We start from the raw sequence: 53683 nt of genomic DNA, 5'->3' as shown, positions 1-53683 counted from the left end.
GGATTCAGGATCGTCGCGACAGGAAGACCGCCGGCTCGGGCATCCCGCTCACCGACATCACCGACTGACAGGCAAAAAAAAAGCAGAAACCGAACACACGGTTTCTGCTTTTTCATTTCGGCCGTTCTGCCTCAGAGGCAATCGCGTACCGATTTGCGCAGCGAGCCGGACTTGGCCCACGGCGGCCCCTGGTACAGCGACACGCGGCTGCCATCCTTGTACTTCACGATATCGAGAATCTCGTCGGCCGTGACGATGCTTGGCGCCGTGATCCGGTAACCGTTGGAAATCGCGACCTGCGAAGTCTTGGGAATATCCTGCTGCCACAACGGCAACACGCATGCGGCGTAGTCCTTGGGAGCCTTGCCACTGACCTTGCTGAGATTCGGCTCGCCCGGGACCAGCGATGCCGGCAGTGAACACCCGGCCAACGCGGCCATCAGCAGGCCCCCGATCAACATCCGCATATTGAATCCTTCATCTGAAAAAGCGCGAATTTACCCTGTTACTGGTTGAACATCCATCGTGGCGCAATGCTGTGCCCCCGAAAACTGGGCTCTGCGGCGTCACGGCAAACCATTGCTCCGACCAACGGCAGTCTGTTCACGGCCGTTCAGCTCATTGACCAGAACCACTTGCCCCGCTCCCGGAAAATGCGGCTACTATTTTCTACCGAGAATGTTCCGGAGGTGATCATGCGGCTCAATGAATACGAACACGAACTTCAACGTGACCTGCAAAGCGTGGCATCTGACCTGAGATGGTCGGCGGTCGACCTCAAGCGTATTGCCGAGCAGTTGCGCAAGTCCGGCAACGAGGCGGATGCGCAAAGCGTGCTCAGGTCCTGCGAGGTGCTGCAAAGCGATGAAGAACGTTTGCAACTTTATGCCAGGGAAGTGAAAGCCCGCGCCATCAGCCGAACCAAAATCCACTGACGCCATCCCCCAAACAAAAAGCCCCGGACAATCCGGGGCTTTTTCATTGCAGGCCTTCAGCCTGTCTTGCGGCCGTGGGTGCGGCTTTTGTAACCCGGAAGTGCAGCGGCGTACGCCAGTGCTTCCTCCCGGCTGGCGAAAGACGCCAGTCGATCACCCTGCGTGCAGACCCGCCACGGGCCGTTGTTCACGCTGAGTACGTCGTAGCCATTCATGTGCATTTTGTTCAGCATCGCCATGCTCATAGGAACCTCCTGTCGACTATCGATCAACTGCACTTTTGCACCTTACACCGGGTACGACAGGGTGTGCCGACCAGACGTCGCCCCACAGCGGCGTCAAGCGTCTGGCACTTTTGCGCTTTTCGAACACTCTGACATCACAAGCGCGTCTAAACCAAGGCACGGCTTGAATATTGCATTTTCATGACCGATTCATGACAACCGGCAATCGGGTAACAAATGAAAGTACGTGCAACCATCATCTGCGAACAGGATCGACACATTCTCCTGGTACGCAAACCCCGATGCCGCTGGAATTTGCCGGGCGGCAAGGTCGAGCCCGGCGAGACCAGGGCCGACGCCGCGACGCGTGAACTTGAGGAAGAAACCGGCCTGCTCGCCGATGGCATGCTGTATCTGATGGAGCTGGAGGCTGGCGGCACGCGCCACCATGTCTACGAGGCGTCGGTACTGAATATTGATGAAGTACGGCCACAGAACGAGATCATCGATTGCATCTGGCATCCGTTGAATGCGGTGCAGAACCTGAGTGTCAGTGAAGCAACCCTGCAAATCGTCCGCGCCTTTCAGCGCCGACTGTGAGTCAACCGGCGAACGCCCGACGCCCGGCACTCATTTCAGTGCGCAATTCACCGATGAAGTTGGAGATGTCACGAATGGTGACCAGATGCTCCGGTGACACGCCGTTGAGCAGCAGATCGACCCGCCCGCTGTCCGGTTCGTAAACCTTGATCTGCAACAGCCCCTGCCCTGTTGGCGTGCAGTCACAGTAAAGGGGCGAAAAGCCGGACTCGACGATGCGGCAAATGTCGGCAATGGCAAGCATGGGCGGACGCCTCGCGGGCGAAAGATCGGTCGATCGATTGAGCATAGATGAGCTTTTTCGACCTTGCGCGAGCGTCCGGCCGCAGAAAATGCCAACCGCTTCACATCCTTGCGCAACACCGATCAGTTGGCGTCGCGCCCCCAGATCCAGTTCCAGATCCCCGGCAATTGCACCGGATCCGAGCTCTTCTGCACCGTGCGCGCCAGTGCAGCTTTTTCCAGCAGTGCGTGATCGTCGTAGAACGGTTTATCGGCCAGGCGCACGCCTGTGGCAGCAGCGCTGTCGAGCAGAATTTGCAGATACTCGCGGGCATGTCGCGCGGTATAGCGGTTGAGGTCATGGAACGTCACCACCACCGGAATCACCCCGTCCACCGTCGGCAGCTCGCCGAGGGCGATCCGCTCACGCACTTCCGAGAGCTGACGCAGCATGTTCGCGCGGCGTCTGGGACTGCCGTTGAAGCCCCAGATCTTGCCGTCGTTGGCGCTCAGGTCCGTGAGCAATATATGCAGACCATGTCGCTGATAGGCCGCGAACGTACGTTTGTCGTAGTTCCAGAAAGGTGGGCGCAACAAAATCGGTTGCGCGCCGGTGATCGCTGCGATGTCCGCCGTGCCGTTGGTCAGTGAGGTTTCGAGTTCCTGCGGATCGAGCGAGCGGTGATTGGTGTGCCAGTGCGTCGCGGTGTGGAATCCGAGAATGTGCCCTTCATCGTGCTCGCGATGCATGATCCGCCGGCCGATCTCGCTGTTGCCGGCCCTCGGCGCGCGGGTCTGGACGAAAAACACCGCTTTGATGTTCGGTTGCAGCGGGTTGTCTTTCAGGCTGTCGAGCACGGTTTCGGTGGGGTTGTAGAAACTCGAAGCACTGGGGCCGTCATCGAAGGTCAGCAGAAACCTGACCGGCGCCTGCGCATCCAGCCGCGAGCGGGTTTGTGCGGTCAGTTCGATGGGAGCGGCAATGCAACCGGCCAGCCCGGTGATGATGGACGCAGCGCAGAAAAGCTTGAACCAGAGTTTCATGTTTTGCCTTGAGCCCGACCGTTGCGGTCACGTTGTCGATTGGCAAAACTCCCTCGCCGCTGCTGCCTCCCTGCGACCCACCGAAATGGGCCGAGGTTGGATAAAGATAACAGGGTTTTGTTCCGGTGCTCACTCAGTGTGCCAATGCCTGCTGGAACGAGGTGTCGATAATCCCCGCAGTGGTCAGCGGCGCCGGCAACGCCTTGACCTTGAACAGGAAGTCCGCAGTACCTTGCAGGTCGGCAGCGGCTTGCTGATCCACCGGGCCGACGGTCATGTGCGCCTGGCGCAACCAGTGCCGTGAGACTTCTTGATCCAGATTGGCTTTCTTCGCCCACAAATCCGCGTATTCGTCGGTGTGGCTGTCGACCCAGGCCCGGGCCTGCTTCAGGCGCCCGAGAAAATCGGCAATCGCCTCACGCTTGGTGTCGATGGACGGCGCGGAAGCGGCGATGGCGCTCAAACCCGGCATCAGGTTTTTTGCGGTCAGAATCGGTCGTGCACCGGAGAACACGATCTGCTGGGAAATGTACGGTTCCCACACCGGGAAGGCATCGATGCTGCCCTGAGGTAATGCCGCTGCCGCGTCAATCGGCATCAGTTTGACGAAGTCGACGTAGTTCTCCGGCAACCCGCCCTGCTCCAGCGCCCGCAAGGTTAACTGCTGGCTCCAGGCGCCCGGCCAGTAGGCGACTTTCTTGCCTTTCAGATCCTCGATGGTTTTCACCGGCGAATCCTTGGGCACCAACAAAGCGATGGTGTCCGGGTTCTGCCGCGACACGCCGATCAGTTTTACCGATGCCTGTTTCGCGGCGAGGAACAGAAAACCCGAATCGCCGAGAAAGCCCAGATCCAGCGAGCCGGTCTGCAATGCCTCGGCCAATGGTGCCGCAGCCTGGAAGTGTTTCCAGTCGACGGTGTAAGGCGCGTCCTTCAGCACGCCGGATGCTTCCACCGAGGCGCGGATGTTGTAGTAATTCTGGTCACCGACGTGCAGGACCACAGGTTCGGCCGCGTAGGTCAGAGGCGATGCGATCACAGTGCTGGTCAACGCGGCGCGTAGGAAACGGGAGAGCTTCATGGCGAGTCCTGCAAAGGGGATTTTTATAGACCATAACGCTCTTACAATTTGCATTTGAAATTCGATTAATGAATAAGCTCAGCACCGCCGACAACCGCTGTTGGCCTGGCAACAGCGGCGCGGCACAGTGTTTTTCCTGCAACAGTTCAAAGCGCACAAATCGCATTAAAACTCCGTAAACATGGGACTCGGGGCATATGGCACAGAGCCTGCAATATTCCATTCATGCAGGAAGCATTCGATAAAAATATCTTTCTGGACATAAGAAACTGTTGCCTTGCCGGAGCGTGCCCATGAATACCCGCTTACCGTTTTCCCGCATCAAAACGCTGCTCGCGGCCTGCGCTGTGGCCCTGAGCCTGCAACCTCTCGCCCACGCAGCGGAAACCCCGCCCGCCGAAGTGCATCTGGACTATGCCTACTACTCCCCTGTAAGCCTGGCGCTGAAACATTTGGGTTATCTGGAAAAGGCCCTGCCCCAGAGCAAGGTCAGCTGGGTGCTGAGCCAGGGCAGCAACCGTTCGCTGGAATACCTCAACAGCGGCGGCGTGGATTTCGCCTCGTCGGCCAGCCTTGCTGCGGTGCTGAGCCGCGCCAACGGCAGCCCGATCAAATCGGTGTACGTTTACAGCCGCGCCGAATGGACCGCACTGGTGGTGCGCAAGGACTCGACGTTTCAGACCGTCGCCGACCTCAAGGGCAAGAAAATCGCCGCCACCAAAGGCACCGACCCGTACCTGTTCACCCTGCGCAGCCTGCAACAGGCCGGCCTGAAAAAGGACGACGTGGAGCTGGTGCACCTGCAACACCCGGACGGCCGCACCGCTCTTGAAAAAGGTGACGTCGACGCCTGGGCCGGCCTCGATCCGCACATGGCCGCCAGCCAGGTGCAGGCCGGTTCGCGCCTGCTGTACCGCAACCGCGACTTCAACAGCTACGGCGTGGTCAGCGTCACCGAGCAATACGCCAAGGAACATCCGCAAACCATCGACACCGTGATCAAAGCCTATGAACAGGCTCGCGAATGGTCGGTGAAAAATCCCGATGAATTGGCCAAATTGCTCGCCAGCGAATCCGGCCTGCCACTGGATGTGGCCAGGCTGCAACTGTCGCGCACCGACCTGAGCAGCCCGCAACTCACCGCCAAGGACGTGCTCGCCTCGAAAGCTGCCGCGCCGATTCTGGTCTCCGAAGAACTGGTGCGTCGTGGGGTGAATGTCGATCAGGTCATCGATCAATTGATCGACACCGGTTTCCAGCAAGTCGCCGCCCAGTAACCGATCAGGCTCACAACGAGTCCGCGTCCGTCGCGGATTTGTCGTGAGCGGAGACCCTTCCATGAGCAATGACCTGCCCGCCCGCCTCGCCGTGCCGCTGTCGCGCCGACAAATCCTGCCGCTGAGTCCGCTGTGGCGGCGACGCCTTAAAGGGCTGGCCCTGCCGCTGCTGATCGTGATCGCCCTGGAGATCATCGTGCGCGTCGGCTGGCTGCCGTCCTATCAGATGCCCGCGCCAAGCGAGGTCGCCCTGACCCTCACCGATCTGGCCGAAGGCGCACTGTGGAAACACATCGGCGCCAGCCTGATCCGGGTGCTGATCGGGTTTGCCATTGGCGCGAGCCTGGCGCTGGTGTTTGCCGCGTGGGTCGGCCTGAGCCGCGAGGCCGAGGCATACCTGGAGCCGACGTTCGCCGCGCTGCGCTCGATTCCCAGCCTGGCCTGGGTGCCGCTGTTGCTGCTGTGGCTGGGCATCGACGAGACCTCGAAAATCGTGCTGATCGCCATCGGCGCGTTCTTCCCGGTGTACATCAACGTGGTCGCGGCGATCCGCAACATCGACCGCAAACTGGTGGAAGTCGGTCACATCTATGGTTTCAGTCGCCTGCAACTGGTACGGCGGATTCTGCTACCCGCCGCCCTGCCCGGCCTGTTCACCGGTCTGCGCAGCGGCATGAGTCTGGCGTGGATGTTTCTGGTGGCGGCCGAACTGATCGCGGCGACCAAAGGCCTGGGCTATCTGCTGAGCGACGGGCGCGAAACCTCGCGTCCGGACATCGTGCTGGCGGCGATCATCGTTCTGGCGCTGCTGGGCAAACTCAGCGACGGCCTGCTCGCCACACTCGAACGTCGCTGGCTGGCCTGGCGCGACACCTTCACCGGCCAGGGCAGCAAGGACTGACTCGCACAACTAAGCTGAACCTTCAGGCAGTGTTCGCCGGAGGTTCGGCCGATGTGCGGAAGACTCTCGCAGTACCGGGGCATCCACGATTTCGTCGCGGTGCTGAGCATTCCCGATGCGCTGATCAATCACGTCGGCGATGCGCCGCTGGCGCGCTACAACGCGGCGCCCACCACCGCGCTGGCCATTCTTCATCAACACGAACAACGCTTGTACGCCGACAACCTGCGCTGGGGCTGGCGCCCGCACTGGGCCAGGGATCGCGCGGCACCGATTAATGCGCGGGTCGAAAAGGTCGTTCACGGCCCGTTCTTTCGGGCGATCTGGCGCCATCGCCTGATCGTGCCGGTCGACAACTGGTTCGAGTGGGTCGACGGGCCGGACAAGAGCCGCCAACCCTGGCTGATCCATCGACTCGATCATCAACCGGTTTTCTGCGCCGCCATCGGCCAGTTTCCGACACCTGGATCGGAACCACGGGAAGACGACGGCTTCGTGATCATCACCGCCGACAGCGCAGGCGGCCTGCTCGATCTGCATGATCGCCGGCCCATCGTATTGTCTGCCGAGGGCGCGCGGGAATGGCTCGACCCGGCCACGCCCGTGGAGCGTGCCGAGCAAATGCTCCTGTTCGAAGGGTTGGGCAGCGAAGCGTTCGAATGGCACAAAGTCGGCAAAGCTGTCGGCAACTCACGCAATCAGGGTGCGGAGTTGATTGAAGTAGTGGCTTAAATATTGTGCGGGCCTGCACGTCTATCGAATAGTCGGAAGACGTGAGTCAAATTGATATCACGCAGCAAGTGAGAACCGTTCGTTACAGTCAGTGTTTCAAACTCGAAACAATCATTGAATCGGTCGTTTGATTAAAACCAACCGCCTGTCTGACATTTCAATCGTCATACATACATTTAGTAACACTACAGATAGCATGCGCGCCGCATTTCCTATTGGCATACCAGTTGACCAAAGAGTCAACAAACCGGGAATACCCTACAAACTTACAAGCCTTGCAGAGAACTAAGTTGCGCGACGATTTTGCAATCAAACAGGCCAACGGCCTGGAGTGTATTTATCTGTCCATGACAGAACGCTTTCAACTCGACTGTTTTATCGCCCACTACATAAAGACTCGAAACCTGCGTGACGTACCCGAGATCGACCGCCTCCTGCGCACCACTCTCCAAAACTATCCCTGCCACCCGCCGGTGATGGTCAACGAGCTGAATGCCTGGATCGACAAGACCTTGGGTTATCGGGCCTCACACCCCGATTTCACACAGCTGGACGATCTTTGATGAAACGAAAAAGCCCCGCCATCGCGGGGCTTTTTCGTTGTGGCGTTCAGGGTTTCAGCGGGCGTTCCTGATCGCGATCGGACAACTCGCGGCTGTCGTCATGTTTCCAGGTCTGCTCCTTGTGTTTCTCCCGCTCGATCTCTTCTTCGCTCGGTTCTTCATCTTCTTCGGGACGTTGCTGCTCGGTTGCCATGTTCACCTCGCTATCTGAAAGTCATCTTTCAAGCGTAGAACACCTGCAACTTATAGCCACCAGCGCAACATGAAGAAGAACGCCATGCTCAATAGCATGCTAAGCAACGTATTGCGCGTATAGATCACCAGTCCGATGGCCACTAACGAACTCAGCAAATAGGGGTTATCCCACTGCAGATTCAGCTGTTTGTCCGGCATGAACACAATCGGCCCGCAAATCGCGGTCAACATGCCCGGTACGGCGAAACCCAGAAATTGTCGTGCGTTGCTGCTCAAGCGCACCGGCAATCGAGGTTCAAGAAATACATAGCGGTTGAGGAACACCAGAATTCCCATGCCGAAAATCACTGCCCAGACCATCATGTGCGCTCCCGATACAGCTTGTTGCAGATAAACCCGGCCATCATTCCCGCCAGCCCCGACAGCACCAGCGCCGACCCCCACTGCCAATAACTGAACAGCACCGAGCAGAACAGCGACACCGCCACGCAAACCACCGTCGGCACATTGCGCACCACCGGGGTGATCAGTGCGATGAAGGTCGCGGCAATCGAGAAGTCCAGCCCCAGGTGTTCAAGCCCCGGAATGCTGCTGCCGAGCACAATGCCGGCCAGGGTGAAGAGGTTCCAGGCGACGTAGAACGTCAGGCCGACGCCCAACGCATACCAGCGATTGAACTGCTGGCGGTCATGCTGACTGGTCAGGGCGAACAATTCGTCGGTGAGCAAAAAACCCAGGCCGATGCGCCAGCGCCCCGGCAACGGCGAAATCACGTGGCGCATGCTCATGCCGTAGAGCAAATGCTGCGACGTCAGGAGCAGCGTGGTCAGCAGAATCGAGAAAATCCCGGCACCGCCCTTGAGCATGCCGATCGCCACCAGTTGTGCAGCACCGGCAAACACGATGGTGGACAAGCCCTGCCCCTGCAGTGGCGTGAGGTTGGCTTCGATCGCCATGGAGCCGGCCAGCAGCCCCCACGGCGCGGTCGCCAGGGATAACGGCATGATCGCCGCGGCTCCGCGAAGAAAGGCACTGCGCGGCATTAATGAGTCAGACATAACGCTCTTCAACCGTGAGACAAGACCCCGGACTCTGCCAGCAAATGCCTTTTGCTGGCTTGAACAATCTTGCGCAGTTGCCAGAATTCTCCCAGCTGCAAACCGTTTAGCGGCGTACCATGACAGCCATTCACATCTGCGTCAGGGAGACGACATGCTGTATCGAATTGCCGCCGACGGGCTGGTGCTGTTTCACCTTTCCTTCATTCTGTTCGTGCTGTTCGGCGGGCTGCTGGTGCTCAAGTGGCACCGGGTGGCCTGGCTGCATCTGCCGGCCGCCACCTGGGGTGTGATGGTCGAGGTGTTGCACCTGACCTGTCCGCTGACCTACTGGGAAAACCTGATGCGCCACGCCGCCGGGCAGACCGAGTATGCCGGCGGTTTTATCGAGCATTACGTCTGGCCGATCATCTACCCGGCGGGGCTGACCCCGCAGATTCAGTTGGCGCTGGGCAGCGTGGTGCTGGTGATCAACCTGCTGGTGTACGGGCGTCTGATCCGCCAGTGGCAACTGCGCCGCGCTGCACGCATTCCGTTTTAACGCGACTTCAAGGTTTCCAGCCAGGCCGGATCGAGACGTCTCTGATCGGTGTCCAGACCGAGCGCCTCCATCCGCGCCTTGTGTGCTTCCACTTCCCGATGCAATTGCCCGTGATCGCTGGAGTTGCCGTCCAGTTCATGCATCTGCGTCAGGCCCAAGTGATAGAAGCGCAGCACTTTCATCGCCGTCGGATCGCCCTTCTCGACCGCCGTCGTCACCTGATGCATGACATTGGTGACGCTCATCAGGCTGCGCTTGAGCCGCCAGCCGTACACCGCCGGGGCCATCCAGGTCTGGGTCCAGAAACGCCCGCGCAGCAGCGCCGCCGTCAGCAGGAATGCGCCGAACACCCCGCCGACATTGAACCGCAGGTTATCCCCGCCCGGCTCGCCGAACAGCGCCACCGCCACGGTCGAAAACGCCATCGCCAGCACCAGGAACAGCACCGCGATAATCAGCGTGCTGCGCCGAGTCTGCTGGCGATAAGTGATGGCATCGATCGGTTGAATCTCGAACATCGTGACAGGCTTCCATGGCTTGAAATAAAAAGAGGCCGGCGCATTATCGCCTCTGAGGCGGATTTAGCTATGCTGGAGCTCCTTTTCATCTTTTCATCGTCCAGCGGGGGACATGGCGATACCACGCAGATCGTGCCATCTTCATTCATGGATACACTCTATTCGGATGCCATTGGCCAGGCCGGCAATGACATCGTTTTAAGGATCACTGCATGACCCAACGACACGTAATCAATGCCTCGGTCAGCCCAAAAGGCAGCCTGGAAACCCTTTCCCAACGTGAAGTTCAGCAACTGAGCCAGGCCGGAACCGGCAGCACCTACACCCTCTTCCGCCAGTGCGCCCTGGCAATCCTCAATACTGGCGCCCATGTCGACAACGCGAAAACCATTCTGGAAGCCTACAAAGACTTCGAAATCCGCATCCACCAGCAGGATCGCGGCGTGCGCCTGGAACTGCTGAACGCCCCGGCAGACGCTTTCGTCGACGGCGAAATGATCGCCAGCACCCGGGAAATGCTGTTCAGCGCCCTGCGCGACATCGTCTACACCGAAAACGAGCTCGACGCCCTGAGCATCGACCTCAGCACCTCCCAGGGCATCAGCGACTACGTCTTCCACCTGTTGCGCAACGCACGCACCCTGCGCCCGGGCGTCGAGCCGAAAATCGTCGTGTGCTGGGGCGGCCACTCGATCAACACCGAAGAATACAAATACACCAAGAAAGTCGGCCACGAGCTGGGCCTGCGCAGCCTCGACATCTGCACCGGCTGCGGCCCGGGCGTGATGAAAGGCCCGATGAAAGGCGCGACCATCGCCCACGCCAAGCAACGCATTCACGGCGGCCGCTACCTGGGCCTGACCGAGCCGGGCATCATTGCCGCCGAAGCGCCGAACCCGATCGTCAATGAGCTGGTGATCCTGCCGGACATCGAAAAGCGTCTGGAAGCCTTCGTCCGCGTCGGCCATGGCATCATCATCTTCCCGGGCGGCGCCGGCACCGCCGAAGAGTTCCTGTATCTGCTGGGCATCCTGATGCACCCGGACAACGCCGGCCTGCCCTTCCCGGTAATTCTCACCGGGCCGAAACATGCCGCGCCGTACCTGGAACAGCTCGACGCTTTCGTCACCGCCACCCTCGGCGAAGCGGCCAAACAGCACTACGAAATCATCATCGACGACCCGGCCGAAGTGGCGCGCCAAATGACTGCAGGTCTCAAAGCCGTGAAGCAGTTCCGCCGCGAGCGCAACGACGCGTTCCACTTCAACTGGCTGCTGAAGATCGACGAAGGCTTCCAGCGCCCGTTCGACCCGACCCACGAAAACATGGCCAACCTCAAGCTGCACCGCGATCAGCCGGCCCATGAACTGGCGGCCAACCTGCGCCGGGCGTTCTCCGGGATCGTTGCCGGCAACGTCAAGGACAAGGGCATTCGCCTGATCGAAGAACACGGCCCGTACCAGATCCGTGGCGACGCCGCGATCATGCAACCGCTCGATCTGCTGCTCAAAGCCTTCGTCGCCCAGCACCGGATGAAACTGCCGGGTGGCGCGGCGTATGTGCCGTGCTATCGCGTGGTGTCCTGACCCTTCGTGATGGATGCAGCCTTGTGGGAGCATACGCGTTCCCACAAGGCTCATTGCCACTACCAAACCGCCCTGTTCTCTGACACAAAAGCCCCGCTGATTCCCCACGACAGCCACCGCGCGCGCGTACTAAGCTGGGCGATTGAATTTTCAGGGACGATCCATGAAACGTTTTGCCGCCTGCCTGTTGTCTCTTCTGGCCCTGACAGCCAATGCGGCAGATCTGCAACTTCTCACCGACAACCATCCTCCGCTGCATTTCCTTCAGGGCGACCAACTGGTGGGCTTCGGCGTGGATGTGGTGCAAGCCCTGGCAGCGCAGACCGGCGATCGCATTCACTTGCAGCAAGTGCCACTGCTGCGTGCCCTGCGCATGGCCAGCGAGACGCCGGACACCGGGGTATTTACCGTGCTGCGCACTGACGCACGGGATGACCGCTATCAATGGGTCGGGCCGCTGATCGAAGTGGAAACCGCGCTGTATGCCCATGACAACTTCCAGCCACCGGTCCGCAGCCTGCGCGAGGCCGATCACCTGGGGCGGATCACCGTACCGCGCAAATGGCTGGTCTACAGCTATCTGCAGGAACAGGACCTGAGCAACCTCTACGGTGTGGAAACCCCGGAACAGATGATGCGTCTGTTCAGTCTCGGGCGGACGGACTTCGTGGTGTCCGACACGTTGTCCAGCGCGTCCCTGGCCCGCGAACAGGGTATGGAACCGGGCCGCCTGCAATATCAGATACCGCTGATGAAGCGCGACACCTACATCGCGTTCTCCCGCCAGACCGATCCCAGGCAGGTCGCACGCTGGCAACAGGCGCTGGACACCCTGCGCGCCGACGGCCGTCTGGAGAAAATTCGCCAGCGCTGGCTGAGCAATACCCTGCCGCGCTGATCACGCATCAACGTCTTTGATAACAACTATCTGAAAAGGTGTTTTTTCTTCTGGCGTCTGTAGCCCTAAAGTGGCAGTCATCTTCCTCCCACTTTCTGGTACAGACCCATGAAAGACTTCATTGCCCTTGGGTTTATCGTCGCCCTGATCGGTGCCACTTCCGCCGCAATCGCCAGCGCACATGGCCACGGACCCGCTGTCGCCATGACCGGCACCCTGAATGTCGACACCGTCGGCATTGACCGTGAGGCCAGGGGCAGTGTGGAGCAGAATCTTTACGTCGCGCAAAACGACTCCGGATTCGCCTACGACTATTGAGCCACCAGCCGCGCGGCCAACGCCTTGGCCTGCGACGCAACATCGGTCACCGCCGTACTTTCCCACCACATCCCTCTCAGTGGCGGGCCCATCGCGAACAGTCGTTGTGACACCTTTCCCTGCGCATCCAGCACCGCACCGTCCACTGCCGCCGCAATCCCCAGCGCCAACGGCCCCGGCTGCACCAGCCCACGGGACAGCAACTGCTGCGGCAAGGGCCGGTCGACCCGGCGCCAGTCGTATTCGATACCACTGGAATTGATCAGCGCCGCACCCTGCACCACGTGCGTTTCACTCTCGCCCCGACGGCGGACGCGAATGCCGACACCACCGCCCGACACCGGCTCAAGGCCTTTATAAGACGCGGCGTGAATCCGCAGGCGCCCTTCGCGGTGCAGCCGCTCGACCAGCTCTGCACTCATCGGCGGCGAACGATGGTGATGACTTTCCCACCACGGCCGCACATGCCGCACGAATTGCCGGCGCTGCACGTCGCTCGCCTGACTCCACAACCGGCCGATGTGCGCGCGCACCGTGTCCAGCGGCGCCTGCCAGTCGATACCTTGCTCGATTGCTTCCCGACAATGCCGGCGCAACTCACGCACTAACTGACGTGGCGTGCGGAGGCTGTGATCCTCGGCGAGAAAGTCCACCCACGCCGGCGGTTGTCGACGCACATGAGGCAGCAGCCCATGCCGGGAGAACACCTCGATCGGCCCGCGATGCCCGGCCTGCTCCAGCGACACCACGGCATCGACCATGGTCAGGCCGGAGCCGATGATCAGTACCGTGGATTGCGGATCGAGCTGGCGCATGGCGCTTACATCCCACGGATCGAGCCCGGCGGCGTTGAGACCGCTGGATTGCTTTTGCGGCGTTCGGGCAGCCGGGAACATCCCGGTGGCGAGCACCGCAAAAGCGCCTTGCAGTCGCTGGCCGTCGCTCAAGGTGAGCTGCACCGAATCGGCTGAAGCCAGTACATCAATCACCTCTGCGCGCACGTGCTCGACCGTCGAGCCATGCTGCGCGCCCACCTGCTGCGCTTCGGCCAGTCGCTGCTGCACATAGACACCGAACAGCCCCCGTGGCGGAAACAGTTCACTGACCGGCACATGCTGCTGATCGGACTCAGGCCAGCCACCACCGGCAATGTGATCGATCAGCCATTGAGTAAGATCATCGGCATTGTCCGGGTCGACGCTCATCCGTGCTGCGTTGCCATTGAGCGTGTGGCCCAGCTCAACCGCGCTGTAAGCTTCGCCCCGGCCCAGTTCGGCCCGAGGTTCGATCACCAGAATCTGTCGCCGGCCCGGCAGGCGCAACAGTTGCACCGCCAGCATTGCGCCGCTGAGGCCGCCGCCGACAATCAGGATGTCGCCGTGACGGATCGCGGTCGTATCGGTTTGAGTCATGCCGTTCTCGCTGCAGAGGGTTTGCTCAAGTCAGTGTCGTGCAGACGCTGCGAGCGAGTCTAGACAGTCGCGACCTTTTTCTCCCGCCTATGCAGCTCACCCAGATTTCGATACCCGCTGCCCGGATGGATCTCCGGCAACCTGGGCCCTTCGCCAAACAGTTTCTCGCGCAACGTTCCCGGCGCGTAATCGGTCTTGTAGACGCCACGTTTCTGCAACTCCGGTACCAACAAATCCACGGCGTCGATGAAGGTTTCATGGGTCAGCGCGTAAGCCAGGTTGAAGCCGTCGACGTCGGTTTCGTCGACCCATTCCTGCAACAGGTCCGCCACTGTTTCGGGGCTGCCGACGAACAACGGGCCGAAACCGCCGATACCGACCCAGTCGGCCAGTTCGTTAGGCGTCCAGACCTTGTTCGGATCCGCGGTGGAAAACGCTTCGACTGCCGATTGAATGGCGTTGGTGTGAACGTGCTTGAGCGGTTCGTCCGGTTTGAAGCGGCTGAAGTCGATACCGGTCCAGCCGGAAATCAGTGCCATTGCACCTTCGTAACTGACCCAGGATTTGTACTCTTCGAACTTGGCTTTGGCCTTGGCGTCGGTCTCGCCGAGGATCACGGTTTGCAGGTTGAAGATCAGGATCTTCGACGGATCGCGCCCGGCCTCGGCGGCGCGGCGGCGGATGTCGGCCACGGTCTTTTTCAGCAGCACCTTGGACGGTGCCGCGACGAACACGCATTCGGCATGCTCGGCGGCAAACTGCTTGCCCCGACTGGACGCCCCGGCCTGATAGAGAACCGGCGTGCGCTGCGGCGACGGTTCACAAAGGTGAATGCCCGGCACCTGGAAGTGTTTACCGTGGTGGCGGATTTCGTGGATCTTGCTCGGATCGCTGAAGATCCGCCGTTCGCGATCCCGCAAAATGGCGCCCTCTTCCCAACTGCCTTCCCAGAGCTTGTAGCAGACCTCCAGGTATTCCTCGGCGAAGTCGTAACGCGCGTCGTGCTCGGTCTGGGCTTGCTGGCCGATGTTCTTCGCGCCGCTCTCCAGATAAGAGGTGACGATGTTCCAGCCGGCACGGCCCTTGGTCAGGTGATCGAGGGTCGACAGGCGTCGGGCGAAGGGATACGGATGCTCGAATGACAACGAAGCAGTCAGACCGAAGCCCAGGTGCTCGGTGACCAGCGCCATCGGCGGGATCAACTGCAACGGATCGTTGACCGGCACCTGCGCCGCCTGCCGGATCGCCGCTTCGCCGTTGCCGTTGTACACGTCGTAGATGCCGAGCACGTCGGCGATGAACAATCCATCAAACTTGCCGCGCTCGAGGATTTTCGCCAGATCGGTCCAGTACTCCAGATCCTTGTATTGCCAGGAACGATCCCGGGGATGCGCCCACAGGCCCGGCGACTGGTGACCGACGCAATTCATGTCGAAGGCGTTGAGACGGATTTCACGGGGCATCAGAAGGTACTCCCGATTTTCAGGAGGCGTTTAGAGGTTTGATTTGAAGCGGTCATTTGAGGCGACTCCGTGATTCCGGATGAGGATCCAGAACCCATAGCAGGAGTCATGCCTGAATATATTTTCGTTATTTATCAATAAATTGAGATACAAACCTAAAACAATCTGCACGTATAAAAGAACAAACTGTTCATCTACTGTCGGCCCGGCAACAGTCAGATCACCACATTACGCACGAAGCGCGCCGCGACTTCCCCATCGTTGCGATAGGTGTGTGGCTGGTTACTGGCGAACATGAAAAACTCCCCGGCGGCGATGTGCTGCGGCTGGTCGCCGAGCATCAGGGTCAGACAGCCCTCAAACACGAAAATCTGTTCGCTCCAGCCTTCGGCATCCGCTTGCGAGGGATAGACCTCACCCGGTTGCAAACACCATTCCCACTGTTCCACTTCCCGGGTGGCCGCGGCCTTGGACAACAGCACCGCTTTGCTGCCGGGAATGCTGCCGGCCCAGGCCAGTTCGTTGATCCGGCTCGGGTCACGATTGTCCGGGGCCTGGATCAGATCGCTGAACGCTACTTCGAGGGCTTCGGCGACGCGGTCGAGGGTGGTCAGGCTGACGTTTTTCTCGCCGGCTTCTATCGCCACCAACATGCGCCGACTGACCCCGGACTTTTCCGCGAGGGCCGTCTGGCTCATGTCGGCGGCGTGGCGCAGGCGGCGGACGTTCTGGCTGACGTGTTGCAGGACCGAAGCCCGTTGAACAGAATCTTTGTGCACTATATTGCTCACTGGCTGGGGTTGGGCAGTATACTGCGCAACATTTGGCGCATTGTGCGTCCCCTCTTCAAAAGTGCGCAAGATCATGACGTCAGCCAGCTCCCCCCAAACTCCCCTGCGGTTTTCCCGTTTCAGTAAAGCCGAGTGCGTGCTCGTGCTGATCACCATGCTCTGGGGCGGCACCTTTCTGCTGGTGCAGCACGCGATGACCGTCAGCGGCCCGATGTTTTTCGTTGGCCTGCGCTTTGCCGCAGCGGCGAGCATCGTGGCGCTGTTTTCGTGGAAGCACTTGCGTGAGCTGACCCTGTTCGAACTCAAGGCCGGCGCCTTCATCGGCGTGGCGATCCTGCTCGGTTATGGTTTGCAGACCGTTGGCTTGCAGAGCATCCCGAGCAGCCAATCGGCGTTCATCACTGCGCTGTACGTGCCGTTTGTGCCTTTGTTGCAATGGCTGGTGCTGGGCCGGCGCCCGGGCTTGATGCCGAGCATCGGCATCATGCTGGCGTTTACCGGGTTGATGCTGTTGTCAGGGCCGTCCGGCGCTTCATTGAATTTCAGTCCCGGGGAAATCGCCACGCTGATCAGCGCCATCGCCATAGCAGCGGAGATCATTCTGATCAGTAACTACGCCGGGCAGGTCGATGTCCGCCGGGTGACGGTGGTGCAACTGGCGACGACTTCGGCATTGTCATTTCTGATGGTGGTGCCGACCGGTGAGGCGATTCCCGACTTTTCCTGGCTGCTGCTGAGCACTGCCCTGGGCCTGGGCGCGATGAGTGCGGCCATTCAGGTGGCCATGAACTGGGCGCAGAAAAGTGTTTCGCCCACCCGCGCGACCTTGATCTACGCCGGTGAGCCGGTGTGGGCCGGAATCGCCGGGCGGATTGCCGGCGAGCGTCTGCCTGCAATTGCATTGGTGGGCGCGGGACTGATTGTGGCGGCAGTGATTGTCAGTGAGTTGAAGACCAAGGGCAAAGCGACACAAGCGGTCACAGAAGAGTTCGAGCGCGAGACAGAAGGCTAAGCGAGGTTTTTGCGACTACCTTGTAGGATTCAGAGACATCCTCGCGTTTGGCGATCCGGGAGCTGGCACGTATGATGCTTCACAAACTTCCGCAGATTAGAAGCCTATGTCCCTGATAGTTCTACTGCTTCTGCCTTTTGTGGGCAGCTGTCTGGCAGCCGTGCTGCCGCACAACGCACGTAACGCCGAATCCCTGCTGGCAGGCCTGGTCGCTTTGATCGGTACTGTCTCGGTCGCCCTGCTGTACCCGCAAATCGCCCACGGCGGCGTGATCCGCGAAGAGTTCACGTGGCTGCCCAGCCTGGGGCTGAACTTTGTCCTGCGCATGGACGGTTTTGCCTGGCTGTTCTCGATGCTGGTGCTGGGCATCGGTACGCTCGTTTCCTTATATGCCCGTTATTACATGTCGCCGGATGACCCGGTGCCGCGTTTCTTCGCGTTCTTTCTGGCGTTCATGGGCGCCATGCTCGGGCTGGTGATTTCCGGCAACCTGATCCAGATCGTGTTCTTCTGGGAGCTGACCAGCCTCTTCTCGTTCCTGTTGATCGGCTACTGGCACCACCGTCACGACGCCCGGCGCGGCGCCTACATGGCGTTGATGGTCACTGGCGCGGGAGGACTATGCCTGCTGGCGGGGGTCATGATCCTCGGCCATGTGGTCGGCAGCTATGACCTGGACAAGGTCCTGGCCGCCGGCGATCTGATTCGTGCACATGCCCTCTACCCCATCCTGCTTCCCCTCATTCTCATCGGCGCCCTCAGCAAAAGCGCCCAGTTCCCCTTCCACTTCTGGCTCCCCCACGCGATGGCGGCGCCGACACCGGTTTCGGCCTATCTGCACTCGGCGACCATGGTCAAGGCCGGGGTCTTCCTGCTTGCACGTTTGTGGCCGTCGCTGTCCGGCAGCGAAGAATGGTTCTACATCGTCAGCGGCGCTGGCGCTGCCACGCTGTTGCTCGGCGCGTACTGCGCAATGTTCCAGAACGACCTCAAGGGTCTGCTGGCCTACTCGACCATCAGCCACCTCGGCCTGATCACATTGTTGCTGGGCCTGAACAGTCCGCTGGCAGCGGTCGCCGCGGTGTTCCACATTCTCAACCATGCGACCTTCAAGGCTTCGCTGTTCATGGCCGCCGGGATCATCGACCACGAAAGTGGCACCCGCGACATCCGCAAGCTCAACGGTCTGTTCAAACTGATCCCGTTCACCGCCACTCTGGCAATGGTCGCCAGTGCCTCCATGGCCGGAGTGCCGTTGCTCAACGGTTTCCTGTCGAAAGAGATGTTCTTCGCCGAAACCGTGTTCATCAACGCCACCGCGTGGGTTGAAGCGACGTTGCCAATCGTGGCGACCATCGCCGGCACGTTCAGCGTTGCCTACTCGCTGCGTTTCACCGTCGACGTGTTCTTCGGGCCCACCGCCACCGACCTGCCTCACACCCCGCACGAGCCACCACGCTGGATGCGCGCACCGGTTGAACTGCTGGTATTCACTTGCCTGCTGGTAGGGATCTTCCCGGCCCAGATCGTCGGCCCGTTGCTGGCGGCCGCTGCACTGCCGGTAGTCGGCGGCGTACTTCCGGAATACAGCCTGGCGATCTGGCACGGTCTCAACGCACCGATGATCATGAGCCTGATTGCCATGTCCGGCGGCATCGTGGTCTATCTGCTGCTGCGCAATCAGCTCAAGCGCGGCCGCTTCAAGTTCCCGCCGCTGGTGGGCCGCTTCAACGGCAAGCGCCTGTTCGAGCGCAGCCTCGTCGCGATGATGCGCCTGGCTCGGCGACTGGAGCGGCGGATCGGCACCAAACGCCTGCAAACCCAGCTGTTCCTGATGGTGCTGGCGGCGGTGCTCGCCGGGCTGATCCCGATGCTGCACAGCAGCCTGAGCTGGGGCGACCGGCCGAAGATCCCCGGTTCCATCGTGTTCGTGACCCTGTGGCTGCTGGCAATCGCCTGCGCCCTCGGCGCCGCGTGGCAAGCCAAGTATCACCGTCTCGCCGCCCTGACCATGGTCAGCGTCTGCGGCCTGATGACGTGCGTGACCTTCGTCTGGTTCTCGGCGCCGGATCTGGCCCTGACGCAACTGGTGGTCGAAGTGGTGACCACGGTGCTGATCCTGCTTGGCCTGCGCTGGCTACCACGGCGGATCGAAGAGGTTTCACCGTTGCCAAGCAGCCTGCGCAAGGCCCGTGTGCGTCGTCTGCGCGACTTGCTGTTGTCGATTGCCGTCGGCGGTGGCATGGCTTTGCTGTCCTACGCGATGCTGACCCGGCAGACCCCGAACGACATTTCCTCGTTCTACCTGAGCCGCGCCTTGCCTGAAGGCGGCGGCAGCAACGTAGTCAATGTGATGCTGGTGGACTTCCGTGGTTTCGACACCCTCGGCGAAATCACCGTGCTGGTGGCCGTGGCGCTGACCGTATTCGCCCTGCTGCGCCGCTTCCGCCCACCGAAAGAAAGCCTGCAACTGCCAGCCCAGCAACGCCTGCTGGCGCCGGACGTGGTCACCGATCTGGTCAACCCGCGTTCGGCCAGCGACACCGCGCTCGGTTTCATGATGGTGCCGGCGGTGCTGGTGCGCCTGTTGCTGCCGATTGCGCTGGTGGTGTCTTTCTATCTGTTCATGCGTGGACACAACCAGCCAGGGGGCGGTTTCGTTGCCGGTCTGGTGATGTCGGTGGCGTTCATCCTGCAATACATGGTCGCCGGCACCCAGTGGGTCGAGGCGCAAATGAGTCTGCGGCCGCTGCGCTGGATGGGCACCGGACTGTTGTTCGCCACGGTCACCGGACTCGGCGCGATGCTGGTGGGTTATCCGTTCCTCACCACGCATACCTGGCACTTCAGTCTGCCGGTGCTGGGCGATATCCATATCGCCAGTGCATTGTTCTTCGACATTGGCGTGTACGCAGTGGTGGTCGGTTCAACGCTGTTGATCCTCACCGCCCTCGCCCACCAATCGGTCCGGGGTCACAAAACCGCTGCCATCAAAGGAGCCGTCTGATGGAAGAAGTCATCGCAATCGCCATCGGCGTGCTCGCCGCGTCCGGGGTCTGGCTGATCTTGCGTCCGCGGACGTTCCAGGTGGTCATGGGCCTGTGCCTGCTGTCCTACGGCGTCAACCTGTTCATCTTCAGCATGGGCAGCCTGTTCATCGGCAAAGAACCGATCATCAAGGACGGAGTACCTCAGGACCTGCTTAACTACACCGACCCGCTGCCCCAGGCACTGGTACTGACGGCCATTGTCATCAGCTTCGCCATGACCGCGCTGTTCCTCGTAGTGCTGCTCGCGTCGCGGGGCCTGACCGGCACCGACCACGTCGACGGAAGGGAGCCCAAGGAATGACGGCGATGACCCACCTGATCGCCGCACCGATCCTGCTGCCGCTGCTGACCGCCGCCATCATGCTGATGCTCGGCGAAAAGCACCGGCCGCTGAAGGCGAAGATCAACCTGTTCTCCACCATGCTGGGCCTTGTGGTTTCCCTGCTGTTGCTGCAATGGACCCAGACCACCGGCGTACCCGGCTCCATCGGCGTCTATCTGCCGGGCAACTGGCAGGTGCCGTTCGGCATCGTGCTGGTAGTCGATCGGCTGTCGGCGTTGATGCTGGTACTGACCGGCATCATCGGCGTCAGCGCCCTGCTCTTCGCCATGGCCCGCTGGGATGGCGCAGGCTCGAGCTTCCACGCGTTGTTCCAGATTCAGTTGATGGGCCTGTACGGCGCGTTCCTCACGGCGGACCTGTTCAACCTGTTCGTGTTCTTCGAAGTGTTGCTCGCGGCGTCCTACGGTTTGCTGCTCCACGGCTCGGGCCGGGCGCGGGTGTCGTCGGGGCTGCATTACATTTCGATCAACCTGCTGGCCTCGTCGTTGTTCCTGATTGGCGCGGCGCTGATCTACGGCGTCACCGGCACGCTGAACATGGCTGACCTCGCCATGAAGATTCCGCTGGTGCCGGAAGCCGACCGTGGCCTGCTGCATGCCGGCGCGGCGATTCTGGCGGTGGCGTTCCTTGCCAAGGCCGGGATGTGGCCGCTGAACTTCTGGCTGGTGCCGGCCTATTCCTCGGCCAGCGCCCCGGTGGCGGCGATGTTCGCGATCATGACCAAGGTCGGCGTCTACACCTTGCTGCGCCTGTGGACGCTGCTGTTCTCCGGGCAGGCCGGCGCTTCGGCCTACTTCGGCGGCGACTGGCTGATCTACGGCGGCATGGCGACCATGCTTTGCGCCGGCGTGGCGATCATCGCCGCACAACGCCTGGAGCGCATGGCCAGCCTGAGCATCCTGGTGTCGGCGGGGATTCTGCTGTCGGCCGTGGGTTTCGCCCAGCCGAACCTGATCGGCGCGGCGCTGTTCTATCTGGTCAGCTCAACCCTGGCACTGAGCGCGCTGTTCCTGCTGGCGGAACTGATCGAACGTTCGCGTACGGCCGTTGAAGTGCCGCTGGAAGACGAAAACGAGCTGCTGCCGCGTCCGCAGCAATGGCAGCCGCCGGTCAAGGGCATCAACCTCGACGATGACCAGAAAGCAGTGGTCGGCCAGGTGATTCCGTGGACCATGGCCTTCCTCGGCCTTAGCTTCATTGCCTGTGCGCTGCTGATCATCGGCATGCCGCCGCTGTCGGGGTTCATCGGCAAGCTGAGCCTGATCGGCGCCCTGCTCAATCCGTTGGGGCTCGGCACTGGCGAACCGATCTCGAATGCTGCCTGGGCGTTGCTGGCACTGCTGATCCTCACCGGCCTCGGCTCGCTGATGGCGTTCTCGCGCCTGGGCATCCAGCGCTTCTGGTCGCCGGAGGAACGCCCGTCGCCCGTGTTGCGCAAACTGGAATGCACGCCGATTTTCCTGCTGCTCGGCCTGAGCATCGCCCTGACCTTCAAGGCTGAACCGCTGCTGCGTTACACCCAGGCCGCCGCAGACGCGTTGAACAACCCGCAGCAATACGTGATGGCGGTGCTTGGCACTCGCGCCGTACCGAGCCCGGAAGCCAAGGCTGCGCTGCTGGAGGTGCAACCATGAAGCGACTGTTTCCTGCTCCGTGGCTGTCGCTTGCATTGTGGTTGCTGTGGCTGGTGCTGAACCTGTCGATCAGCCCCGGTAACCTGCTGCTGGGGGCGGCGCTGGGTTTCTGCGCGCCTCTGATGATGCGCAAGTTGCGCCCGCAACAGATCCATATCCGCCGCCCTGGCACAATCCTGCGCCTGTTCCTGCTGGTCGGGCGTGACGTGATCATCTCCAATCTGGCGGTGGCGTGGGGTGTGCTCAGCGCGGGACGCCGGCCGCCTCGCTCACGATTCGTCAAGGTGCCGCTGGACCTGCGCGATGCCAACGGTCTGGCGGCGCTATCGATGATCTGTACGGTCGTGCCCGGCACCGTGTGGTCGGAACTGGCGCTGGATCGCAGCATTCTGTTGCTGCACGTCTGGGATCTGGATGACGAGGCGCAATTCATCGAGCACTTCAAGGTCACTTACGAGCAGCCGTTGATGGAGATTTTCGAATGAGCCCGCTGCTGTCGAATGCGATTCTGCTGACGCTGTTCCTGTTCTCGCTGGCGATGGTGCTGACACTGATCCGCCTGTTCAAAGGGCCATCGGCACAGGACCGGGTACTGGCGCTGGACTACCTGTACATCGTCGCCATGCTGATGATGCTGACCCTGGGGATTCGTTACTCCAGCGACACCTATTTCGAAGCGGCGCTGCTGATTGCGCTGTTCGGCTTCGTCGGCTCGTTTGCCCTGGCGAAGTTCCTGCTGCGTGGCGAGGTGATCGAATGAACGCTGAATTGTCTCTGTGGGTGGAAATCCCGGTGGCGATCCTGCTGGTGCTCAGCGGCGTATTCGCCTTGATCGGCGCGACCGGTCTGCTGCGGATGAAGGATTACTTCCAGCGCATGCACCCACCGGCGCTGGCTTCGACCCTGGGCGCGTGGTGCGTGGCGCTGGCGTCGATCATCTGTTTTTCCGCGCTCAAGTCCGGGCCGGTGCTGCACGCGTGGCTGATCCCGATCCTGCTGGCGATCACCGTGCCGGTGACCACCCTGCTGCTGGCGCGTGCGGCGTTGTTCCGCAAGCGCATGGCCGGCGACGATGTGCCGGCTGAAGTGAGCAGCCGACGCACCGAGAGCGGCAGCTAGATCCAGGCGACGGCCAGCAGCCCGGCTCCCAATATCAGACACAGCGGCGAGTAGACCCAAGTGTCGAGCCGGGCAAACCGCGATCCCTTCACTTCCTTGAAAAAACCCACCAGCTCCGAATCTCCGATCGCCCTCGCGAACATCAGCAGCGCAATCGCGCTGATCACCCATTGCAACGCCCAGTGATGCACCGGCGAAAACCACCAGCCCACCCTCATGCACACCAGTGCGGCAATCAGTAGCAGGGCCGCCGCCACCACCAGCGTGATCCAGCCTGACGGCTTGAACGCCGGTCTGAGGGCCTGCCCGCCGTTATCCACCGGAACCTGCGGAATCACCGCCACTGCCGCCCACTGCCCACCCATCGCCCAATACACATGCATCAGGCTGATCGCCGCAAATATCGTCACCAGCCATTGAGCCAACACAAAGGTCATGGTCGAGAATCCTTTCAAGAGGCTTGAACAAAACATCCTAGCCGGCATTTTTCCATGTGCACGACCGGTCGGCGGTGCGGTAAAGTGCCGCCCCATGAAATTCACCCGTTCCGATCGCTCACTGCTGGCCTGGATGCTCTATTGCTGCGTCCTGTTCAACGTGTTCGCCTGCAGCATCGGTCACGGGCAGATGGTCGGGATGCAGCTCAACGGAATCGGTGGCCAGTTCTGCGCCGTCGACCCGAGCACCCAGGCGCCGCTCGCGTCCAATCCTTCCGAAGAAAAACTGCCAACCCTGGCCAAGGCGTTCGGTTGTCCGCTGTGCTCCACCGGCGGCATGGGCCCGGCGTTCAACTCCAGCCTGACCCTGGCGATCCTGCCGGAACAACACAGCCCGCCGCTGCCGGTCATTGTCAGCGCCGACCTCCCTGCCCGCTTCACCTGGCCTTCGGCCAATCCTCGCGCCCCGCCGCTCGCCTGAGTGACTTTGCCTTTTTGATTTGTCAGCCCACTACGCCAACGCGTTGCGTTCGCCTGTGCGCTGACTCCTAGACAAGCATTCAGGATTCAATCGATGAAACAACTTACCTTGCTGGCGAGCCTGTGCGGCTGCCTGTCCGTCAACGCCTGGGCCCAATCCACCGTGGATCTGGCGCCGATCACCATTGATGGCGAGTCCGCCGCCGAACCTGGCCTTAGCCTCGACCAGTCCAGCGGCATGGCCTCGCGCCTCGGCTTGAGCGTACGCGACACCCCGGCTTCGGTAGCCATCGCCAACCGCAACGACATCGAGCGCCACGGTGCGCAGAACTTCCAGGACGCCGCCAACACCCTGCCCGGCGTCAACGCCAGTGCCCCGCCGGGGTTTGGCGGATTCGTGTCCTATCGCGGCTTCACCAGCAGCCAGATCACCCAGATGTTCAACGGCATCAACGTCTCCGGCGGACTGGCACGGCCGGTGGACTCGTGGATCTATGACCGGGTGGAGCTGGTCGGCGGCCCATCGTCGCTGATCAACGGCGCCGGCTCGGTCGGCGGCTCGCTGAACTACGTGACCAAACTGGCCACTCGCGACGAGCAAGCCGCCGAAGGCCGGGTCAGCTATGGCACCTACGACACCACCGAAGCCGCGTTCGGCCTCAACCACGCCCTCAGCCAACCCGGCGCCGACGTGCAGCATTACGCGCGACTCGACGTCAGCCACAACACCAGCAACGGCTACATCGACCGTCAGGAACGCGATGCCTGGAGCATGGCGTTCTCGCTGCTCAGCGATCTGACACCGAACCTGTCGCACACCCTGGCCCTGGAATATCAGGACGAACACGAAGACAGCCCGTACTGGGGCACGCCGGTGCTCAACCCCAAGGCTGGCGAGTTGAAAATCGACCGCCACAATCGCTTCAACAACTACAACGTCGAGGACGGCCGCTACGAGCAACGGACGATCTGGGTGCGCTCGATCATCGATTACCGGATCAATGACAGTACCACCCTGCGCAACACGCTCTATCACCTCGACAGCCAGCGTGATTACCGCAACCTCGAAACCTATCAATACAACGCCGACAATAGTGCGGTGAACCGCTCCACGGCCTATCAGGTCCGGCATCAGGGTGAGCAGGACGGCAACCAGTTCGAACTGCGCCATGACAACACCCTGTTCGGCCTCGCCACCACCTGGTCCGGCGGTTTCGAGTACAAGGTCAACCAGACCACCAACTCACCGCTCAACGTCAAAGGCGCGAGCACCGTGGACCCGAACAATTATCGCCCGGGGCATTTCTACGACATTCCAGGCACGAAACCGGGGTTTGTCAGCGACAAGACCAACGAGGTCACCACCAAGGCGCTGTTCGCAGAGAACCGCCTGGCGCTGACCGACAAGCTTTCGTTGCTCACCGGCCTGCGCTACGACGACATCGACCTGGACGTGACCAACCGTCGCACGGTGACGGCGAGCAACCCGCGTCACCTCAAGCGCAGTTGGGAGCCTGTCACAGGGCGCGTTGGCCTGACGTATCAGTTCATTCCGTCGGCCAATGTCTACGTGCAATACAGCACCGCCGCCGAGCAGCCCGGTGGTACGCAAGACTTCGATGTATCAACGGGCAAGCAATGGGAAATCGGCAGCAAATTCGACTACCTGAACGGACGCGGTTCGGCGACGGTCGCGGCTTACACCATCGAGCGCAAGGACTTTGCCGTCACCGATCCCCTGGACCCGACCAACAGCATCCCGGTCGGCCAGCAGACCTCCAAAGGCATCGAGATCGCCAGCTCCCTGCGGATCACCGACAAGCTGCTGGCCGAGGGCAATTTCGCGTGGGTTGATGCGCAATACGATGAGTTCAACGAGAAGAACGCCGCCGGCGTGGTGGTCTCACGCAAAGGCAACACGCCGACCAATGTGCCGGACCGGGTCGGCAATCTGTGGCTGACCTATGACTTTTCCCCACAGTGGCAAGGCGGGGTTGATGCACGGTACGTGGCGTCGGTGTATGCGGACAATGCCAACACCATGACCGTGCCGTCGTACACCTTGTTCGGGAGTTTCCTCAGCTACAAGGTCGATTCGCACACCACCGTCACCGGCCGGGTGCGCAACCTGACGAACGAGGTGTATGCCGAGTTCGCTCATGTGTCGCCGGCGTATTACCTGGGCACGCCGCGCACCTTTGAACTGGCGGTACAGACCCGCTTCTGAAACGCAGCGGCGAGGGAGAAACTCCCTCGCCGTACTGCTATAAACCTGCCTGAACCTTGTCCGCCACATCCTTCGGCAGCCACGTCTGCCACACATCCGGATGAGCCTTCATGAACGCCTCCGCCGCTTCCCGTGGCGGAGTGTGTTTCTCGCTCATATCAGCCAGTGCCTTGTTCAGATCCTCAATCGGAAAATCGACTTTGCTGAAGAACGCCGCGATCTGTGGGTATTGCTTCTGGAATGGCGCAGACACCCCGATCGACAGCTTCGAGGCCAGTGAACGGGTCGGTTTCGGGTTGGGATTGTCGGCGTCCGTCAAGGTCTTCCAGGCCTCGGCGTCGAACGGAGGCTCTTCCAGCTGCACCAGTTTGAACTTGCCAAGCAGTGGCGTCGGCGACCAGTAATAGAACAGCACCGGTTTGCCCCGGCGGATCGACGAACTGATTTCGGCATCCAGCGCCGCACCGGAACCGCTGCGGAAATTGGTGAAGTCGTCCTGCAGCCCGTACGCCGTGAGCTTCTGCTTGTTCACCACTTCCGAGGTCCAGCCGATCGGGCTGTTGAGGAACCGACCCTTGCTCGGGGTTTCCGGATCCTTGAACACGTCCTTGTACTTCTTCAGATCACTGACGCTGCGCAAGTCCGGCGCCAGCGGCTTGATGCCTTTGGCGGTGTCGCCCTTGATCACGTATTCCGGCACCCACCAGCCTTCGGTGGCACCCTTGACCGTATCGCCCAGGCTGGCGACCTTGCCTTCGGCCTCGGCCTTGACCCACACCGGACTGCGACCGGCCCATTCCTCGCCGATCACCTGGATGTCATTGTTGGCCAGCGCGGTTTCCAGGGTGATGGTGGTGCCCGGCAACGTGTCGGTCGGCAGGCCATACCCCTTCTCGACGATGATCCGCAGGACATCGGTGATCAGGCTGCCGCTTTCCCAGTTCAAGTCGGCGAAGTGGATCGGGGTCTGTGCCGCATTGACCGCCGGCACCGCAGCCATCAAGCCCATTGTGGCCAGCCCAGCGGCCAGCAACCGTCGAAATCCGTTCATGCTTTGCACCTCGTGCTGTTCACAGCAATAGCAGGATGGCCTGACAGAAGACCACAAGCCTCTGAATACTCAGTCAACTGACTGTAGACGAGGTTCCTGCTTTTTCAGGGGCATGAAACGGACGAGGCTACTTTTCAGACATTTCCTGCAAGCGTTGAAGCTCGCGTCTGACCATGCTGGCGTATTCCGCAGGCTGCAAGGCGTAGATCTGCGAGGCGACCCAGCCGAGCCATGCGCCCTTCAATTCGACTTTCGCATCGAACAGGCGCCGGGCTTCATCGCGGGCGCTGTCGAGGTTCTGCAAATGGAAATCGGCGCGACTCACAGCCGTCACTCGCTGGCCTTGAAGGTCACCAGTTCGCCCTTGCGCCACTTGGCGGCTTTGGCGGTGACGGCTTTCAGGGTCTTGGTCAGGCCTTCCTGCAATTGCTCATTGGCAGCGAACACAGTGACTGCGCTGTGGCCTTCCTTGAACACGATGGCATGGCCGTCGGCCGTGCTGACGAAGGCATAGTCGCCCAGTCCGTACACGGTCATCTTGATCTCGCGAAAACGGATGTCCATCTTGCCGCCTTCACGGCTGGGCAGTACCGAAGCGCTGAAGTGATCGCCGACCTTGAGCTTGAGGCCGGGCTTGTCATCGACCACCAATGCGCTTTCGGTGTCGATTTCGGCAACGTAAATGCCTTCAGCGTTTTGCTCGGTGATGTAAACAAAACGCGACTGAAACTGCTTGACCAGCTTTGCCCGCAAATCACCCAGCACGAACAAAGCATGCATATCGAGGTTACTGACTGCCAAAGAAACATCCCCACACTTGAAAGAGTGCCACGCGCGAATAACGCGCACGACGTTAAAAACGGCCAGGCCGATGGTGTTGCGCAATGACTCGAATAAAAGCCTGAACGGGCAAAGTGCTTGTTCAGCGCGAGGTTCACAAGACTACTGGAATGGCGCTCGCGAAACCTGCAAAGACGTTCTCCAAATGTTGAAGGAAAAAGCTTCACGGTCGGCCAGAGAAAACTGACTACAAACTTTAGGGAAAATACTCACCAAGAAAAGCACTTTTCCGACATATCGCACGCAAAAAATTGCTTTAGATAACGCCATGCCGTCAACAGGTGTTGGCGATTCTAGAGCAGCGACGCTGCTTGCGACTACCCGCAACCGTCTGTAAATGCGGGTCAATCCATGAAAAGGACTTCATATGTGCACTTTGACGCATTTTGCCGCCGCTTACGAACAACCCTTTGTCTTGAATGCCTCAGGCCTTGGCACTGACGCCGCACCAGAGTCCTGTGGCCGGGAACCGCGGTTTCAAGTGATTCCGGCCGGTAACGCCTTTTTCCATATCAGGGAAAAGTCGACCGGCCGCGTAAGAGGTTTCCGTGAGAATCACAACGCCGCCTGTGCGCTTGCCCGCTCGCTGGAATCACGGGTGGCCCACGATCATTAAACGCAATCAGTGCAAGCTGCTGCCTGGCTCGTCTTTCAACTGCGCGAGCCACGCAGCCCTGCACTCTTCGGCCTCGTCACGACTGGCGAACGCCGTGCCCCGACGCTCACCGTTGAGCAACACCACCCAGCAGACACTTTGCCCCATCGCACGCAGCCCGGCCGGAACACCGCTGCCGATCATCACCGCGACATCGACTCTGCATTGCATGCTGACCTCCCAACTTCATTAGCTACCTAACTATGTAGGCATATTAATGATTTGGATCAAGCGGAAACAGCAACGCGCGTGCACAGCTTCATTGCAATTCCGGCAACAATGCCTCAGCGCGGATTCTCGGGTTTGTACCCCAGACGCAGCCCGCCCCAGTGCCGCCCCTTGACCATGATCGGTACCGACAAGTCGTGCATCAGCTCGCCGGTATCGCGGGTGTAGGTCTGCAACAGCACCGGTTGCTGATGACTGCCACAGCGGATGCCGGTGCGATCGGCAAACTTGCGCTTGGTGCGGTTGTGCACGGTATCGCTTTGCACATCACCGGTCAGCGGCTGGCTGAATGCCTGATTGTGGGTCGGCACATAACCCTGCTGCGTACAGGCGATGGCGAACACCAGGCCTTCGTGGCGCGGCAGCAGGGGCTCCTGAATCGCCGGCAGCACCTGATCGGTGTAGCGGTCGAAACGGGTCTGGAACTTGGCAGGCTGAGTGTTCGGGATCGGCTGATACTGGCGGTCGAACAAATCTTCGAGGCTGATTCGTCCCTGCTCGACATCAGCCTCGAAACGCGCAGCAATCTGACTCGCACCTTCACGCGCCAGATCGTAGATGCGCTGGTGATAGTCATCCAGCCCGACTTCGGCCAGGCGCTCGCTGATGGTTTCCGCCTGCCCCTCCATCTGCACCGCTGCTTCGGCCAGGCGTCGGGTCTGTTGATCGCTGATCGCCAGATCGCTGCGCATTTGCTCGATGGCGATGAACAGACTGTCGAGCTGTTCGCGATTGGTTTCGGCGCCCCGGGCGATTTCGCCGACCTGGTTTTCAACTCCGGCCGCCAGCCGCGCGATGTTTTCCAGGTGCTGACCGGTGTGTTCGACCTGCTCGACACCGGTGCGCAAATCGTCGGAGAGCTGGCGGATCTGCTCCACCACCTGCGCCGTACGCTGCTGAATGTCGGCAACCATCTCGCCCACCTCACCGGTGGCCGTCGCCGTACGAGCCGCCAGACCACGCACCTCATCTGCCACCACCGCAAAACCGCGACCGTGCTCCCCGGCCCGGGCCGCTTCGATGGCAGCGTTCAGTGCCAGAAGATTGGTCTGGCTGGCAATCGACTGAATCACCAGGGTCACGCGCTGAATGTCGTCGCTGCGCTCGCTCAACGCCTCGATCAGTTCACGACTGGCATTGGCGCGCTGGCTGAGCTGATGCATGCGCGAAATCGAATTCACCAGCTCGGTGCGCCCCGCTGCACTGCTGTGATGGGCTTCGCTCGCGGCGCCCAGCGCTTCGCGGCTGAGCTGGGATGTGGCTTGCTCGGTGGCGATCATCACTTCGGCGTTGTTGACGATCTGCGCGGCAGCATCGAGTTGCGACTGCAACTTGCCGGCCAGTTCCTTGACGGAAAACGCCACACCGGCAGCTGACAGCGCGTTATGACTGGTGGTGTAGGAAAGGTCGCGAGTCAGCTCGGACATCGCGTTGCTGCTATCGACCGGTTGCGCATCGGGGACAGCACGGGAGCGCAGGCGCGGCAGCCAGACAATCAGCACCGCCAGCGGCATGCCCACGTATAACGGCCATTCGCCGAAGGTCATCCCGGCCAGCAACAGCATCAGGGCGATGCTTTGCAGGGTCGGCGACAGCCAGCGATTCTTCGGCAAAACAACTGGTGCAGGCAGAGCCGCAACCAGAGATCCATCTCTCGTCATTTTGTTACCCCACGCTTGTTCTCATTGTTGTGACTGCATTAAACGCCACTACAAGGCCATTATCCATGGTCCGTTAGTCGTGGGTCTGTGGCAGGTCAATGGAACGGTGCGGGGATTTCCGGCAGACGAGAAAAAGCAAAGATCGCAGCCTTCTGCCGCTTTAAACAAAAGCTGCAGAAGGCTGCGATCTTTTCGCGACGACCCGCATTGAAGGGGTCGCCTCAGGAATCAGGCCTGACGCTGGTGCTTGTCGATTTGCTCGTGACGCTCTTGAGCTTCGATGCAGTACTTGGTGGTCGGGCTGATCAGCAGGCGTTTCAGGCCGATAGGCTCGCCGCTGTCGTCGCACCAGCCAAAGCTGTCTTCCTTGATACGCTCAAGGGCTTGTTCCAGTTGAGGCAGCATGCGCTGGTCGCGATCGATCGCGTTTACCAGCCAGGTGCGCTCTTCTTCCACCGAGGCGGCGTCCGCCGGGTCAGCCGGGGTGTCCAGGCTCTCGATGGCAATACGGTTTTGCTCAATGCGCTCGTGGGTTTCGACTTTCATGTTCTGCAACAGCTCGCTGAAGAAAGCGTGTTGCTCGGCATTCATGTAGTCATCTGCCGGCATGGCCAGCAACTTGTCCTTTGTCATTGATATCTCTATAAAAAAACGTGCATTAAGGCGAATTAGGGAGCGTTCCGGCGAACCGCCTGCGGTCATCGGAAAGGCATCGTTTATTGCAAACGCCACCCGGCACTCAATTTACGAAGGGGCGGCAGTCTAAGGCCCGTTTGAGGCCTCAGCAACTGTAAATACAGGGAATTTGTCCGACAAAGCCCGGAAAGTGCTCTGACACAGGCCCCACAGCGCTCATCGGAGTGCGTTTATAGCAAGAAATTCAGTCGAGCGGCTGTATATAGAAGACAAACGGCGGATGAGCGGCGCTTTGTCGCATTTCCTTACAATCGCCGACGGCAGAATCAACCCGCTTTCAGGACTGACAATCTCCCCAACCTCGGCTACGTTATGCCCTCCCCCCGGTTTGACTTGAAGGAACGCGTCATGAAACTGATCGGCATGCTGGACTCCCCTTATGTGCGCCGCGTGGCGATCTCCGCCAGGTGCCTGGGGATCGAACCGGAACATGACCCGGTATCGGTGTTTCGCCATTTCGAGCGCTTCCAGCAGATCAACCCGGTGGTCAAGGCGCCGACCCTGGTCCTCGACGACGGTGAAGTGCTGATCGACTCGACACTGATCCTCGACTACCTCGAAGCCCTGTCCGGCAAAACCCTGCTGCCCACCGACTTGCCGCAACGGGTCAAAGCCCTGCGCCTGATCGGCCTGGGCCTCGCCGCCTGTGAAAAAGCCGTGCAGCTCTACTATGAACGCAACCTGCGCCCGGCCGACATTCAATATCAGCCGTGGGTCGAGCGCGTCGAAGGCCAACTCGCCGCCGCTTTCACCGCCCTCGAACATGAACTGCAAAAACATCCGCTGCCTACCGATGGCACCCTCCAGCAGGACGGCATCACCCTCGCCGTTGCCTGGAGCTTCACCGGCCTCGTCGTCCCAGACCAGATCGACGCCCAACGCTTCCAGCGCATCGCCCAGTACACCGCGTACGCCGAAGGCCTCGAAGCGTTCATCAGCACCCCGATGAACTGATCATGAGCGCAACCGAAACCGCCGCCCCGGCCCTGAAAGAAATCTTCAACGCCGAACGCCTGCAACACATCGCCAGCGAAATGAGCGCCGTGTACCCGGCGTTCAAGGCCAAGGCCTTTCTCAAGCACGCCAATGACGGCCTCGCCGAACTTTCGGTCATGCAGCGCATGGCCCGCGTCAGCGAAAGCCTGCACGCCGTGCTGCCTCTGGACTACGCCGATTCCCTCGCCGTACTACGCGAACTCGCCCCACGCCTGAACAGCGGCTTCGTCAGCATGAGCCTGCCGCACTACGTCGCGAGCTACGGCGCGCACGCATTCGACACCTCCATGGAAGCCCTGAAGTACTTCACCACTTTCGGCTCCTCCGAATTCGCCATCCGCCACTTCCTGCGTAGCGACCTGGAACGCTCGCTGGAACGGATGCACGACTGGGCCCAAGACGAAAACCACCACGTCCGCCGCCTCGCCAGCGAAGGCAGCCGCCCTCGCCTGCCATGGTCGTTCCGCCTGGAACCGGTGCAGGCTGATCCGCGCTTGGCCGCCGGGATTCTTGATCGGTTGAAAGCGGATGAAAGTTTGTACGTGCGCAAGTCCGTGGCGAATCATTTGAATGACGTGACCAAGGAGCACCCGGAGTGGGTGCTGGATACGATTGAGGGATGGGCGCTGGAGAACAAGCACACGGCCTGGATTGCGAAGCATGCGCTGCGAAGCTTGATCAAACAGGGCGATATGCGGGCGCTCACTGTTATTGGTGCAGGGGCCAAAGCTGAGGTTGAGTTGCTGGACGTGAAGATAGAACCGGCGGTTGTACGGCTTGGGGAGACGATCACTCTGTCGTTTACGGTACGTTCGTTGGTACCGGTGGAGCAGCGGTTGGTGATTGATTATGCGATTGACTATGTGAAGTCGAATGGCGGGACTTCGGCCAAGGTTTTCAAGTTGAAGACGTTGGTGTTGGCGGGGTTTGGGAGTGAGGTTGTGACACGCAGGCAAGTGATCAAGGACTTCACCACGCGCAAGCACTATGCCGGGATGCATGCGGTGCATGTAACGATTAATGGGGAGCGGTTGGGGACTGCTGCCGTTAACATCCTCGTTTCATAAATATAAAAAAGAGTTTGGTCATCAAGCCACATAAGGATATCCCCTTGCGAAGATTGTTCCTCAGTAACAAAAAAGTCCGAAACATCCCCCGTCACCTCCGCTCCTTGGAGCACTGGGCCGCGAGTTTTAGCCGCGAGTTCCATCCTCGCAGCGATGAGCAAGAGCGTTATACACACTGGAAAATCCCGGTACCCAACAACCTCGTTCAAGGTCCGCAAGCACGTGTCGAAGTGCAGGCCTTCTGTGTTCAGCAATTGCTCGAAGCAGCGGCTCATCTTTCCCGCGCAGCGGATCGCAGCCAAGGTTACTACCGCATTGCCTGCCTGGTGGTATGGCCCTGGTTACACCAAAGCGAAGTGACAGTGTTCTATGACCGTGAGTACTACTTGAGTTTTCTGGGGCAGCATAACTCGCTTGCCCCGATACACCTGAGCGAAAGGCTTGCGTTGGATGTGCCCGAGAACTTCATTGAGCATGGGCATGATGTAACCCAGGACGATGATGAAGTCGAAGTTCAGTGGTGGTGTATCGGGGAGCACGCCTGATCAGTAACAGCCTGTTGTCCGGGATGCTCCTGGCGAAAGTTTTAATTTCCCGAATCCCAACTTCAGGCATCAAGCGATTGGTCGACTGATCAGACTGAGACGGTTACGCTGACGTTTTTCACCTGAACGGAAAGCGTATGTCAGAGGTGTACCAGGGAAGCTGTTTGTGCGGAGTCGTCGGTTACGAATTAACCACCTCACCAAAAGCAGTTAGCCATTGCCATTGCAGTCAATGTCGTAAAGGTCACGGGGCCGCATTCGCTTCGTACGGCAGTGTTCCGCAAAGCACACTTCGCATACTCCGTGGCTCCGCCAGCATTAAATCCTATGTTTCTTCGGAGACGGTATTACGCGAGTTCTGCTCGGAATGCGGTTCGACTTTGTTCTGGTCACGATCACAAGGTGAGTTTGCCGACTGGGTTTCGATAGCACTGGGCACGCTCGATACGCCGTTCCTGCCTGAAAAGCAGAAGCACGTTCATACCGACTCTGCAGCTCCTTGGTATATATCTGTTTAATCCTCAAAAAGTGGGGATGGATTTTCCCCTACTCCTGACCTTCAAGAATTACCAACTTCCGTACGGAATACCGAATTTATCGATATAGCGCTTGGACTTTTCACTGATCGGATATGCGTAACGCCCTTCATTCTTGCCCTGACTAGGTCCCAACGGCTCGATCTCGGCTTGGGCTCGGGCCACTTTCACCGGATGGTGGCACGAGTCTCTGACCCAAACCTGCACGACACCACCAGGCGCCAGCCCCAGATAGATCGACGCCATATATCTTGCTTTTTGATCAGGCGTCTGCGGGCAACGCTGATTGGTAGATGACACCATCAGTTGCCTGGCCTCCTCAGGAATGTCCACCCAAGCCTGCCATGTCTTCTGCTCTACGATGGATTGCCAGCGGACGTAAATACGAATGGGAAGGTCGGCACCCACCACTTTTCTTCCACTGCCGCCAACGCCCTTCCAACCCTTGGCAGACTCTGTGCCGTCTTCAGGCTCACCGCCAGCGGCTGTGCCGCCGCCAGTCCTGGAGAAGACTTTGCCGGTGATATCTTGGACAGAGCTATCTTCCACCCAGACCTTCATGTAGTCCGGCTCAATAAAAGCCATCTCCCACCATTCGGACTTAGGATCATTTTTAGCGGAAAGTGGATTAGCAGACTGGCAGCCAGTCATGAAAAGTGCACAGATGAGAGTGACGAGTAACTTCATTACCAGAGCGTCCAGTCAGGTACGTGAGGATGTTGCACACGAATCGCGTCTGCCGTAGGCGCATTGATATACACGGCACGGAGACCACTGCCGTCTTTGCGACCAAGGGGATGGTTCCAGTTTGCGGACATGTGAATGTACTTCAGCTTCAGCTGTTTTTCCTCTTGTGGTGTAGTGCTGTAGTCACCTGCCACAAACCGGTTGCACAGTGATTGAAGCTCGGAAGGAACGGCTAACTCTGGCGTGTCCGGAATGTCGTTGAAACGAACACCCTTTTCTTTAGCCAACTGGTGCATTACACGCAGATATACCCTGGATAGCTTACCGCTCACGGGGCGCTTGAGCTGAACGGCCACGTAAACGCGTTTCTTGCGAGTACTGAGTCTATCTTGCAGATCTACCGGAAGGAGTCGCGCAGCGGGGGTGACGATTTCTAACATTTCCGCCGGCCAACCTTTGTCCAACCATTGTTTTTTCACAGCCAGCGCATCTTGGTAGATCGAGGTGGTGGACACATCGGTAAATTGCGAAACCTCAAGGGATTGCATAGGGCTGATGAGCACACACTCTTCAACCTCATCGCGGTAACCCCCACCAATATCCGAGTGAACGCCTGGCAGCGTGATCTCCAAATGGTCAGCTTTGACGCGACTCAGCGCAAAATTCGCTCGGCACTCATCTCGGGCAGATAATTGAACGACATCTGTAAAAAAACGACGGTCAAGGTACAACTTGATGCCCGTTGCGATTGGACTTTTGACGTCACCCAGATTCGACCATCCAGCAATCGAAGGCACCGTGTCAAAAAGGCCGATGAAGCCAATATTTATGCTGCTTTTGAATTGATCAACGAAGGTCCGGCTGAGGTGCTTTTCAATGTTTCTTAAAACATCCCCTAACGGTCCCTGTTTTCCACGGGCGACTTCGTTGGCGAAATGCCGAGCGGCAGCAGCTCCGCGACTAAAACCGAATACATCAAATTTCAGCGAGGTAATTTCCCCATTGGGATGTAGATCCAACACGTCTTTTATACGCAGTTCAATCTCCGCAAATGAGCTTTGAACTCGTCCTGCAACACCGGTATCACCTCGCCCAGTACCAGCACCGAATGTACTGTCCTGTTTACCAGATCGCGTTCCAATCCCCTCGACATACACCATCCGAAACGCTTGTTTGTACAAGCTATCCCCTTCGGCTTCCTGGGGTGCGAAATACAGCTCACTCAGTTTCTGCACATTACTTGTGTCGTTGGCGTAGCTGCTATCAGGATCACTCATGAAAGGCTTGCAACTGGTATCGATATCTTCGGGCGCAATTGGATGATGGGCACCACAAAGCAAGCCTGCTGCGGTGTTATTCGCATTGTTCCCCGTACCATCGAAGAACACTCCGATCCGCAGGGCTATGCCGATTTTTTCAGGCGCACGCGCAGGCTCTTTCCCGTGTTTCTCATACTCAGCCCAATGCTGGGCATGGATATCGACGGGTTTGGTGCCTGTGTTGCGGAAGTTTTTTGGCGGGTTGGGAATGTAGCCACTCAATCCTTGATTCCTTGTTCTGATCCTTTGAGAACGGACCGGAGGGTGACAGTCGAAGCGAGGTGACGCAAGGCGTGGCCCTGTGCCAGCGCTTGGCTTCCTGCAATGGTGGCGCCACGCCATGAATGATAAGGTTCAGCCTCAAAATCACGGACGACACCTCGTGCACAAACAATCTCTTGCTGCAGCCGCGATAACCTTCACCATCAGCCTTTCCGCTCTTGCCTCTCCTGTGCCGCAGGAAGAGCTCGAAGAGTGCCAACGAATAGAAAACTCGGCCAAACAGGTCATGAAAAGCAGGCAGCAAGGCGCGCCCATGGATTCGGTGTGGGAACTGGCCGAAGCGGCAGGCAAGCAGAGCGAGTATGTGGGTGAGTTGTTCAAGACGCTGATTCGCGAGGCGTACGCGATTCCGCAGTACTCAAGCGAGAGCTTGCAGCAGAAAGCGATCAGCGATTTCCATTCCAATTTCTACAAGGCTTGCATCGTGACGGCGGAAAAGAGAGCAGACGCCAACGGCTGAGCTCATCGAGCAAAAAAGGGAGCAGATTCAGGTAATGGATCTGCTCCCTTTTTACTTGCGTACAGCCTCTACGCTTTCAGCTCTACCTTATCCAGCGCCTGATTCACGGCCAGCCCTGCGACCATGACCACTTGTGCGATGCCCAAAGCAGTCTTGCGGTGGGCGGGTTCGAGGATGGCGGCGAAGTTGCTGAGCATTTCGCTGGCGGAATCGAGGGATTCGCTGGCGTTGGCCAACAGGGACTCGCTGTTGTAGGCGGGGTTCGCCAGGAACATGGGGTCGTGTGTGGTGTGGCTACCCATGATGCGTTGTTGCGGGGTCAGGTAATGATCGAGGGCGCGTTCGGCGGCTTCGTTCAAGGTTCGAGAATCGGGGAATTTGTAGGGTGAGACCGGATCGGTTTCTGGTGGATTCGGTGTTGGTTTGATCATGGTGAAACTCCTGATTTTGATTAGGAGCTACCAGCATCACTTGCAGATGATGGGTGGCAGCCAAGTGCGGGTCTGCAAGACCGGGAAACCAGGCACCCGGCAGACCCGAGGGTCTCCCGCACAAAGCCGCCATTGAGCGGACACAAACGAGCGTCCTTTTGGCAGGGCTGTGCGACTGGTTTTTCCGGCGGGCTTGCAGACCCGATCACTGATGGGCAGTGACGGGAATCAAGTTACGGAGGGAGCCCCAGACGCACAAGCCGGCGGATTCTGTCTTAGGTGTAGGGCGTGGCGCAAGGCGTTGTGGGCATCGGGATGTGACGAGAGGCATCCCATAAACAGGCCACGCGTTTCGTGTTTAATGTCTGACAAAAGAGACTGTTTCGCAGTCCGACGGGAATACGTAAATCAGCTCGTCCGCTTTCATCCAGACACCGCCAGTCCCCTGTGTCTAAAAAACCGGCCACCCTGCATAATCCGCGCAAATCCCTTCATCAATCCAAGCCCGACCGTCATGCCTGAAGAGTTCGAAGTCCCCAGTCCCCACGAGCAACACGTTGAACACACCACCCATCATGCCCACGCAAAAGGCGATCGCTTTGCCAGCAAGATTGCGGTCATGACGGCGATCATGGCGACGGTCGGCGCCCTGATGAGTTATCAGGCCGGTTCGACGGAAAGTGAGGCGGCCATGGACAAGAACAACGCCGCCATACAGAAGACCGAAGCCGCCAACGAGTGGAACTACTATCAGGCCAAGTCCAGCCGGCAGAACCTGTCGGAACTGGCCAGCCATCTTCCGGGACTGGATTCCGCTCATTATGTTGCCGAGGCGCGGCGCTATGCGGAGCAGAAAGAGGAAGCCCGCAAAAAGGCGGAAGCACTTGAGCAGCAGGCGCGAGCGTGGGACGAGAAGTCAGAGCAGGTCCTGCACCAGCATCACCGCTGGGCACAGGCCATGACCGCCATTCAAATCGCCATTTCACTGGCAGCCATCACCCTGCTGACGCGCAAGGAATGGCTCAGACGCGTCTCGTTTGGCGCGGCGGGTTTGGGTGTCATGCTGGGCTCGCTGGCCTGGCTGCATATCTGAAAGCGCTGCTTCACAACAGGTAGCATCACAGACTCTGGTGCGCACTCACCCTGCGAGTCACGCACCAGGCTTTGTGGAGGTTTACCACTGGCCGCTTACGAGACAACCGACGATTTCCCAACCACTGTACTCCCACCATGAATATCGCTCGTCGGAGCAACTTCGGGCCAGGCTGGCCATCTGGATTTTCCCGACTGCTTGAGGAGTACTGAATGGCGTGTCAGTCGAAGCTGTTAGCTGATTGGCAGGCCGGGGAGCATTGAAGGTCGTCGGATGCACGGAGGCATTCGCGACAGCGGCGGTGAAAACGAGGGTTACGGATATGGCCAGAGCAGTGATGGACTTATTCATGTTCGAATCCTTTCAGTTATCTGACTTGCGGCTTATGCACTGGCCTGAACTGCCTTTATCACCGAACTGAACAGACCGGGTGCTTGCACAGAATGACGCCATGAAAGCGTACCACCGCGCGCGCCGGCACACAGTCGCTCAACCGTGCTATTGACAACTGGGAAAAATCAATTGACGAGGTTGGTTTCGCGGGGTCAAACGCTGTACGCATCGCCGGAACAATATGGCTGCTTCACCCCCACCTCTTCTCGTATCATCAGCGCCCTCGCATCCGGAAAGAACTGTGTGAAATCGCCAACTGAAAAGGCTCTGACTCCCCCTGACGGGAAAAAGTGGGACGCAGGCGAGGCTGCCAGCCAGCTCTCGTGGGACGACTTGCGCATCATCAAGACGCTCAGTGATTGCGGCAATCGTTCGGCTACGGCCAAAAAGCTTGGCATCAATGTATCCACCGTTTCGCGCCGGATTACTCAAGTCGAGCGCACGCTCGGCGTCGCGCTGTTCGATCATCGCAAATCCGGGTATCTGCTCACCGCCGAGGGTGCTGAATTGCGAGCACTCGCCGAGCGGGTGGAGCTGGACATCGTCAGCGTCACGCGGCGTGTTTCGCGTTCAGGCCAGGGCCCCCTCGGAAAGCTTCGAATTACCACCAGCGACTCGCTGCTGCTGTATTTCTTCACCCCCATCATCGCGGACTTCAAGGCTCTGAATGAGGGAATCACCATCGAGGTGCTGGTGGGCAATGAAACCCTCAGCCTCGCCCGGGATGAATCGGATATCGCCATTCGGGCGACGAGAAAACCCGCGGAAAGCCTGGTGGGCCGCAAACTGGCAAACATTGCCTGGGCACCTTATTGCTCTGCCAGGCAGATGACTGACTCGCCCCTTTTCGAAGAGGGCCAGGCATGGGTGTCCTACTCCGCAGCGCTCTGCGGTCTGAGGGCGACCCGTTATGTCGAAAGCAGAGTCGCTGCCGAGCGCATCGCATACCGCACCGATTCCGTTGCAGCGGCAAGCGTGGCCATCGCGGCGGGCCTGGGATATGGATTCCTTCCCTGCATGCTGGGCGACATCACCCCAGGCCTGGTACGTGCCGGGCCGGTGGTGCCGGAGCTTCAGGATGAGTTATGGCTGCTGACTCACCAGGACATTCGAAAATCGTGGCGGGTCAAGGCATTCATGACCTTCTGCGCGGCTGCCGTGGCCAGTCAGAAACCCTTGGTCGAAGGGCAGTCGATACTCCCGGTCATCTAAATCGAAACCGGGAGTGCAGCTCAGATGTTTCGCGCGCCAATCACGGCCTTGCATGCGATCTCGATCAGTTGCGGGCGCTGGGCAAGTCTCGACACGCCAATGATATTGCTCGCGCACTGAGGCCGCTCAGTGCCATAGGCAGCCTTGCGCACTTTGCCGACGACCGCGAACGCAGCATCCATATCCAGCACGTAAAGCGTTTCCTCGACAACGTCTTGCAGCGTTGCGCCATACAAGGCGAGTAGCTTCGAAATGTTGTCGTAAGAGACCCGCATCTGCTCTCCCATCGAAGAAAAATCACTGGGTTTTCCGTCGGCATTGAGCGGCGCCGGGGCGACCAGATTACCTTCCTCATCGTGGTTGAACTGACCTGATACGTAGATCTCGTTTCCTGACCGCCGCGCCTGCGGATAGCCATAGGCCTCCTCCCAGGGGACACCCCAGTAGGCGGTCTGCTTGTTGAACGGTTGTGTAGCTGCCATTGCATTCTCCAGCTCATGAGGGATCGGTCTGATCCGTATGGGTGGGCGAATGCTAGCAGCGCGAGCACGCATTCGATGGCGCAAAAATGAGCCCTCAGGAGTGCAAACGTGCGCCACCATTAAACATTTTGTTTCGTTATCTTTTGCTCGCCCTCAGCAATGACGCTGAGGAATGTACTTGTGCGACTGAACAACATCGAGCTGAAAGGAAACAAGAATGAACAATCCTAAAACTGAAGTCCTGACTCCACTGAACAGCCAACTGATCTTCATCGACCATCAGCCACAGATGGCCTTCGGCGTGCAGAGCATCGACCGGCAAACGCTCAAGAACAACACCGTTGCCCTGGCCAAGGCAGCGAAGATTTTCAATGTCCCCACCACCCTCACCACGGTTGAGACAGAAAGCTTCTCGGGTCACACCTATCCCGAACTACTCGCCGTGTTTCCGGACACCCCGCTGCTGGAACGCACCTCCATGAACTCCTGGGACGATCAGAAGGTGCGCGACGCACTCAAGAAAAATGGTCGCAACAAGATCATCGTCTCCGGTCTGTGGACCGAGGTGTGCAATGCCACCTTCGCCCTGTCGGCAATGAACGATGCCGGCTATGAAATCTATATGGTCGCAGACGCCTCCGGCGGCACCACCAAAGAGGCCCACGATTACGCCATGCAGCGCATGATCCAGGCCGGCGTCGTACCGGTGACCTGGCAGCAGGTGCTGCTGGAATGGCAACGGGACTGGAAGAACCGCGCCACCTACGACGCGGTGATGGAACTGGTCAGGGAACATTCCGGTGCCTACGGCATGGGCGTCGACTACGCCTACACCATGGTGCACAAAGCGCCTGAACGCGTTCAGCATGGCCCCTCCCTGGCACCAGTCGCCGCGTCTGTCTGAGCCATCGCCGGCCCCTGCCCCAGGGGCTGTCCAGACTTGCAAAGGGTGCGCTGTCGACTGAGTCGAGTCAGCCGCGCGCATCCTGTTACCTGAATTTCCGGATGTGTATGAACATGGATAAATCTACCGTGCTGGCGACGCTCACCCTGACTTCGACAGGACAGCTCAAACCCTGGCAGATCAGGACTGCCCAACAACTGATGCTCGACAGGCTGGATACCGGCATTACCGTGACTGAACTGGCCGAAGCCTGCGCTTTGTCGCGCAGTCACTTCTCCCGCCTGTTCAAGGAAAGCACCCGGATGTCCCCGCAGCAATGGCTGCGTGAACAGCGGGTCATGAAAAGCAGAGAGTTAATGAAGGACTCCACGATGCTGCTCACAGAGATCGCACTGGAATGCGGCTTTTGCGATCAAGCTCACTTCAGCCGTACATTCGCCAAAGCTGAAGGCATGTCACCGAAAGCCTGGAAGCAACAAGCGATCAGCCCGATTCCGGTCACGGCTTGAACAGTCAGGCCATCACCAGCGCGCGGGATCGGACCAGGCCAGATCCCGGGCGGTTTGGCCCGGATATCGATCTTCTATTTGCCGGAGCTCAAGCAAGCCGATACACAAGCGTTGCAGGAGGCGGCTCACCCAATGTGCCCGTATTCCAACGCACCCCGCGACACCGTCTCCGGCACCGCCACCCAAAGCAGCGCCAGCGCTGCCATCGCCACCGCTGCCAACGTCAGAAACGCAGCGCTGTAGCCCGCCTCCTGAACCACAATCCCCGCCAGGCTGTTACTCAATGCCGCCCCCAGACCGAACACCGTCGAAATCGCCCCGAGGCTGACGTTGAAGTGCCCGGTCCCCAGCGTCAGGTCTTTCACCACCACCGGAAACAGCGCCCCGAAAATCCCCGCGCCGATGCCATCGAGCAGTTGCACCGAAACCAGCCACCACGGATCGTTGGACAGCACATACAACACACCGCGCAATGGCAGGATCAGGAATCCGGCCAGCAGCAACGGCTTGCGCCCCCACACATCGGCCTTGGCCCCGACCAGCAATGCGACTGGCACCATCACCATTTGCGCCGCGACGATACAGGCGGACGTGAGCGGCGTGGCCATCTGCAGATTGGCCTGCGCCAGTTTCTGACTCACCAGCGGCAGCATCGCCGCGTTCGCCAGATGAAACAGCGCACAGCAAATCGCGAACATCAGCAGCGGCCGGTTGGTCAGTAACACGGAAAGCCCCGAAGGCTGCTTGCCCTGCCCCGCTTCGCTGGGTGAAAGACCTCGGGCGAGATCGTGATCAATGGCGTCGGCCGATACGAACGAGACAGCAATCACACTGGCCAGCGCCATGACCGCCATCAAATAAAACACCGCGACCGGGCCGAACAGATACGCGGACAAACCGGCTAGCAGTGCGGCACAGGCATTGCCGGCGTGGTTGAAGGTTTCGTTGCGTCCGGTCCTTCGCGTGAAGGCACGAGGCCCGGTGATCCCGAGGGTGATCGCGCAGATGGCCGGGGCGAAGATCGAAGCGGCAGCGGCGCTGATGGCTTGCGTCAGGGCCACGAGGCTGAATGAGGTCACGAACGGCAGCAGCAGACAACTTCCGGTGACCACCAGCGCGGCAATCGCGATCAGCGCCCGTTTGAAACGTGTACTGTCGACCAGCGCACCCGCCGGGGTTTGCGTCATGAGCGCGGCGATCCCGGCAATCGTCATGACCAGACCAATACTCGCTGGCTCCCAGTGGTGAACCGCCAGCAGGTAAATCGCGAGATATGGACCGAGCCCGTCGCGTACGTCGGCGAGGAAGAAATTCAGGCTGTCGAGGGACAGGTTATTGCGGCGATCGAGCTGAGTGGCCACGGGAAGTGTCTTCGTTGTCGAGGTTCTGCGAGATGACTCAACCTCTGCAAATCGAATGACCTTTTGCGGGGGATTTTAGTTGCATGGAACAGCCGCCCGTTACTGCCCCATCAACATTTCCCGCTCGCTTTCGCACAACTCCACCACGTAATCCCAAACCACCCGCAACCGCACCGACTTGTGCAACTCGCGCCGCGTGCTGATCCAGTAACTGCGTTCGATGCTCTCATCCGGCAACAGTGCCACCAGGTCCGGATCCGACGCCGCCATATAACAAGGCAGCACCGCAATCCCCAGCCCCGAACGCGCTGCCTGCTGCTGGGCGATCACGCTGGTGCTGTGAAACACCACGCGCGGATTGCGGCAGAAGCTGTTGAGGAACATCAACTCCTGGCTGAACAGCAGATCATCGACATAGCCGATCCACGCATGCCGGCCAAGATCTTCGCGGGTGCGCAGCGGCGGTGCATTGTCGAGATAAGCACGGCTGGCATAGAGGGCGAGCCGGTAATCGGTGAGTTTGCGGGTGACCAGCATGTCCGCCGCCGGCCGTTCCAGGTGAATGCTGATTTCCGCCTCGCGGTTGAGGATGCTGACGAAGCGCGGTACCGCCACCAGTTCCACTTCCAGCCCCGGGTAGCGCTCGAACAGCCCGATCATGCGGCTGGCGAGAAACATGATGCCCAGCCCCTCCGTCACGCCGACGCGGATCTTGCCCAGGGGCGCGGTGGACTGGGTGATTTCTTCCTGGGCCAGCAGCGCGACGTTTTCCATGGCCTCGGCGTGTTTGAGCAGTGCCTCCCCCGCCGGGGTCATTTCATAGCCTTGGGCGTGCTGGACGAACAGCGCGGTGCCGAGGCTTTTTTCGATGGCTTCGATATGCCGGGCGACCGTGGCGTGCGTGGTGTTCAGGCGGCGGGCGGCGGTCAGCAGTCGGCCGCTGCGTTGCAATTCGAGAAAGAACCGCAGGTCGTTCCAGTCGAACATGGCTTGTCCTTGTCGGCTATCGTCAGGAAGCGCTGTTTGAAAACGCACAGCGGCTGCGCAAAAACTAACATTCTTTTGACGAAAGCTAACAACTAGGATGACTGACAACAAAAACAATAAGCGAGGTCAGGGAATGCAGACTTCCCTCGATGAATTCGATTACATCGTGGTCGGCGCCGGGCCGGCCGGGTGTTTGCTGGCCAATCGGCTGTCGGCGGATCCGCAGCGGCGCGTGCTGTTGCTGGAGGCCGGCGGGCGCGACAACTATCCGTGGATTCACATCCCCGTGGGTTACCTGTTCTGCATCGGCAACCCGCGCACCGACTGGTGCTTCAAGACCGAAGAACAACCGGGCCTCAATGGCCGCGCGCTGAGTTATCCGCGCGGCAAGGTGCTGGGCGGCTGTTCGTCGATCAACGGCATGATCTACATGCGCGGCCAGGCCAACGACTACGACCGCTGGGCCGCCGAGGGCAATCCGGGCTGGGCCTGGAACGACGTGCTGCCGCTGTTCAAACAGAGCGAAAACCACTTTGCCGGCGCGGCGGATTTTCATGGCGACAAGGGTGAATGGCGGGTCGAACGCCAGCGCCTGTCGTGGCCGATTCTCGATGCGTTCCGCAGCGCTGCCGAGCAGAGCGGCATCGCCAGCATCGATGACTTCAACCAGGGCGACAACGAGGGTTGCGGTTACTTCCAGGTGAACCAGAAGGCCGGGGTGCGCTGGAATGCGGCGAAGGCGTTCCTCAAACCGATTCGCGATCGGGCCAATTTCACGGTGTTGACCGACGTCGAGGTTGATCGCGTGCTGTTCGAGGACGGTCGCGCCTCGATGGTCAGCGCCCGTTGGCAGGGCCAACAAAAGAGCTTCAAGGCGCGCAAGGAGATCGTGTTGTGCGCCGGCTCCGTGGGCTCGCCAAGCATTCTGCAACGCTCCGGGATCGGGCCGCGTCCTCTGCTGGAAAAACTCGGCATCGGCGTCGTGCATGAACTGCCGGGGGTTGGCGGCAACCTGCAGGATCACCTGCAACTGCGGCTGATCTACAAACTGGAAAACGCTCGCACCCTCAACCAGATTGCCGGCAGCGTGTGGGGCAAGATGGGCATGGGCCTGCGCTATCTGTATGACCGCAGCGGGCCGTTGTCGATGGCGCCGAGTCAACTGGGCGCATTTGCCCGCTCGGGGCCGGAGCAGACTTCGGCCAATCTCGAATACCACGTGCAGCCGTTGTCGCTGGAACGTTTTGGCGAGCCGTTGCACAGCTTCCCCGCGTTCACCGCGTCGGTGTGTGATTTACGTCCGCAGAGCCGGGGCCGGGTCGAGATCCGTTCCGCCGATCCGCAAGAAGCTCCGTTGATTCAACCCAATTATCTGAGCCATCCCGAAGACCTGCGCGTGGCCGCCGACGCGATCCGCCTGACCCGGCGCATCGTCAGCGCCCCGGCCCTGCAAGCCTTCAACCCGGTGGAATACCTGCCCGGCGCCAGCCTGCAAACCGAAGAACAATTGCACGAAGCGGCGGCGAAGATCGGCACGACGATTTTCCACCCGGTCGGCACTTGCTGCATGGGCAATGACGCTGATGCCGTGGTCGATGCGCAGTTGCGGGTGTATGGCGTGCCCGGTCTGCGGATTGCCGATGCATCGATCATGCCGCGCATTACCTCCGGCAACACCTGTTCGCCTACGCTGATGATTGCTGAAAAAGCGGCACAGCTGATTCTCAACCCGGAGACAAGGAACATCACACCGAAAACGGAAATGGCCCACACCCTGTAGACATCGCGCATCACCCGGACACGCAACACCAGTGGAAACAACAAAAACAATCACTGTGAGGGATACCGATATGTCAGAACACGCTCAGCCGCTGGACGCCGTGCGCAGCACGGACGCCAGCCCCGATACCCGAAAGGTCATCTTCGCCTCGTCCCTGGGGACGGTGTTCGAGTGGTATGACTTCTTTCTCTACGGCGCCCTGGCGGCGGTGATCAGCAAGCAGTTCTTCGCCGGGGTCAACGACACCACGGCGTTCATCTTCGCGCTGATGGCATTTGCCGCAGGCTTCATCGTGCGGCCGTTCGGGGCGCTGGTGTTCGGTCGGTTGGGGGACATGATCGGACGCAAATACACCTTTCTCGCGACCATTATCCTGATGGGCGTGGCGACGTTCGCGGTGGGCCTGCTGCCGACCTACGCCAGTATCGGCATCGCCGCGCCGATCATTCTGGTGGTGCTGCGCATGCTTCAGGGCCTGGCCCTCGGCGGCGAGTACGGTGGCGCCGCGACATACGTGGCGGAGCACGCGCCGATCGGCAAACGGGGTTTCCACACCAGCTGGATTCAGTCCACTGCGACCCTCGGCTTGCTGCTGTCGCTGCTGGTCGTTCTCGGTTGCCGCTACTTCACTGGTGACCAGTTCGAAGTCTGGGGCTGGCGCATTCCGTTCCTGCTGTCGATCGTGCTGCTGGGCATTTCCACCTGGATTCGCCTGAGCCTGCACGAATCCCCGGCCTATTTGAAGATGAAAGAGGAAGGCAAGGCCAGCAAGGCGCCGATCCGCGAATCCTTCGGCAAATGGGAAAACCTCAAAGTCGTGCTGATCGCCCTGTTCAGCATCAACGCCGGGCAAGCGGTGACCTTCTACGCCGCGCAATTCTACGTGCTGTTCTTCCTCACCCAGTTCCTGAAAATGGACCCGGCGGTGGCCAACAGTCTGCTGATCATCAGCGTGGTGATCGGCGCACCGTTCTTCATCATTTTCGGCTGGCTGTCGGACAAGGTCGGGCGCAAACCGGTGCTGATGCTCGGCCTGCTGCTGGCCACGGCGCTGTACTTCCCGATCTTCAAATCCCTGGCCCACTACGCCAACCCGGCCATTGACCATGCCAGCCAACAGGCGCCGATTACCGTAGTGGCCGACCCGGCCACCTGCACCTTCCAGTTCGATCCGGTGGGCAAGGCCAAATTCGACAGCCCGTGCGACAAGGTCAAGACCTTCCTGGTCAAGCAGGGCCTGCCCTACTCCAGCGTCGCAGCGCCTGCCGGCAGCGCGGTGCAAGTGAGCGTCGGCGATGTGAAACTCGACGGTTTCGACGAAGCTGCCCTGCGCGGCGCAATCACCCTCGCCGGCTACCCGCAACAGGCTGACATGCAGCAGATCAACAAGCCGATGATCGTGGCCCTGATCGTCGCGCTGATCATCATCTCCGCCATGTGCTACGGCCCGCTCGCGGCGCTGATGGTCGAACTGTTCCCGACCCGCATCCGCTACACCTCGATGTCCCTGCCGTACCACATCGGCAACGGCTGGTTCGGCGGTTTCCTGCCGACCGTGTCGTTTGCGCTGGTGGTGTACACCGGGGATATTTTCTATGGGCTGTGGTACCCGGTGCTGATTACCGGGGTGAGCCTGGTGGTGGGGATGATTTGCTTGCGTGAGACCAAGAATATCGATCTCGACAAGAACTGATCCTGAAGCCTGTGGCGGGGGTTTCACACCCTCGCCACAACCGGCCTGTCAGACCTCCGCGTCCAGCAATTCAAACTTCACCTGATCGGGATAGAACGCAACGTAATCCTTGATCTGGCTGACCGAAATCTTCGGATGTTCGTACGTCCACACCGCATTCGCCCCCTCATGCCCGGGCACTTGCAGACTGAAATAATTGGCGTCGCCCTTGTACGGGCAATAGCTCGTGTGGTCGGTGCGGGCGAAGTACTTTTCGTCGATGTCTTCGCGGGGGATGTAGTAGACCGGCGGGTAATTGGCTTCGAGCAGCACAAGTGCGCGGGCCGAGGCGGCGACCTGGATGCCGTGGAACTTCACCAACACGCAACCTGGCTGCTCGGCGATGGTGATGACGGGGCTGGGACCGGAGGTTTTCATCGGTTTCTCCTGACTGCGGCGAAGAGAGCGCTTCAGGTATAACCCATGCGACCGGATCACGTCGGGTTCGCAGCCGAACGGTTTTCCACCCATAAAAAAACCGCAGCCGGCGAAGGCTGCGGTTTTCCGGTTTCAGGTTTTTCGTTATCAGATCACGCGACGATATCGGTCGCCACGGCCTGCCCCACCATTCCCACTGCGAAATCAACAGCACCCTGACCGGTCAGGTCGATCATCAGGCTGGTCTGGTTGGTCTCTGCGAAGTAAGTGAGGATCGCGTCGCCCGCGTGCCCGGTGAAGCCGCTGACGAAGTTCAACGTGGCCGCGCCGGTGGCAAACCCGGCGATGCCCGACAGGTCAATCTTGTCCAGGCCGCTGGTGAAATCCATGATCCAGTCCGGTGCGGTCATGGTCGAGTCGCTGGCTGCGCCGAACACGAAGGTGTCCGCGCCTTCACCGCCCCACAGCGTGTCACCGCCGCCACCGCCGTAGATGATGTCGTTGCCGGCACCGCCGATCAGTTCGTTGGCCGCACTGTTGCCGATCAACAGGTCATTGCCCGAACCGCCGATGGCGTTTTCCACGGTCACGCCATAAGCGATGGACACGTTGCCCACCAGGCCGCCGACGTCGGAGAACGAACCTTCGTTGACGTTGATCTTCTGGTTCTGGCTGAAGCCGGAGAAGTCCAGGGTGTCGTTGCCGCCACCGTCCCACACCGAGAACACCACTTTGGAGGTGTTCGAAGTAGCGCTGTAGTAGTCGCGGTCGGCGTTGGAGTTGAAGCCGTACACGGTGTCATCGGCGCGGGTTTCGAGGTTGGCACCGTAGAGTTTCTGCACGGCGACGATATCGTCCAGCAATGGAGCCGAAGCGTAGGCGCCGCTGCCGTCCTTGCTGAAGTTCTGGTCGGTGTTGGCTTCGCTCCAGTAGCTCATCAGGCTGTAGCCACGGGTGTCTTCGGCGTATTTGGCGTCGTTGTAGGTCGGGTTGCCGTTGCCGGCGTTGTAGGCGCCCGGGTGCGACAGGCCGAGGGTATGGCCGATTTCGTGGGTCAGGGTCTGACGCCCGTAGTTGTTGGTGTCCGGGGTCTTGTTGACCTGGTATTGATCGTTGATCAGATACCACGACTGGCCGTCATAGCTGCTGCCCTGCGGCAGGTAGGCGAACGCCGCGCCGCCGGTGCTGACGTCGTAGTTGCCGAAGGTCATGTGACCGTCGCCGCCCTTGCCTTCGGTGAAGGTGACTTTGGCCACGTCCGACCACGATTGCATCGACAGCACGGCCTGGGCTTTCTGCTGGGCGCTGAACTCGCTGAAGTTGCCGAGTTTCGGGTTGTAGTTCGACGGTTTGTCGGTCAGGAAGGTATAAGTCAGATCAATCTTGCCGTCGGCATTCTTGTCCTGCCACGACATGCCCTTGCGCAGGATTTCGTCGGCGGCCTGGTCGGCGGTGAACGACGGTTTGCCGTTTACGGTTCCGGTGCCACGGTCATACAGGTGGCTGAAGGTGTCGACCGCAGTGAAGGCGCTGCTGGCCTGGGAGGAAGGTTGAGACATGGTGTACGTCCTTGTTGCTGAAGAGTCAGTGTCAGACAGTAAAACGGCGATCTTCTGGCGAGATCGTCCTGTCACTCGCCCTGTTGAGGCGATTCGAACCTGACACAGTGCCGGTCATGAGCGCCATTCAATTTCTCGATAGCGTCCCCGATTGCCCCGACGCTGGTTGTCATGACCGGCAATCCTTTTATCTGTATATCCATACAGATAAAAGTTGCCCCGACGCCCGACTCAGGCCATTCTGTGCGCCTCTTCGGGCAATGATCGACGACGCTGGTTATGCGGCTGTACCTCTGTGAAAAACCTTCCCAGGCCAAGGATATTGCGGCCGTGCTCGGCGCAAAGCGTCGCGGCGACGGCTGCTGGCTGGGAACGGACGTCACGGTGACCTGGTGCATCGGCCACCTGCTGGAAACCGCCCCGCCGGACGCCTACGACGCACGCTACAAGCGCTGGGTGCTGGCGGATCTGCCGATCATCCCGGACAAATGGAAAATGACCGTCAAGCCGCGCACCGCCAGCCAGTACAAAGCGGTCAAGCGACTGCTCGGCGAGACCAGTGAACTGATCATCGCAACCGACGCCGACCGTGAGGGCGAGATGATCGCCCGGGAACTGGTGGAACATTGCCGCTATCGCGGGCCGATCCGCCGCTTGTGGCTGTCGGCGCTGGATGAGGCGTCGATTCGCAAGGCGTTGGCGGCTCTGAAGCCGGGCGCTGAAACCTTCAGCCTGTATCACTCGGCACTGGGGCGCTCCCGGGCGGACTGGTTGATCGGGATGAACATGAGTCGCCTGTTCACCCTGCTCGGCCGGCAGTCGGGCTATCAGGGCGTGCTGCCGGTGGGCCGGGTGCAGACGCCGACCCTGCGGCTTGTGGTGGATCGCGACCGCAGCATTGCCGATTTCATACCCGTCGCGTACTGGGCCATCGATGTGCAACTGCTGCATGACGGCACGGCGTTCACCGCGCAATGGCGTGCACCGAACGATGCCTGTGACGATCAGGATCGTTGCCTCAATCAGGCGCTCGCCCAGCAAGCGGCTGCGGCGATCAGCAGCGCTGCCAGCGCCCGGGTGGTCAAGCTGCGTACCGAGCGCATGCGCGAAGTGGCGCCTCTGCCCTTCGACCTCGGCACCTTGCAGGAAGTCTGCTCGAAGAAACTCGGCCTCGGCGCCCAGGAAACCCTCGACATCGCCCAGGCCCTCTACGAAACCTACAAAGTCATCACCTACCCGCGCAGCGATTGCGGCTACCTGCCCCTGAGCCAGCACAGCGAGGCGCCGGGGATTCTCGCGGCGTTGCGTCAGGCCGATCCGGGCCTCGAAGCGTTGCGCGATCATCTGGAGCCGCAGCGCCGCTCCCGCGCCTGGAACGACGCCAAGGTCAGCGCCCACCACGGCATCATCCCCACCGCCGCCGCGAAGAGTCTCGAACGCTTGAGCGGTAAGCACCGGGCGGTCTATACCTTGATCCGTGCACGGTATCTGGCGCAGTTTCTGCCCAACCACGAATACGATCGCACCCAGGCCGATTTCGATTGCGCCGGTGAAGCCTTGCGCGCTGTCGGCAAGCAGATCATCGAACCGGGCTGGAAACGCGCACTGCCGGAAGCACTGGCCCCGGCCAAGGGCCGTGAAGCCCCTGCTCCACAAACCCTTCCGACGCTGAGCCAGGGCGCCGAATGTGCTATCGCTGACGTAAAGCTCAAGGATCTGTGGACGCAGCCGCCCAAGCCCTACACCGAAGGCGATCTGATCAAGGCGATGAAGAACGTCGCCAAACTGGTGGAAGACCCGCTGCTCAAGCAGAAACTCAAGGACACCACCGGCATCGGCACCGAAGCCACCCGCGCCTCGATCATCCAGGGCCTGCTGGATCGCGGTTATCTGGTGAAGAACGGCAAGGCATTGTCCGCCACACCCGCCGCGTTCAGCCTGATCGACGCGGTACCCAGGGCGATTGCCGACCCCGGCACCACGGCGATCTGGGAACAGGCGCTGGACATGGTGCAGAGCGGCGAGATGAGCCTGGAAGAGTTCGTCACCAAACAGGCCGCGTGGATGAGCAAGCAAGTGACCCGTTGTGCCGGCCTGAGCCTGACCATCAGCGGACCGCCGCCTGCCGGCAAGGCTGCCGCGCCGTGGAAGAACAAGCGCAAGACCACCCGGCGCAAAACCGCCGGAACCAGCAAACGCGCGGCGAAACCGGCTGCCAAATAGCCCGCTGCGCGCTACTGTTTCTGCAGTGATTGTCAGGAGGCAGCGGCATGTCTGTCATCGAACTGCGCGTCGCCCGGCGCGACGAACTGGACACCATCGAAAACCTGATGCAGTTCTACACCTACGACTTCAGCGAATGGCTGCCGCTGAAGCTGGGCGGGCATGGTTTCTTCCCGATCCAGTTGAAAGACGATTACTGGCGCCAACCGGCAACCCGGCCGTTCCTGATCCATGTCGACGGCGAACTGGCGGGGTTCGTGACCGTCGATGACCACATCCTCATTGAAGGCGCCGACTACAACATCGGCTATTTCTTCGTCAGCCGACGCTGGCGTGGCCAAGGCGTCGCGCAGTTTGTCGCCTCTGCCCTCTTGAGCCACTTGCCCGGTCAATGGCAGATTTTCCATGTCGACGCCAACCTGCCTGCGCAGCGGTTCTGGGCCAGGGTGATCCCTGAGGTGAGCGGCGGCGACTTCACTCGCCAGCAGAAAACCGTGGACGGTTACCCCTGCACCTTCTACTGCCTGCGCAGCCCTTCCCACGCTGCCTGATCGGCCCTTTTCTCATTCCAGAATGACTTTGTCCGACAATATGTAGTGAGCAAAAATAATCACTACAAAACCGTTGACGGCGTCGTTTGGCTTTTGCATGATGCAGACGTCTCCCCGATCGGGAGCACTGGCAACACGCTTGAGCAAGCTCGTCTGACCGCCGAGCTGTTTTTTCCGGATACACGCTGCCCACAAGGCAGATTGAAGAAGCTGACCTGGCCTGAACGTCCAGTACAAGGACGAGAAGCGCTGGCGAAAATTCTCAAGACGCTTGTGGTCGACCCTGAAAACGTCGTCAAGGAGCCTCCCGGTTTTCGCTGCTTCTCCTCGTTGTGACGCTATTGCGTAGCAGTTATTCAACACGACTACATGCAACAGACGCATGACCCCGTACTTCACACGGG

The 53683-nt window shown here is 60.0% G+C and carries 63 protein-coding genes (1 of these 63 only partly in view); 34 read left to right on the top strand and 29 right to left on the bottom strand.

All coding sequences use genetic code 11. The features are described from left to right. Window positions 1-68, top strand: partial view of an RrF2 family transcriptional regulator gene (locus tag M5B44_RS25255; RefSeq protein WP_248740890.1) — the 3' portion only. Its footprint begins 481 nt before the window's first position; only the last 68 of its 549 coding nucleotides appear in the window; its start codon lies beyond the left edge, outside the window; its stop codon occupies window positions 66-68. Between the two features lie 63 nt (window positions 69-131). Here M5B44_RS25255 and M5B44_RS25250 read toward each other — a convergent pair whose 3' ends face one another. Beyond that, the gene (locus M5B44_RS25250; RefSeq protein WP_065259781.1) at window positions 132-467 is read right to left on the bottom strand and encodes a hypothetical protein; all 336 of its coding nucleotides are present in this window, start codon (window positions 465-467) and stop codon (window positions 132-134) included. Window positions 468-695: 228 nt separating this feature from the next. Here M5B44_RS25250 and M5B44_RS25245 point away from each other — a divergent pair, with 228 nt between their 5' ends. Further along, window positions 696-935 (top strand): hypothetical protein, encoded by a 240-nt coding sequence (locus M5B44_RS25245; protein ID WP_085711391.1) that lies wholly within the window; start codon window positions 696-698, stop codon window positions 933-935. Window positions 936-991: 56 nt separating this feature from the next. Here M5B44_RS25245 and M5B44_RS25240 read toward each other — a convergent pair whose 3' ends face one another. Beyond that, window positions 992-1180 carry a DUF2188 domain-containing protein gene (locus M5B44_RS25240; protein WP_114883693.1) on the bottom strand — a complete coding sequence of 63 codons (189 nt, stop codon included), beginning with the start codon at window positions 1178-1180 and terminating at the stop codon, window positions 992-994. A 216-nt stretch (window positions 1181-1396) separates the two neighbouring features. Here M5B44_RS25240 and M5B44_RS25235 point away from each other — a divergent pair, with 216 nt between their 5' ends. Continuing rightward, window positions 1397-1759, top strand: coding sequence for an NUDIX hydrolase (locus M5B44_RS25235; protein WP_085711393.1), 363 nt, complete (start codon window positions 1397-1399; stop codon window positions 1757-1759). A 1-nt stretch (window position 1760) separates the two neighbouring features. On the opposite strand, the gene M5B44_RS25230 is transcribed toward M5B44_RS25235, so the two are convergent. The 3 genes from M5B44_RS25230 to M5B44_RS25220 all read right to left on the bottom strand — a co-directional run bounded on the left by M5B44_RS25230 (window position 1761) and on the right by M5B44_RS25220 (window position 4106). Then, the gene (locus M5B44_RS25230) at window positions 1761-2003 is read right to left on the bottom strand and encodes a DUF1652 domain-containing protein (protein ID WP_248740889.1); all 243 of its coding nucleotides are present in this window, start codon (window positions 2001-2003) and stop codon (window positions 1761-1763) included. 122 nt (window positions 2004-2125) lie between these two features. Beyond that, the gene (locus M5B44_RS25225; RefSeq protein WP_248740888.1) at window positions 2126-3025 is read right to left on the bottom strand and encodes a polysaccharide deacetylase family protein; all 900 of its coding nucleotides are present in this window, start codon (window positions 3023-3025) and stop codon (window positions 2126-2128) included. Between the two features lie 133 nt (window positions 3026-3158). Continuing rightward, window positions 3159-4106 (bottom strand): ABC transporter substrate-binding protein, encoded by a 948-nt coding sequence (locus tag M5B44_RS25220; protein ID WP_248740887.1) that lies wholly within the window; start codon window positions 4104-4106, stop codon window positions 3159-3161. Between the two features lie 293 nt (window positions 4107-4399). On the opposite strand from M5B44_RS25220, the gene M5B44_RS25215 reads away from it, so the two are divergent. The 4 genes from M5B44_RS25215 to M5B44_RS25200 all read left to right on the top strand — a co-directional run bounded on the left by M5B44_RS25215 (window position 4400) and on the right by M5B44_RS25200 (window position 7579). After that, a complete protein-coding gene (locus tag M5B44_RS25215; protein ID WP_248740886.1) occupies window positions 4400-5383 on the top strand; it encodes an aliphatic sulfonate ABC transporter substrate-binding protein in 984 nt (327 codons plus the stop codon). A gap of 61 nt (window positions 5384-5444) precedes the next feature. Then, window positions 5445-6284 (top strand): ABC transporter permease, encoded by an 840-nt coding sequence (locus M5B44_RS25210; protein WP_248740885.1) that lies wholly within the window; start codon window positions 5445-5447, stop codon window positions 6282-6284. 51 nt (window positions 6285-6335) lie between these two features. Further along, complete coding sequence (locus M5B44_RS25205) at window positions 6336-7016, top strand: SOS response-associated peptidase family protein (RefSeq protein ID WP_248740884.1); 681 nt, start codon at window positions 6336-6338, stop codon at window positions 7014-7016. 290 nt (window positions 7017-7306) lie between these two features. After that, window positions 7307-7579 carry a hypothetical protein gene (locus M5B44_RS25200; protein WP_085711400.1) on the top strand — a complete coding sequence of 91 codons (273 nt, stop codon included), beginning with the start codon at window positions 7307-7309 and terminating at the stop codon, window positions 7577-7579. Window positions 7580-7625: 46 nt separating this feature from the next. Here M5B44_RS25200 and M5B44_RS25195 read toward each other — a convergent pair whose 3' ends face one another. From M5B44_RS25195 to M5B44_RS25185, 3 genes are read right to left on the bottom strand one after another with little or no spacing between them, the layout of a single operon-like run. Continuing rightward, window positions 7626-7772, bottom strand: a complete 147-nt coding sequence (locus M5B44_RS25195; protein ID WP_248740883.1) for a hypothetical protein — start codon at window positions 7770-7772, stop codon at window positions 7626-7628. A gap of 50 nt (window positions 7773-7822) precedes the next feature. Then, on the bottom strand, window positions 7823-8134 hold the full coding sequence (locus M5B44_RS25190) for an AzlD domain-containing protein (protein ID WP_248740920.1): 312 nt from the start codon (window positions 8132-8134) through the stop codon (window positions 7823-7825). Beyond that, a complete protein-coding gene (locus M5B44_RS25185; protein WP_248740882.1) occupies window positions 8134-8832 on the bottom strand; it encodes an AzlC family ABC transporter permease in 699 nt (232 codons plus the stop codon). Before M5B44_RS25185 ends, M5B44_RS25190 begins: the two co-directional genes overlap by 1 nt. Before the next feature lie 154 nt (window positions 8833-8986). Here M5B44_RS25185 and M5B44_RS25180 point away from each other — a divergent pair, with 154 nt between their 5' ends. Next, window positions 8987-9373, top strand: coding sequence for a DUF2784 domain-containing protein (locus tag M5B44_RS25180; protein WP_114883708.1), 387 nt, complete (start codon window positions 8987-8989; stop codon window positions 9371-9373). Here the strand turns inward: M5B44_RS25180 and M5B44_RS25175 are convergent. Next, a complete protein-coding gene (locus M5B44_RS25175) occupies window positions 9370-9891 on the bottom strand; it encodes a DUF3087 domain-containing protein (protein ID WP_248740881.1) in 522 nt (173 codons plus the stop codon). The genes M5B44_RS25180 and M5B44_RS25175 overlap by 4 nt on opposite strands. 212 nt (window positions 9892-10103) lie before the next feature. Between M5B44_RS25175 and ppnN the strand changes: the two genes are divergently transcribed. The 3 genes from ppnN to M5B44_RS25160 all read left to right on the top strand — a co-directional run bounded on the left by ppnN (window position 10104) and on the right by M5B44_RS25160 (window position 12693). Beyond that, window positions 10104-11477: a nucleotide 5'-monophosphate nucleosidase PpnN gene (gene ppnN / locus M5B44_RS25170; protein ID WP_085711405.1), complete on the top strand. Its 1374-nt coding sequence runs from the start codon at window positions 10104-10106 to the stop codon at window positions 11475-11477. A gap of 163 nt (window positions 11478-11640) precedes the next feature. Continuing rightward, complete coding sequence (locus M5B44_RS25165) at window positions 11641-12375, top strand: substrate-binding periplasmic protein (RefSeq protein ID WP_248740880.1); 735 nt, start codon at window positions 11641-11643, stop codon at window positions 12373-12375. A 108-nt stretch (window positions 12376-12483) separates the two neighbouring features. Further along, window positions 12484-12693 (top strand): hypothetical protein, encoded by a 210-nt coding sequence (locus tag M5B44_RS25160; RefSeq protein WP_114883715.1) that lies wholly within the window; start codon window positions 12484-12486, stop codon window positions 12691-12693. On the opposite strand, the gene M5B44_RS25155 is transcribed toward M5B44_RS25160, so the two are convergent. From M5B44_RS25155 to M5B44_RS25145, 3 genes are all read right to left on the bottom strand, one after another. After that, a complete protein-coding gene (locus tag M5B44_RS25155) occupies window positions 12687-14105 on the bottom strand; it encodes an FAD/NAD(P)-binding protein (protein WP_248740879.1) in 1419 nt (472 codons plus the stop codon). The two genes, M5B44_RS25160 and M5B44_RS25155, sit on opposite strands and share 7 nt — an antisense overlap. A 59-nt stretch (window positions 14106-14164) precedes the next feature. After that, window positions 14165-15568 carry an LLM class flavin-dependent oxidoreductase gene (locus M5B44_RS25150; RefSeq protein WP_248740878.1) on the bottom strand — a complete coding sequence of 468 codons (1404 nt, stop codon included), beginning with the start codon at window positions 15566-15568 and terminating at the stop codon, window positions 14165-14167. A gap of 215 nt (window positions 15569-15783) precedes the next feature. Then, window positions 15784-16347 (bottom strand): helix-turn-helix domain-containing protein, encoded by a 564-nt coding sequence (locus M5B44_RS25145; protein ID WP_248740877.1) that lies wholly within the window; start codon window positions 16345-16347, stop codon window positions 15784-15786. A gap of 85 nt (window positions 16348-16432) precedes the next feature. Here M5B44_RS25145 and M5B44_RS25140 point away from each other — a divergent pair, with 85 nt between their 5' ends. The 7 genes from M5B44_RS25140 to M5B44_RS25110 all read left to right on the top strand — a co-directional run bounded on the left by M5B44_RS25140 (window position 16433) and on the right by M5B44_RS25110 (window position 23517). Next, complete coding sequence (locus tag M5B44_RS25140) at window positions 16433-17371, top strand: DMT family transporter (RefSeq protein ID WP_248740876.1); 939 nt, start codon at window positions 16433-16435, stop codon at window positions 17369-17371. Window positions 17372-17477: 106 nt separating this feature from the next. Continuing rightward, window positions 17478-20378, top strand: a complete 2901-nt coding sequence (locus M5B44_RS25135) for a monovalent cation/H+ antiporter subunit A (RefSeq protein WP_248740875.1) — start codon at window positions 17478-17480, stop codon at window positions 20376-20378. Further along, window positions 20378-20722 carry a Na+/H+ antiporter subunit C gene (locus tag M5B44_RS25130; RefSeq protein ID WP_003192163.1) on the top strand — a complete coding sequence of 115 codons (345 nt, stop codon included), beginning with the start codon at window positions 20378-20380 and terminating at the stop codon, window positions 20720-20722. The genes M5B44_RS25135 and M5B44_RS25130 overlap by 1 nt, the downstream gene beginning before the upstream one ends. Then, window positions 20719-22398, top strand: coding sequence for a monovalent cation/H+ antiporter subunit D (locus tag M5B44_RS25125; protein WP_085731959.1), 1680 nt, complete (start codon window positions 20719-20721; stop codon window positions 22396-22398). Before M5B44_RS25130 ends, M5B44_RS25125 begins: the two co-directional genes overlap by 4 nt. Further along, window positions 22395-22883 carry a Na+/H+ antiporter subunit E gene (locus M5B44_RS25120; RefSeq protein WP_248740874.1) on the top strand — a complete coding sequence of 163 codons (489 nt, stop codon included), beginning with the start codon at window positions 22395-22397 and terminating at the stop codon, window positions 22881-22883. Before M5B44_RS25125 ends, M5B44_RS25120 begins: the two co-directional genes overlap by 4 nt. Further along, window positions 22880-23158 (top strand): K+/H+ antiporter subunit F, encoded by a 279-nt coding sequence (locus tag M5B44_RS25115; RefSeq protein ID WP_003225959.1) that lies wholly within the window; start codon window positions 22880-22882, stop codon window positions 23156-23158. The genes M5B44_RS25120 and M5B44_RS25115 overlap by 4 nt, the downstream gene beginning before the upstream one ends. After that, complete coding sequence (locus M5B44_RS25110; RefSeq protein WP_085711416.1) at window positions 23155-23517, top strand: Na+/H+ antiporter subunit G; 363 nt, start codon at window positions 23155-23157, stop codon at window positions 23515-23517. Before M5B44_RS25115 ends, M5B44_RS25110 begins: the two co-directional genes overlap by 4 nt. Here the strand turns inward: M5B44_RS25110 and M5B44_RS25105 are convergent. Beyond that, window positions 23514-23954 carry a DUF3995 domain-containing protein gene (locus M5B44_RS25105; protein WP_192551930.1) on the bottom strand — a complete coding sequence of 147 codons (441 nt, stop codon included), beginning with the start codon at window positions 23952-23954 and terminating at the stop codon, window positions 23514-23516. The two genes, M5B44_RS25110 and M5B44_RS25105, sit on opposite strands and share 4 nt — an antisense overlap. Before the next feature lie 94 nt (window positions 23955-24048). On the opposite strand from M5B44_RS25105, the gene M5B44_RS25100 reads away from it, so the two are divergent. Both M5B44_RS25100 and M5B44_RS25095 read left to right on the top strand, forming a co-directional pair. Beyond that, a complete protein-coding gene (locus M5B44_RS25100) occupies window positions 24049-24435 on the top strand; it encodes a DUF2946 domain-containing protein (RefSeq protein WP_096820149.1) in 387 nt (128 codons plus the stop codon). 93 nt (window positions 24436-24528) lie between these two features. Further along, window positions 24529-26661 (top strand): TonB-dependent receptor, encoded by a 2133-nt coding sequence (locus M5B44_RS25095; RefSeq protein WP_248740873.1) that lies wholly within the window; start codon window positions 24529-24531, stop codon window positions 26659-26661. Between the two features lie 37 nt (window positions 26662-26698). Here the strand turns inward: M5B44_RS25095 and M5B44_RS25090 are convergent, their stop codons facing one another. From M5B44_RS25090 to M5B44_RS25080, 3 genes are all read right to left on the bottom strand, one after another. Next, on the bottom strand, window positions 26699-27712 hold the full coding sequence (locus M5B44_RS25090) for an ABC transporter substrate-binding protein (RefSeq protein ID WP_248740872.1): 1014 nt from the start codon (window positions 27710-27712) through the stop codon (window positions 26699-26701). Between the two features lie 127 nt (window positions 27713-27839). Beyond that, window positions 27840-28037 (bottom strand): hypothetical protein, encoded by a 198-nt coding sequence (locus M5B44_RS25085; RefSeq protein ID WP_248740871.1) that lies wholly within the window; start codon window positions 28035-28037, stop codon window positions 27840-27842. Window positions 28038-28042: 5 nt separating this feature from the next. Beyond that, window positions 28043-28513 (bottom strand): hypothetical protein, encoded by a 471-nt coding sequence (locus M5B44_RS25080; protein ID WP_085711422.1) that lies wholly within the window; start codon window positions 28511-28513, stop codon window positions 28043-28045. Between the two features lie 406 nt (window positions 28514-28919). Between M5B44_RS25080 and M5B44_RS25075 the strand changes: the two genes are divergently transcribed. Continuing rightward, window positions 28920-29168 carry a hypothetical protein gene (locus tag M5B44_RS25075; RefSeq protein ID WP_248740870.1) on the top strand — a complete coding sequence of 83 codons (249 nt, stop codon included), beginning with the start codon at window positions 28920-28922 and terminating at the stop codon, window positions 29166-29168. Window positions 29169-29174: 6 nt separating this feature from the next. Here the strand turns inward: M5B44_RS25075 and M5B44_RS25070 are convergent, their stop codons facing one another. The 3 genes from M5B44_RS25070 to M5B44_RS25060 all read right to left on the bottom strand — a co-directional run bounded on the left by M5B44_RS25070 (window position 29175) and on the right by M5B44_RS25060 (window position 31729). Continuing rightward, window positions 29175-29378, bottom strand: a complete 204-nt coding sequence (locus M5B44_RS25070; RefSeq protein WP_085711424.1) for a hypothetical protein — start codon at window positions 29376-29378, stop codon at window positions 29175-29177. 113 nt (window positions 29379-29491) lie between these two features. Further along, on the bottom strand, window positions 29492-31096 hold the full coding sequence (locus M5B44_RS25065) for a methyl-accepting chemotaxis protein (RefSeq protein WP_248740869.1): 1605 nt from the start codon (window positions 31094-31096) through the stop codon (window positions 29492-29494). A gap of 228 nt (window positions 31097-31324) precedes the next feature. Beyond that, window positions 31325-31729, bottom strand: a complete 405-nt coding sequence (locus tag M5B44_RS25060) for a TraR/DksA family transcriptional regulator (RefSeq protein ID WP_007935965.1) — start codon at window positions 31727-31729, stop codon at window positions 31325-31327. Window positions 31730-32140: 411 nt separating this feature from the next. Here M5B44_RS25060 and M5B44_RS25055 point away from each other — a divergent pair, with 411 nt between their 5' ends. The 4 genes from M5B44_RS25055 (at window position 32141) to M5B44_RS25040 (ending at window position 34918) form a co-directional block, all read left to right on the top strand. Beyond that, window positions 32141-32746 (top strand): glutathione S-transferase, encoded by a 606-nt coding sequence (locus tag M5B44_RS25055; protein ID WP_248740868.1) that lies wholly within the window; start codon window positions 32141-32143, stop codon window positions 32744-32746. Window positions 32747-32748: 2 nt separating this feature from the next. Continuing rightward, window positions 32749-33855, top strand: a complete 1107-nt coding sequence (locus M5B44_RS25050) for a DNA alkylation repair protein (protein WP_248740867.1) — start codon at window positions 32749-32751, stop codon at window positions 33853-33855. 44 nt (window positions 33856-33899) lie between these two features. After that, window positions 33900-34400, top strand: a complete 501-nt coding sequence (locus tag M5B44_RS25045) for a DUF3916 domain-containing protein (RefSeq protein ID WP_248740866.1) — start codon at window positions 33900-33902, stop codon at window positions 34398-34400. 137 nt (window positions 34401-34537) lie between these two features. Continuing rightward, entirely contained in the window at window positions 34538-34918 is a 381-nt protein-coding gene (locus tag M5B44_RS25040) for a GFA family protein (RefSeq protein WP_248740865.1), read from the top strand. A 48-nt stretch (window positions 34919-34966) separates the two neighbouring features. Here M5B44_RS25040 and M5B44_RS25035 read toward each other — a convergent pair whose 3' ends face one another. Next, entirely contained in the window at window positions 34967-35623 is a 657-nt protein-coding gene (locus M5B44_RS25035) for a DUF2931 family protein (protein WP_248740864.1), read from the bottom strand. Continuing rightward, complete coding sequence (locus M5B44_RS25030; RefSeq protein ID WP_192551938.1) at window positions 35623-37164, bottom strand: T6SS phospholipase effector Tle1-like catalytic domain-containing protein; 1542 nt, start codon at window positions 37162-37164, stop codon at window positions 35623-35625. The genes M5B44_RS25035 and M5B44_RS25030 overlap by 1 nt, the downstream gene beginning before the upstream one ends. A gap of 118 nt (window positions 37165-37282) precedes the next feature. Here M5B44_RS25030 and M5B44_RS25025 point away from each other — a divergent pair, with 118 nt between their 5' ends. Next, window positions 37283-37684 carry a hypothetical protein gene (locus M5B44_RS25025; protein WP_248740863.1) on the top strand — a complete coding sequence of 134 codons (402 nt, stop codon included), beginning with the start codon at window positions 37283-37285 and terminating at the stop codon, window positions 37682-37684. 68 nt (window positions 37685-37752) lie between these two features. Here the strand turns inward: M5B44_RS25025 and M5B44_RS25020 are convergent, their stop codons facing one another. After that, window positions 37753-38115, bottom strand: a complete 363-nt coding sequence (locus tag M5B44_RS25020; protein ID WP_248740862.1) for a DUF6124 family protein — start codon at window positions 38113-38115, stop codon at window positions 37753-37755. Between the two features lie 514 nt (window positions 38116-38629). Between M5B44_RS25020 and M5B44_RS25015 the strand changes: the two genes are divergently transcribed. Further along, window positions 38630-39208: a DUF4337 domain-containing protein gene (locus M5B44_RS25015; protein WP_248740861.1), complete on the top strand. Its 579-nt coding sequence runs from the start codon at window positions 38630-38632 to the stop codon at window positions 39206-39208. 81 nt (window positions 39209-39289) lie between these two features. Here the strand turns inward: M5B44_RS25015 and M5B44_RS25010 are convergent, their stop codons facing one another. Further along, window positions 39290-39559 carry a hypothetical protein gene (locus M5B44_RS25010; protein WP_248740860.1) on the bottom strand — a complete coding sequence of 90 codons (270 nt, stop codon included), beginning with the start codon at window positions 39557-39559 and terminating at the stop codon, window positions 39290-39292. 285 nt (window positions 39560-39844) lie between these two features. Here M5B44_RS25010 and M5B44_RS25005 point away from each other — a divergent pair, with 285 nt between their 5' ends. Next, entirely contained in the window at window positions 39845-40813 is a 969-nt protein-coding gene (locus tag M5B44_RS25005) for a LysR family transcriptional regulator (RefSeq protein WP_170931641.1), read from the top strand. A gap of 20 nt (window positions 40814-40833) precedes the next feature. Here M5B44_RS25005 and M5B44_RS25000 read toward each other — a convergent pair whose 3' ends face one another. After that, window positions 40834-41295, bottom strand: coding sequence for a RidA family protein (locus tag M5B44_RS25000; RefSeq protein ID WP_114883753.1), 462 nt, complete (start codon window positions 41293-41295; stop codon window positions 40834-40836). Window positions 41296-41512: 217 nt separating this feature from the next. Between M5B44_RS25000 and M5B44_RS24995 the strand changes: the two genes are divergently transcribed. After that, the gene (locus M5B44_RS24995; RefSeq protein ID WP_248740859.1) at window positions 41513-42199 is read left to right on the top strand and encodes a hydrolase; all 687 of its coding nucleotides are present in this window, start codon (window positions 41513-41515) and stop codon (window positions 42197-42199) included. 107 nt (window positions 42200-42306) lie between these two features. Further along, on the top strand, window positions 42307-42708 hold the full coding sequence (locus M5B44_RS24990) for a helix-turn-helix domain-containing protein (RefSeq protein ID WP_085711438.1): 402 nt from the start codon (window positions 42307-42309) through the stop codon (window positions 42706-42708). A 125-nt stretch (window positions 42709-42833) separates the two neighbouring features. Here the strand turns inward: M5B44_RS24990 and M5B44_RS24985 are convergent, their stop codons facing one another. Then, window positions 42834-44069, bottom strand: a complete 1236-nt coding sequence (locus M5B44_RS24985) for an MFS transporter (protein ID WP_248740858.1) — start codon at window positions 44067-44069, stop codon at window positions 42834-42836. Window positions 44070-44168: 99 nt separating this feature from the next. After that, window positions 44169-45056 (bottom strand): LysR family transcriptional regulator, encoded by an 888-nt coding sequence (locus tag M5B44_RS24980; RefSeq protein ID WP_248740857.1) that lies wholly within the window; start codon window positions 45054-45056, stop codon window positions 44169-44171. Between the two features lie 133 nt (window positions 45057-45189). On the opposite strand from M5B44_RS24980, the gene M5B44_RS24975 reads away from it, so the two are divergent. Continuing rightward, window positions 45190-46836, top strand: a complete 1647-nt coding sequence (locus M5B44_RS24975) for a GMC family oxidoreductase (protein ID WP_248740856.1) — start codon at window positions 45190-45192, stop codon at window positions 46834-46836. A 70-nt stretch (window positions 46837-46906) separates the two neighbouring features. Continuing rightward, on the top strand, window positions 46907-48529 hold the full coding sequence (locus M5B44_RS24970) for an MFS transporter (protein WP_114883765.1): 1623 nt from the start codon (window positions 46907-46909) through the stop codon (window positions 48527-48529). A 48-nt stretch (window positions 48530-48577) separates the two neighbouring features. On the opposite strand, the gene M5B44_RS24965 is transcribed toward M5B44_RS24970, so the two are convergent. Both M5B44_RS24965 and M5B44_RS24960 read right to left on the bottom strand, forming a co-directional pair. Then, window positions 48578-48946, bottom strand: a complete 369-nt coding sequence (locus tag M5B44_RS24965; RefSeq protein WP_248740855.1) for a DUF427 domain-containing protein — start codon at window positions 48944-48946, stop codon at window positions 48578-48580. A 152-nt stretch (window positions 48947-49098) separates the two neighbouring features. Continuing rightward, on the bottom strand, window positions 49099-50505 hold the full coding sequence (locus M5B44_RS24960; protein ID WP_248740854.1) for a serralysin family metalloprotease: 1407 nt from the start codon (window positions 50503-50505) through the stop codon (window positions 49099-49101). A 279-nt stretch (window positions 50506-50784) separates the two neighbouring features. Here M5B44_RS24960 and M5B44_RS24955 point away from each other — a divergent pair, with 279 nt between their 5' ends. Together M5B44_RS24955 and M5B44_RS24950 are read left to right on the top strand one after the other, a co-directional pair. Continuing rightward, window positions 50785-52728, top strand: a complete 1944-nt coding sequence (locus M5B44_RS24955) for a DNA topoisomerase III (RefSeq protein ID WP_248740853.1) — start codon at window positions 50785-50787, stop codon at window positions 52726-52728. A 47-nt stretch (window positions 52729-52775) separates the two neighbouring features. Continuing rightward, window positions 52776-53279 carry a GNAT family N-acetyltransferase gene (locus M5B44_RS24950; protein ID WP_085711451.1) on the top strand — a complete coding sequence of 168 codons (504 nt, stop codon included), beginning with the start codon at window positions 52776-52778 and terminating at the stop codon, window positions 53277-53279. Between the two features lie 12 nt (window positions 53280-53291). Here M5B44_RS24950 and M5B44_RS24945 read toward each other — a convergent pair whose 3' ends face one another. After that, on the bottom strand, window positions 53292-53663 hold the full coding sequence (locus M5B44_RS24945; protein ID WP_085654241.1) for a hypothetical protein: 372 nt from the start codon (window positions 53661-53663) through the stop codon (window positions 53292-53294). Window positions 53664-53683 lie beyond the last annotated feature (20 nt).

The organism is Pseudomonas sp. MWU12-2029 (assembly GCF_023242425.1).
GTDB lineage: Bacteria > Pseudomonadota > Gammaproteobacteria > Pseudomonadales > Pseudomonadaceae > Aquipseudomonas > Aquipseudomonas kribbensis.
The sequence above is the reverse complement of the archived record's forward strand: the minus strand, read 5'-3'. Positions and strand labels throughout refer to the sequence as shown.

What these genes read in the sequence shown, in the direction of transcription:
- M5B44_RS25130 (WP_003192163.1), top strand. Translation starts at nt 20,378, where the DNA reads ATGGAAGAAGTCATCGCAATCGCCATCGGCGTGCTCGCCGCGTCCGGG.
- M5B44_RS25150 (WP_248740878.1), bottom strand. Translation starts at nt 15,568, where the DNA reads ATGCCCCGTGAAATCCGTCTCAACGCCTTCGACATGAATTGCGTCGGT.
- M5B44_RS24955 (WP_248740853.1), top strand. Translation starts at nt 50,785, where the DNA reads ATGCGGCTGTACCTCTGTGAAAAACCTTCCCAGGCCAAGGATATTGCG.
- M5B44_RS25225 (WP_248740888.1), bottom strand. Translation starts at nt 3,025, where the DNA reads ATGAAACTCTGGTTCAAGCTTTTCTGCGCTGCGTCCATCATCACCGGG.
- M5B44_RS25230 (WP_248740889.1), bottom strand. Translation starts at nt 2,003, where the DNA reads ATGCTTGCCATTGCCGACATTTGCCGCATCGTCGAGTCCGGCTTTTCG.
- M5B44_RS25125 (WP_085731959.1), top strand. Translation starts at nt 20,719, where the DNA reads ATGACGGCGATGACCCACCTGATCGCCGCACCGATCCTGCTGCCGCTG.
- M5B44_RS25110 (WP_085711416.1), top strand. Translation starts at nt 23,155, where the DNA reads ATGAACGCTGAATTGTCTCTGTGGGTGGAAATCCCGGTGGCGATCCTG.
- M5B44_RS25220 (WP_248740887.1), bottom strand. Translation starts at nt 4,106, where the DNA reads ATGAAGCTCTCCCGTTTCCTACGCGCCGCGTTGACCAGCACTGTGATC.
- M5B44_RS24945 (WP_085654241.1), bottom strand. Translation starts at nt 53,663, where the DNA reads ATGCGTCTGTTGCATGTAGTCGTGTTGAATAACTGCTACGCAATAGCG.
- M5B44_RS24965 (WP_248740855.1), bottom strand. Translation starts at nt 48,946, where the DNA reads ATGAAAACCTCCGGTCCCAGCCCCGTCATCACCATCGCCGAGCAGCCA.
- M5B44_RS25205 (WP_248740884.1), top strand. Translation starts at nt 6,336, where the DNA reads ATGTGCGGAAGACTCTCGCAGTACCGGGGCATCCACGATTTCGTCGCG.
- M5B44_RS24995 (WP_248740859.1), top strand. Translation starts at nt 41,513, where the DNA reads ATGAACAATCCTAAAACTGAAGTCCTGACTCCACTGAACAGCCAACTG.
- M5B44_RS25250 (WP_065259781.1), bottom strand. Translation starts at nt 467, where the DNA reads ATGCGGATGTTGATCGGGGGCCTGCTGATGGCCGCGTTGGCCGGGTGT.
- M5B44_RS24970 (WP_114883765.1), top strand. Translation starts at nt 46,907, where the DNA reads ATGTCAGAACACGCTCAGCCGCTGGACGCCGTGCGCAGCACGGACGCC.
- M5B44_RS25215 (WP_248740886.1), top strand. Translation starts at nt 4,400, where the DNA reads ATGAATACCCGCTTACCGTTTTCCCGCATCAAAACGCTGCTCGCGGCC.
- M5B44_RS25075 (WP_248740870.1), top strand. Translation starts at nt 28,920, where the DNA reads ATGTGCACTTTGACGCATTTTGCCGCCGCTTACGAACAACCCTTTGTC.
- M5B44_RS24950 (WP_085711451.1), top strand. Translation starts at nt 52,776, where the DNA reads ATGTCTGTCATCGAACTGCGCGTCGCCCGGCGCGACGAACTGGACACC.
- M5B44_RS25240 (WP_114883693.1), bottom strand. Translation starts at nt 1,180, where the DNA reads ATGAGCATGGCGATGCTGAACAAAATGCACATGAATGGCTACGACGTA.
- M5B44_RS24975 (WP_248740856.1), top strand. Translation starts at nt 45,190, where the DNA reads ATGCAGACTTCCCTCGATGAATTCGATTACATCGTGGTCGGCGCCGGG.
- M5B44_RS25010 (WP_248740860.1), bottom strand. Translation starts at nt 39,559, where the DNA reads ATGAATAAGTCCATCACTGCTCTGGCCATATCCGTAACCCTCGTTTTC.
- M5B44_RS25115 (WP_003225959.1), top strand. Translation starts at nt 22,880, where the DNA reads ATGAGCCCGCTGCTGTCGAATGCGATTCTGCTGACGCTGTTCCTGTTC.
- M5B44_RS25190 (WP_248740920.1), bottom strand. Translation starts at nt 8,134, where the DNA reads ATGGTCTGGGCAGTGATTTTCGGCATGGGAATTCTGGTGTTCCTCAAC.
- M5B44_RS25020 (WP_248740862.1), bottom strand. Translation starts at nt 38,115, where the DNA reads ATGATCAAACCAACACCGAATCCACCAGAAACCGATCCGGTCTCACCC.
- M5B44_RS25135 (WP_248740875.1), top strand. Translation starts at nt 17,478, where the DNA reads ATGTCCCTGATAGTTCTACTGCTTCTGCCTTTTGTGGGCAGCTGTCTG.
- M5B44_RS25000 (WP_114883753.1), bottom strand. Translation starts at nt 41,295, where the DNA reads ATGGCAGCTACACAACCGTTCAACAAGCAGACCGCCTACTGGGGTGTC.
- M5B44_RS24980 (WP_248740857.1), bottom strand. Translation starts at nt 45,056, where the DNA reads ATGTTCGACTGGAACGACCTGCGGTTCTTTCTCGAATTGCAACGCAGC.
- M5B44_RS24990 (WP_085711438.1), top strand. Translation starts at nt 42,307, where the DNA reads ATGAACATGGATAAATCTACCGTGCTGGCGACGCTCACCCTGACTTCG.
- M5B44_RS25060 (WP_007935965.1), bottom strand. Translation starts at nt 31,729, where the DNA reads ATGACAAAGGACAAGTTGCTGGCCATGCCGGCAGATGACTACATGAAT.
- M5B44_RS25165 (WP_248740880.1), top strand. Translation starts at nt 11,641, where the DNA reads ATGAAACGTTTTGCCGCCTGCCTGTTGTCTCTTCTGGCCCTGACAGCC.
- M5B44_RS25120 (WP_248740874.1), top strand. Translation starts at nt 22,395, where the DNA reads ATGAAGCGACTGTTTCCTGCTCCGTGGCTGTCGCTTGCATTGTGGTTG.
- M5B44_RS24960 (WP_248740854.1), bottom strand. Translation starts at nt 50,505, where the DNA reads ATGTCTCAACCTTCCTCCCAGGCCAGCAGCGCCTTCACTGCGGTCGAC.
- M5B44_RS25040 (WP_248740865.1), top strand. Translation starts at nt 34,538, where the DNA reads ATGTCAGAGGTGTACCAGGGAAGCTGTTTGTGCGGAGTCGTCGGTTAC.
- M5B44_RS25025 (WP_248740863.1), top strand. Translation starts at nt 37,283, where the DNA reads ATGAATGATAAGGTTCAGCCTCAAAATCACGGACGACACCTCGTGCAC.
- M5B44_RS25185 (WP_248740882.1), bottom strand. Translation starts at nt 8,832, where the DNA reads ATGTCTGACTCATTAATGCCGCGCAGTGCCTTTCTTCGCGGAGCCGCG.
- M5B44_RS25090 (WP_248740872.1), bottom strand. Translation starts at nt 27,712, where the DNA reads ATGAACGGATTTCGACGGTTGCTGGCCGCTGGGCTGGCCACAATGGGC.
- M5B44_RS25245 (WP_085711391.1), top strand. Translation starts at nt 696, where the DNA reads ATGCGGCTCAATGAATACGAACACGAACTTCAACGTGACCTGCAAAGC.
- M5B44_RS25155 (WP_248740879.1), bottom strand. Translation starts at nt 14,105, where the DNA reads ATGACTCAAACCGATACGACCGCGATCCGTCACGGCGACATCCTGATT.
- M5B44_RS25195 (WP_248740883.1), bottom strand. Translation starts at nt 7,772, where the DNA reads ATGGCAACCGAGCAGCAACGTCCCGAAGAAGATGAAGAACCGAGCGAA.
- M5B44_RS25100 (WP_096820149.1), top strand. Translation starts at nt 24,049, where the DNA reads ATGAAATTCACCCGTTCCGATCGCTCACTGCTGGCCTGGATGCTCTAT.
- M5B44_RS25095 (WP_248740873.1), top strand. Translation starts at nt 24,529, where the DNA reads ATGAAACAACTTACCTTGCTGGCGAGCCTGTGCGGCTGCCTGTCCGTC.
- M5B44_RS25050 (WP_248740867.1), top strand. Translation starts at nt 32,749, where the DNA reads ATGAGCGCAACCGAAACCGCCGCCCCGGCCCTGAAAGAAATCTTCAAC.
- M5B44_RS25160 (WP_114883715.1), top strand. Translation starts at nt 12,484, where the DNA reads ATGAAAGACTTCATTGCCCTTGGGTTTATCGTCGCCCTGATCGGTGCC.
- M5B44_RS25065 (WP_248740869.1), bottom strand. Translation starts at nt 31,096, where the DNA reads ATGACGAGAGATGGATCTCTGGTTGCGGCTCTGCCTGCACCAGTTGTT.
- M5B44_RS25035 (WP_248740864.1), bottom strand. Translation starts at nt 35,623, where the DNA reads ATGAAGTTACTCGTCACTCTCATCTGTGCACTTTTCATGACTGGCTGC.
- M5B44_RS25210 (WP_248740885.1), top strand. Translation starts at nt 5,445, where the DNA reads ATGAGCAATGACCTGCCCGCCCGCCTCGCCGTGCCGCTGTCGCGCCGA.
- M5B44_RS25180 (WP_114883708.1), top strand. Translation starts at nt 8,987, where the DNA reads ATGCTGTATCGAATTGCCGCCGACGGGCTGGTGCTGTTTCACCTTTCC.
- ppnN (WP_085711405.1), top strand. Translation starts at nt 10,104, where the DNA reads ATGACCCAACGACACGTAATCAATGCCTCGGTCAGCCCAAAAGGCAGC.
- M5B44_RS25140 (WP_248740876.1), top strand. Translation starts at nt 16,433, where the DNA reads ATGACGTCAGCCAGCTCCCCCCAAACTCCCCTGCGGTTTTCCCGTTTC.
- M5B44_RS25015 (WP_248740861.1), top strand. Translation starts at nt 38,630, where the DNA reads ATGCCTGAAGAGTTCGAAGTCCCCAGTCCCCACGAGCAACACGTTGAA.
- M5B44_RS25235 (WP_085711393.1), top strand. Translation starts at nt 1,397, where the DNA reads ATGAAAGTACGTGCAACCATCATCTGCGAACAGGATCGACACATTCTC.
- M5B44_RS25070 (WP_085711424.1), bottom strand. Translation starts at nt 29,378, where the DNA reads ATGCAATGCAGAGTCGATGTCGCGGTGATGATCGGCAGCGGTGTTCCG.
- M5B44_RS25175 (WP_248740881.1), bottom strand. Translation starts at nt 9,891, where the DNA reads ATGTTCGAGATTCAACCGATCGATGCCATCACTTATCGCCAGCAGACT.
- M5B44_RS25105 (WP_192551930.1), bottom strand. Translation starts at nt 23,954, where the DNA reads ATGACCTTTGTGTTGGCTCAATGGCTGGTGACGATATTTGCGGCGATC.
- M5B44_RS25055 (WP_248740868.1), top strand. Translation starts at nt 32,141, where the DNA reads ATGAAACTGATCGGCATGCTGGACTCCCCTTATGTGCGCCGCGTGGCG.